Annotated in this window: 42 protein-coding genes and 2 pseudogenes; 15 read left to right on the top strand and 29 right to left on the bottom strand. The window is 37.0% G+C overall.

What is annotated here, in order from left to right; genetic code table 11:
- Position 1 precedes the first annotated feature (1 nt).
- Together ACYPXO_RS08120 and ACYPXO_RS08115 are read right to left on the bottom strand one after the other, a co-directional pair.
- Entirely contained in the window at positions 2–3,217 is a 3,216-nt protein-coding gene (locus tag ACYPXO_RS08120; RefSeq protein ID WP_459640085.1) for a carbohydrate binding domain-containing protein, read from the bottom strand.
- Between the two features lie 61 nt (positions 3,218–3,278).
- Entirely contained in the window at positions 3,279–4,100 is an 822-nt protein-coding gene (locus tag ACYPXO_RS08115) for a hypothetical protein (RefSeq protein ID WP_459640084.1), read from the bottom strand.
- Positions 4,101–4,294: 194 nt separating this feature from the next.
- On the opposite strand from ACYPXO_RS08115, the gene ACYPXO_RS08110 reads away from it, so the two are divergent.
- Entirely contained in the window at positions 4,295–5,164 is an 870-nt protein-coding gene (locus ACYPXO_RS08110) for a helix-turn-helix domain-containing protein (RefSeq protein ID WP_459640083.1), read from the top strand.
- A 45-nt stretch (positions 5,165–5,209) separates the two neighbouring features.
- Here ACYPXO_RS08110 and ACYPXO_RS08105 read toward each other — a convergent pair whose 3' ends face one another.
- Positions 5,210–7,168 carry a discoidin domain-containing protein gene (locus ACYPXO_RS08105; protein ID WP_459640082.1) on the bottom strand — a complete coding sequence of 653 codons (1,959 nt, stop codon included), beginning with the start codon at positions 7,166–7,168 and terminating at the stop codon, positions 5,210–5,212.
- Between the two features lie 480 nt (positions 7,169–7,648).
- Between ACYPXO_RS08105 and pepI the strand changes: the two genes are divergently transcribed.
- Positions 7,649–8,539 (top strand): proline iminopeptidase, encoded by an 891-nt coding sequence (pepI, locus tag ACYPXO_RS08100; RefSeq protein ID WP_459640081.1) that lies wholly within the window; start codon positions 7,649–7,651, stop codon positions 8,537–8,539.
- A 93-nt stretch (positions 8,540–8,632) separates the two neighbouring features.
- Here pepI and abc-f read toward each other — a convergent pair whose 3' ends face one another.
- The 9 genes from abc-f to ACYPXO_RS08055 all read right to left on the bottom strand — a co-directional run bounded on the left by abc-f (position 8,633) and on the right by ACYPXO_RS08055 (position 26,264).
- Positions 8,633–10,042 carry a ribosomal protection-like ABC-F family protein gene (abc-f, locus tag ACYPXO_RS08095; RefSeq protein ID WP_459640080.1) on the bottom strand — a complete coding sequence of 470 codons (1,410 nt, stop codon included), beginning with the start codon at positions 10,040–10,042 and terminating at the stop codon, positions 8,633–8,635.
- A 137-nt stretch (positions 10,043–10,179) separates the two neighbouring features.
- Positions 10,180–10,863 (bottom strand): pilin N-terminal domain-containing protein, encoded by a 684-nt coding sequence (locus ACYPXO_RS08090; protein ID WP_459640079.1) that lies wholly within the window; start codon positions 10,861–10,863, stop codon positions 10,180–10,182.
- Complete coding sequence (locus ACYPXO_RS08085; protein ID WP_459640078.1) at positions 10,856–11,683, bottom strand: class C sortase; 828 nt, start codon at positions 11,681–11,683, stop codon at positions 10,856–10,858. Before ACYPXO_RS08085 ends, ACYPXO_RS08090 begins: the two co-directional genes overlap by 8 nt.
- Before the next feature lie 23 nt (positions 11,684–11,706).
- Entirely contained in the window at positions 11,707–13,137 is a 1,431-nt protein-coding gene (locus ACYPXO_RS08080) for a SpaH/EbpB family LPXTG-anchored major pilin (RefSeq protein ID WP_459640077.1), read from the bottom strand.
- Positions 13,121–20,770 carry a Cna B-type domain-containing protein gene (locus ACYPXO_RS08075; protein ID WP_459640076.1) on the bottom strand — a complete coding sequence of 2,550 codons (7,650 nt, stop codon included), beginning with the start codon at positions 20,768–20,770 and terminating at the stop codon, positions 13,121–13,123. The genes ACYPXO_RS08080 and ACYPXO_RS08075 overlap by 17 nt, the downstream gene beginning before the upstream one ends.
- A gap of 257 nt (positions 20,771–21,027) precedes the next feature.
- Positions 21,028–22,254, bottom strand: a complete 1,227-nt coding sequence (locus tag ACYPXO_RS08070; RefSeq protein WP_459640075.1) for an MFS transporter — start codon at positions 22,252–22,254, stop codon at positions 21,028–21,030.
- Between the two features lie 282 nt (positions 22,255–22,536).
- Positions 22,537–23,931: a 23S rRNA (uracil(1939)-C(5))-methyltransferase RlmD gene (gene rlmD / locus ACYPXO_RS08065; protein WP_459640074.1), complete on the bottom strand. Its 1,395-nt coding sequence runs from the start codon at positions 23,929–23,931 to the stop codon at positions 22,537–22,539.
- 86 nt (positions 23,932–24,017) lie between these two features.
- A complete protein-coding gene (locus ACYPXO_RS08060) occupies positions 24,018–24,959 on the bottom strand; it encodes a 3'-5' exoribonuclease YhaM family protein (RefSeq protein ID WP_459640073.1) in 942 nt (313 codons plus the stop codon).
- A gap of 18 nt (positions 24,960–24,977) precedes the next feature.
- Entirely contained in the window at positions 24,978–26,264 is a 1,287-nt protein-coding gene (locus ACYPXO_RS08055) for a S1C family serine protease (protein ID WP_459640072.1), read from the bottom strand.
- A 139-nt stretch (positions 26,265–26,403) separates the two neighbouring features.
- Here ACYPXO_RS08055 and ACYPXO_RS08050 point away from each other — a divergent pair, with 139 nt between their 5' ends.
- The 3 genes from ACYPXO_RS08050 to ACYPXO_RS08040 are packed head-to-tail and all read left to right on the top strand — an operon-like array spanning position 26,404 to position 30,910.
- Positions 26,404–28,779, top strand: a complete 2,376-nt coding sequence (locus tag ACYPXO_RS08050; protein ID WP_459640071.1) for an endonuclease MutS2 — start codon at positions 26,404–26,406, stop codon at positions 28,777–28,779.
- 21 nt (positions 28,780–28,800) lie between these two features.
- On the top strand, positions 28,801–29,502 hold the full coding sequence (locus ACYPXO_RS08045; protein ID WP_459640070.1) for a response regulator: 702 nt from the start codon (positions 28,801–28,803) through the stop codon (positions 29,500–29,502).
- Position 29,503: 1 nt separating this feature from the next.
- On the top strand, positions 29,504–30,910 hold the full coding sequence (locus ACYPXO_RS08040; RefSeq protein WP_459640069.1) for a sensor histidine kinase: 1,407 nt from the start codon (positions 29,504–29,506) through the stop codon (positions 30,908–30,910).
- A 27-nt stretch (positions 30,911–30,937) separates the two neighbouring features.
- Here ACYPXO_RS08040 and ACYPXO_RS08035 read toward each other — a convergent pair whose 3' ends face one another.
- Positions 30,938–32,095 (bottom strand): substrate-binding domain-containing protein, encoded by a 1,158-nt coding sequence (locus ACYPXO_RS08035; protein WP_459640068.1) that lies wholly within the window; start codon positions 32,093–32,095, stop codon positions 30,938–30,940.
- A gap of 296 nt (positions 32,096–32,391) precedes the next feature.
- On the opposite strand from ACYPXO_RS08035, the gene pflB reads away from it, so the two are divergent.
- The 5 genes from pflB to ACYPXO_RS08010 all read left to right on the top strand — a co-directional run bounded on the left by pflB (position 32,392) and on the right by ACYPXO_RS08010 (position 36,733).
- Positions 32,392–34,503 carry a formate C-acetyltransferase gene (gene pflB, locus ACYPXO_RS08030; protein WP_459640067.1) on the top strand — a complete coding sequence of 704 codons (2,112 nt, stop codon included), beginning with the start codon at positions 32,392–32,394 and terminating at the stop codon, positions 34,501–34,503.
- A gap of 25 nt (positions 34,504–34,528) precedes the next feature.
- Positions 34,529–34,771: an autonomous glycyl radical cofactor GrcA3 gene (gene grcA3, locus ACYPXO_RS08025; protein ID WP_009462180.1), complete on the top strand. Its 243-nt coding sequence runs from the start codon at positions 34,529–34,531 to the stop codon at positions 34,769–34,771.
- A 158-nt stretch (positions 34,772–34,929) separates the two neighbouring features.
- Entirely contained in the window at positions 34,930–35,688 is a 759-nt protein-coding gene (pflA, locus tag ACYPXO_RS08020) for a pyruvate formate-lyase-activating protein (RefSeq protein WP_459640066.1), read from the top strand.
- Positions 35,689–35,789: 101 nt separating this feature from the next.
- Complete coding sequence (locus tag ACYPXO_RS08015) at positions 35,790–35,960, top strand: DUF362 domain-containing protein (protein ID WP_459640065.1); 171 nt, start codon at positions 35,790–35,792, stop codon at positions 35,958–35,960.
- 197 nt (positions 35,961–36,157) lie between these two features.
- Positions 36,158–36,733: a MerR family transcriptional regulator gene (locus tag ACYPXO_RS08010; RefSeq protein ID WP_459640064.1), complete on the top strand. Its 576-nt coding sequence runs from the start codon at positions 36,158–36,160 to the stop codon at positions 36,731–36,733.
- 349 nt (positions 36,734–37,082) lie between these two features.
- On the opposite strand, the pseudogene ACYPXO_RS08005 reads toward ACYPXO_RS08010, so the two are convergent.
- Positions 37,083–37,316 (bottom strand): annotated as a pseudogene (locus ACYPXO_RS08005) (integrase core domain-containing protein); the annotation flags it as partial.
- A gap of 4 nt (positions 37,317–37,320) precedes the next feature.
- Here ACYPXO_RS08005 and ACYPXO_RS08000 point away from each other — a divergent pair.
- Positions 37,321–38,207, top strand: a pseudogene (locus tag ACYPXO_RS08000) (ISL3 family transposase); the annotation flags it as partial.
- 159 nt (positions 38,208–38,366) lie between these two features.
- On the opposite strand, the gene dnaB reads toward ACYPXO_RS08000, so the two are convergent.
- From dnaB to ACYPXO_RS07945, 11 genes are all read right to left on the bottom strand, one after another.
- Positions 38,367–39,707 carry a replicative DNA helicase gene (gene dnaB, locus ACYPXO_RS07995; RefSeq protein WP_459640063.1) on the bottom strand — a complete coding sequence of 447 codons (1,341 nt, stop codon included), beginning with the start codon at positions 39,705–39,707 and terminating at the stop codon, positions 38,367–38,369.
- Between the two features lie 12 nt (positions 39,708–39,719).
- On the bottom strand, positions 39,720–40,166 hold the full coding sequence (gene rplI, locus ACYPXO_RS07990; protein WP_459640062.1) for a 50S ribosomal protein L9: 447 nt from the start codon (positions 40,164–40,166) through the stop codon (positions 39,720–39,722).
- Position 40,167: 1 nt separating this feature from the next.
- Positions 40,168–42,210, bottom strand: coding sequence for a DHH family phosphoesterase (locus ACYPXO_RS07985; RefSeq protein ID WP_459640061.1), 2,043 nt, complete (start codon positions 42,208–42,210; stop codon positions 40,168–40,170).
- Positions 42,211–42,329: 119 nt separating this feature from the next.
- Positions 42,330–43,346 carry a UDP-glucose 4-epimerase GalE gene (galE, locus tag ACYPXO_RS07980; RefSeq protein WP_459640060.1) on the bottom strand — a complete coding sequence of 339 codons (1,017 nt, stop codon included), beginning with the start codon at positions 43,344–43,346 and terminating at the stop codon, positions 42,330–42,332.
- A gap of 39 nt (positions 43,347–43,385) precedes the next feature.
- Positions 43,386–44,498 carry a phosphotransferase enzyme family protein gene (locus ACYPXO_RS07975; RefSeq protein WP_459640059.1) on the bottom strand — a complete coding sequence of 371 codons (1,113 nt, stop codon included), beginning with the start codon at positions 44,496–44,498 and terminating at the stop codon, positions 43,386–43,388.
- Positions 44,498–45,424 carry a nucleotidyltransferase family protein gene (locus tag ACYPXO_RS07970; protein WP_459640058.1) on the bottom strand — a complete coding sequence of 309 codons (927 nt, stop codon included), beginning with the start codon at positions 45,422–45,424 and terminating at the stop codon, positions 44,498–44,500. The genes ACYPXO_RS07975 and ACYPXO_RS07970 overlap by 1 nt, the downstream gene beginning before the upstream one ends.
- Before the next feature lie 192 nt (positions 45,425–45,616).
- Complete coding sequence (locus ACYPXO_RS07965; protein WP_009462204.1) at positions 45,617–45,784, bottom strand: DUF6903 family protein; 168 nt, start codon at positions 45,782–45,784, stop codon at positions 45,617–45,619.
- Positions 45,785–45,796: 12 nt separating this feature from the next.
- Complete coding sequence (locus tag ACYPXO_RS07960) at positions 45,797–46,672, bottom strand: carbohydrate ABC transporter permease (protein ID WP_459640057.1); 876 nt, start codon at positions 46,670–46,672, stop codon at positions 45,797–45,799.
- Positions 46,673–46,687: 15 nt separating this feature from the next.
- Positions 46,688–47,578, bottom strand: a complete 891-nt coding sequence (locus tag ACYPXO_RS07955; protein ID WP_459640056.1) for a carbohydrate ABC transporter permease — start codon at positions 47,576–47,578, stop codon at positions 46,688–46,690.
- A gap of 82 nt (positions 47,579–47,660) precedes the next feature.
- Positions 47,661–49,031: a carbohydrate ABC transporter substrate-binding protein gene (locus ACYPXO_RS07950; protein ID WP_459640055.1), complete on the bottom strand. Its 1,371-nt coding sequence runs from the start codon at positions 49,029–49,031 to the stop codon at positions 47,661–47,663.
- A gap of 142 nt (positions 49,032–49,173) precedes the next feature.
- A complete protein-coding gene (locus ACYPXO_RS07945; RefSeq protein ID WP_459640054.1) occupies positions 49,174–50,061 on the bottom strand; it encodes a LysR family transcriptional regulator in 888 nt (295 codons plus the stop codon).
- A gap of 102 nt (positions 50,062–50,163) precedes the next feature.
- Between ACYPXO_RS07945 and ACYPXO_RS07940 the strand changes: the two genes are divergently transcribed.
- The 4 genes from ACYPXO_RS07940 to ACYPXO_RS07925 are packed head-to-tail and all read left to right on the top strand — an operon-like array spanning position 50,164 to position 53,082.
- The gene (locus tag ACYPXO_RS07940) at positions 50,164–50,742 is read left to right on the top strand and encodes a chromate transporter (RefSeq protein ID WP_459640053.1); all 579 of its coding nucleotides are present in this window, start codon (positions 50,164–50,166) and stop codon (positions 50,740–50,742) included.
- Positions 50,739–51,284, top strand: coding sequence for a chromate transporter (locus tag ACYPXO_RS07935; protein WP_459640052.1), 546 nt, complete (start codon positions 50,739–50,741; stop codon positions 51,282–51,284). The genes ACYPXO_RS07940 and ACYPXO_RS07935 overlap by 4 nt, the downstream gene beginning before the upstream one ends.
- Before the next feature lie 48 nt (positions 51,285–51,332).
- A complete protein-coding gene (locus ACYPXO_RS07930) occupies positions 51,333–52,157 on the top strand; it encodes a helix-turn-helix domain-containing protein (protein ID WP_459640051.1) in 825 nt (274 codons plus the stop codon).
- Positions 52,158–52,194: 37 nt separating this feature from the next.
- On the top strand, positions 52,195–53,082 hold the full coding sequence (locus tag ACYPXO_RS07925) for a helix-turn-helix domain-containing protein (protein ID WP_459640050.1): 888 nt from the start codon (positions 52,195–52,197) through the stop codon (positions 53,080–53,082).
- 126 nt (positions 53,083–53,208) lie between these two features.
- Here the strand turns inward: ACYPXO_RS07925 and gnpA are convergent, their stop codons facing one another.
- The 4 genes from gnpA to ACYPXO_RS07905 form a co-directional block, all read right to left on the bottom strand.
- Positions 53,209–55,374, bottom strand: coding sequence for a 1,3-beta-galactosyl-N-acetylhexosamine phosphorylase (gnpA, locus tag ACYPXO_RS07920; RefSeq protein ID WP_459640049.1), 2,166 nt, complete (start codon positions 55,372–55,374; stop codon positions 53,209–53,211).
- A 108-nt stretch (positions 55,375–55,482) separates the two neighbouring features.
- A complete protein-coding gene (locus ACYPXO_RS07915) occupies positions 55,483–56,514 on the bottom strand; it encodes a M42 family metallopeptidase (protein WP_459640048.1) in 1,032 nt (343 codons plus the stop codon).
- Positions 56,515–56,703: 189 nt separating this feature from the next.
- Positions 56,704–57,180: a hypothetical protein gene (locus ACYPXO_RS07910; protein ID WP_459640047.1), complete on the bottom strand. Its 477-nt coding sequence runs from the start codon at positions 57,178–57,180 to the stop codon at positions 56,704–56,706.
- A 140-nt stretch (positions 57,181–57,320) separates the two neighbouring features.
- The coding region (locus ACYPXO_RS07905; protein WP_459640046.1) for a group II intron maturase-specific domain-containing protein at positions 57,321–57,671 on the bottom strand (351 nt) is incomplete at its 5' end.

Here is a 57,671-nt window from a genome sequence, read left to right as displayed (position 1 = left end):
ACTATCTTCTCTTCCTAAACAAAACTGCCAACACTGCTCCAACTCCCATAATTGTCAATGGAAATATTGGTGCTACATCTCCTGTTTTTACAGGTGTATTCGGTTTTGTATCAAATTTATTATGCGATTGTTCTTCTCCTACTTTTACAAGTTTACTCTGAGCATCTTTTAATTCCTTTAATACATCTACAATTTCTTTTTCTGTTGCATTTTCATCATCATATACGAACTGTGCAGTTTTTAATGCATCTGAAAATACCTTCCAACTATCCGCTGTATAATCTTTTTTATTTAATTTTTTAACTTCCATCAAAACATTTTTCAATGCTTCTTTAGAAGGTTTCTGTGGCTGTATCGGTTTTTCTGGTTTCTCTGGCTTCTCCGGCTTCTCCGGTTTCTCTGGTTTCTCCGGTTTCTCTGGCTTCTCTGGTTTCTCCGGCTTCTCTGGTTTTTCCGGTTTCTCCGGTTCTGCTTTCACATATTCCGCTGCACCAATATCTGTTTTGCCATCACTTAATGATGTACCAAAATAATCTTTTCCACCATTATTTTCAATATTAATTCCTGCATCAATTGCTGGAGAATTTTCCTGCAACTGATAACCTTTCAGACTGTTAATTCCTTTACCACCTGTTCCTTCTGCAACAAACATAGGATCTTCTTGAATAACTGTTTCATCATTTGAAGGAACTGCATCAAACCCAACAAAAATATTTCTTTCATAATCGATTTCCTGTTCATTGAAATTTGTTGCCTTCATTTCGCCTCTGTTGACAATAATATTATTCCAGAATTTTGCATCACTTTTTCCACCTGTATATCCGTTTTTCAGCCATTCTCTCTTCACACTGTTGTCTAAATAAATCGTATTGTTATATGCCATGCTTCCTTCATGACCCTCTCTCCAGTCAATTACACCGTGTTTTGCTCCATCATTCTGACTGATATTATAACGATAAACTCCGTTGAATCCTCTTAATCTGGCTGTACAGCACCACATAAATATACCACCTGCATTATTATGTAAATAATTGTACTGTACTAAAGTATCTTTATTTAAAGCGTCGATTTCTATTCCCTGTCCATCTCCTGCTCCTAAAAGTGCATCTGAAGGTGATGCCTCGTATACTTCATTATATTCAAATACCGTATTATCTGAATTCCAGTTAAATAAACCAACTCCATACCAACAATTTAACACTGTACGATACACAGTGTTATGATCTACAACTACATTTTTACAGCCGTCTACAATCGTTCCGTCACCGTCAATATTGTAAATTGTGTTATTACTTAAACGGAAATTCTCATATGGTTTCCATTCACCTTTTCCAACATAATCAAAACTTCCATATTTATTCCATTCATCACCTTTTCTTGTTGTCCATGGAGAAATAAAGTTGATTCCAGATCTTCCCAAATCATACATTTCACAATTTGTAACACTAATGTCATGAATAGCAGTTCTTACTCGTTTTGATGCATCATAACGATTTGTAGTTACTGTCATAATAATACCACCTGATGATTTTCCATCGTTGTCATTAGGTCCTCTAAATCCATGGATAGTTAAATTATCAAATTTGAAATAACGAAGATCACCTGCATCTTCCGCCGAAACGTTAATTCCTCTGCGGAAGACTCTAGTTTGAGCATTTGAACTGTATGTAGAGTCATAAAGTTCTAAATCTCTTACTTCCCAATATTCCTGATTAAAAAATGTAATTACATTATTTACTGTAGGCGAAGGAACTACTTTGTTTGCAATATCCATATGAGAGATTGTCCAGTCTTTTCCCGGTTTTAAAAGTGGTTTTTTTCCTTCTCCATAACTTGCAATACTAATTGGAGCACCTTCTACACCTGAACCTTGTGGCTTTAACGCACCTGTCCATTCTTCTCCTGCTTTAAATAAAATTTCATCTCCCGGCTGGAACTTTTCTTTATTGACTCTGTCAATACTCTTCCATGCCTTTTCAGGACTTGTACCATCGTTTGTATCTTTTCCTTTTGTTGCATCCACATAATATTTCACACCACTTCCAAGTTTTACAACAAACTGTGCTGTTTTCGCAACATTTTTATAAGTTACTTTTACGGTTACTTTTTTCTCATCTATAGCACCTGAAATTTTATCAAATGTCAATTCTACGTTCTTATTTGCCTTATCATAAGTAAATTCTTTGATTTCTGCTTTCGTAAATGCACCATCATTGATTTTATACTCTAAAATAAAATCTTTTTTTGCTGGCGCAACCGTAGGAACTACATCTAAATTTCCAACCACTTTTCCATTTTCTGCTGAAATTCCCATTAGTTTTGCTTCTGTAACAGTTTCTCCTGAAGGTGCTACTGTAAAATCAACTACTAATGGCTGTTTTTTCGGCTTATAAGTTGCTGTCACTGTAATTTTCTGCTCAACCGGTTGTTTTTTAATTGGAGCAAATTTCATTGTTAATGTTTTACCATTAACTTTTTCTTCTGTAATAGTTAATTTTTCTGCTTTTTCACTCTCTAATGAAGATGTATACGAAAAATCAAAATCGCTAGCAACCATTTTTCCTGTATAATCTTCATTATATTCAGCAGTCAATGTACCATTTTCCACACTTAAACTCTTTAAATCACTAGCAATTGTAAATGACCAATCATCTACATAAATATTTCCTGTATTTGCTCGTTCTACCCAAATTGCCGTTCTCGTGTTTTTTCCTGAGTTATCACCTGTATAAACAAATTCCACTTCATATTTTTTATAGTCTGTAGAGGTAATCGCAACCTTCTTTTCAGTTCCACCATAAAATTTTACGCATAAATACGCTTTTAGACCGTTTGGATTTGTATTTTTAGCCCATACCGATACCTTATATGTTGCTCCCTTTTGCAAATTCGGTATATCCTGCTCTAATGCGTCATTCGTTTCTCCTAATGATGCTGACCATTCTCCTGAATGCGCATTTCCTTTTTCTTTTTTTACAGAATTCTGAAAATAAAACCAATTTCCTGTTTTATTATTTTGATTTTCTTCTGAGTGTTCTGTAAAAGGTGTTGCCTCTTCAAAATTTGGATTTTTTAACAAATTTTCATTTGTTACTGTAGATGCTGCTTTAACTTTTCCTGCACCTGCATTTTCCGGTGTTATTCCCGGAAACATCGTTACTGTCATCGCTGTAGCTAATGCAACGGCGATAAGACGTTTTACTTTTTTCCCTTTCATTTCTTTCCTCCTTTTTATTTTTTATGCTAAACCAAAAATAGCGTGGAACTCTATTTTTGCTTTATTCGTATTCAAGTATATTTTCTCTTTCTGATTGTTTAATCAATTCATCATAGTATACATTACCAACATAGTTTTTAATTATCTCTGTTTTGTTTTCATCAAAATCTGTTTTTTGCATTGTTTTCTTGATAATTTCCCCCTCAACTATACGACCATTTTCTTCAATAGAAAAAAGATCTCCTTCTTTCCCATCATATAGATAAGTAAATAACTGGCTATCTGTTTTTTCTAACATAGGGAAATCTTTCCATTTTACTATTTTTATTTCTTTATCAAGTCTATATTCTACAGAAGAAATTCTTTTAAAATTATCTTGATGTTCTTCCCAATATTTCTTTGCTTTCTTTTCCAATGTTTTATCACTATTTTTTACGACACTGTCAATAATAGCCAGTCTTAAATTACTTAACTGATATTGTAAATACCCATCCAATTTAAATTCTAATGTGCCATATACAACTTCTCCAGCATCCTTTTTTGCTTTTCTCTGTTGATTTTCTGTTTCCATTTTCATTTTCAGGTATTCATAAGAGTAGGGCTCACACACTCCATATTTTTTTCCAAGTGTATATTGCGAATAAACATTTTGTGCATATTGTTTTGTTAATTTATCTAATTTTTTCTTGTCTTTTCCCTTATAATTTTTTTGTACAATTTCACAATAAAAATTATATTCCTCCTCCGATATAGTTGTCACTACTTGTGGAACTTCGTCTTGTTCCCCTTGTTTTTGGAGTTTCATCATTTCACTTATGAAGAAAATACCTATGATAATGATTATAATACAGGTACTTATTACTAATTTTTTTCTTTTTTTCAATATATTTTCTCCTAATCTTTCTTTTTCTTTATATTTCTATTATACCATTCTTTTTCAAAAAATGATTGCATATATGTACCATAACTTCTTATCTTTTTGTATAATTCGGAACTCCCTCTTTACATCACTTTATTTTCTCTGTATACTTATAGACAAGAAATATGCCAATTTTATGGCAGGAAAAGAGGTATAAAATGGTTTCTTCAACATCATCTGATTACTTTGACATTTCCGCCTGCGCTGTATCCGGAGGATGTCTGCAAAATCACTCAGGTCCCTATCTATTTGGCCGTCATATTCATACCAGTTTTGAAGTCTATCTAATTACACTCGGAAACTGCTTTATGAATATTAACGGAAAAGATATTTCTTGTAAAAAGGATGATTTTATTATGATTTTACCCAACACTGTTCATTCTTTTGAAGTGAAAGAAAATGAGCAGTGTGAATTTCTGCATATTCACTTTGAACCTGAATTATTTGCACATATTTTAGTAAAAAAAACATCTGAATTCTCCATATCACTTTCAGATGCCTTGTTATTTCATTGCAATTTTTATTATAAGCAAGTATCAAATGTTACCCTTTTTAATTTAGCCACTTCCATTGTAGGCATTTATCAACATCCCCACTCTTACTCCGCTATATCGAACAATTTATACGTTGCCCAATTAATGTTATATGTTTTAGAACAAGTTTCCAAAGATGAACCCCTAACACCCGGAGTCCATATACAAAACGGCTATATTTCCTATACACTTCAGTATGTAGCCGAACACTTTCACGAAAAAATCTTAATTCCTGATATAGCAAAAGAATTAAATATATCTACACGCTATCTGGGGAAACTTTTTTCACATCATATGAATCTTACACTCGCCAATTATATTAATATTTATCGTATTAACCAAGCCATTCAATTAATGGCCACAACAGATATGTCGCTTGTCGACATAGCGCTGTCAATAGGACTGAATGATGCACAACATTTTTCCAGATTATTTTATAAAATAATCAATATGCCACCCGGAAAATATCGAAAAATGATTGTGAAAAAACTGTGAAAGGGGACGTAACCTTTTTGAAAAAGACTACGTCCCCTTTCACACTTATTTCACAAATACTTTCGCATCGTAAATTGAATATCCATATTTATTATTTCGTTGGATTCCCTGAACTCGCACATATCTTGCCTTTACCGGAGCAAATTTCACCGTTACATCCGGTGATTTCATTTCCTCTATCATTACAGTTTTGACTGTCTTAAAGTTCTTTCCATCATCAGATACCTGAATATCATACAACGCATCATATCCGTTTTCAAAATATAACTGTATACCGGATACTGTTGCTCTCGATGCTAATTCAAATGTAATGTCCTCCTGATTTGTCCAATCACTTGCCCATCTTGTTTTCATATTATCGTCAATGGCTGAAGAAGCCTGATAGTTATAAATTGGATTTTTTTCATAACTGCTTGCCATTGCCGCAATTGGTTTAACCGCTCTGTCAGGAAGAGATTCATCTATATTTTCATCTGATTGGTAGTCACTGTCATATTTCAATGTCGTCAGTGAATGTGGTTTTAATGTAACATCTACGCTTCTGTCATCATCTATCACAGTAACTTTCTTTTCACTGTCAGTAACATTCCCAAGCATAACGGAAATCATTCCTTCATCATCCATAACTGCTGTTTTTACAATATCCGTATCTGTTGTGGTTTTGATACTAACTGTTCCCGGCTGTACCGTACGGCTAATTTGTTTCAAAATATAATACGATGGCTGATAACACACATTATTATTTTCATCCAGCATAACTGGTGCATGGCACTTATTAACTACACCTTGTGTAGGACCACCCTCTCTGTCTAAAACAAGATTCCAATCAATCCATGCCTCCGTTCCATGTTCAAAGTCATTTAAAATGTCATAAATATAACGGTCAGCAGGGTCATAACTACCAAACCATGCGCCTTTTTCCTGACACGCCTCGGTAGCATAGAGATGTATGTCCGGAAATTGTTCTTTTACTGTATCCAGACTGTAAAAATCCTTCGACCACATTGGAACGCCTTTAATTTCATGCCACAAGTCACCTGCATACCAGTGAAATGCAATTCCGTCAATATATTTTCTTGCATTTGCGTTACTCAGCACCTTCGTATTAAACTTAACAAAACCGTCATGATGCATTGGGTCATTGCCTTTATCCCAATCCCAAATGAGAAGTTGTGGGTCTAAATTATTTCTTTCAAGTGCAGGTCCAAGATGATTCCCCACAAAATCAATTACCGCATCTGTAGACCATGTCGCCGCTTCCCATTTCGGATTATTTTGCGCTTCATTCTGCATAGATAAGGAATATACATCAATTCCCGCTTTTTTGTACTCCTGAATATATTTTACGAAATAATTTGCATAACTCTCATAATATTCCGGTTTTACGGAGTTATCCACAAGATTCAGACCTGCCGTTCCTGTCTGTCCTCTTCTGACACCGCTCTTTTTCATCCATGCCGGCGGCGCCCATGGTGCTGCAAAAAATTTAATGTCCGGTCTGTATGACTGTGCTTTCTTCACTGCCGGAATAATGTAATCCCAGTCTTTTTCAATACTGAAATTTTTCAATTCCGGATCAGGTTTTTCCGTATCATTGTAACTGTAAGACCTTGTGGAGAAATCTGCCGAGCCGATAGTTGAACGTAAAACAGAATACTTAGCGCCACTCTCTCCAAAATACGCCTCATAAACTTCTTCTTGCTTTTCCTGACTTAATTTTTGCAAATTATACGCTGCCGATTCCGTCATTGCCCCTCCGACTCCAAGAAAAGTCTGCCTTTTTTCTTTCGGATATACTTTTACATATCCACTGCTTTTGGATGGGTCTGCCTTTTCAAAATGCAAATCCGGTAATGTCTGGTCATATCCGCCTTCTTTTGCCGATACGTGCATTCCAACTTTTCCCAAATGTTCTTCCGCCTGCACCTGTTGTACCTGAAAACCGCTTAATGACATCCCAAGCATTGCAACTGTCAGCATACCTGCTACAATTTTTTTCTTCATCTAATCCCTCCTTACTTTGCTAACGCACTACATGGTATTGATATAAAAATAGTATGCCCGTTATTGTGCTTTGTCAATATTTTAAAAGCAATTTTATCTTAATTTTTGTTTAAGTTGTACAAAACAAATTTTGTTTACAATATACTCTTATATTTCTATTATCCACTGACTGAAAGATGATTCCGTCACTCCCAAAACCAGTGTCGGAACATGGTTTCTGCATTCTCCATATCGGCAAAAATGTCATAAGTAATATAATGTCAAAATATAAAATATCAAACTTATTTTCCCTCACTCTTATAAATATATTTCACTATACTAAATATTCTATGTCATACATAAATTAATTTCATTTTCTTTCAATACATAATACCGGATTTTTTCATTTTCATAAAAAATTATTGACAAAATTGATGCATTTTTAACATAAATGTATTATACTAGATATTAGTCAAAAACTTGTCAGAAAGGAGAAAAATCATGGCAAAAATTACAGAAGGATATATGCCATATCTTGGATATCAGACATACTATAGAATAGTTGGCGAAAGAAAAAATAATGGAAAGGCACCTTTAATCTGTCTTCACGGAGGACCGGGTTCAACTCACAATTATTATGAGGTATTGGACAATGTTGCAGATGACGATGATCGTATGATCGTTATGTACGACCAAATTGGTTGTGGTAACTCTTACCTTGACGGACATCCTGAACTTTGGAATCAGAAAGTTTGGTTGGACGAACTTGACGCATTAAGAAAACACCTTGGATTAGATGAATGTCATATTATCGGACAGTCTTGGGGCGGTATGATGCAGATCGCATACGCAATCGACTACAAACCACAGGGCGTTAAGAGTTTCATCATTTCAAGCGGTCACCCAAGCAGTTCTCTTTGGGAAAGAGAAGGTCTTCGCCGTATCAAAATGATGCCACAGGATATGCAGGATGCAATCAATCACGCTCTTGAAACAGGCGACTTCACAGGTGAAGCATATGATGCTGCAGTTGCTGAATATATGGACAGATACTGTAACTACTGGCTTGGAGAAGACGTTCCTGAATGTTGTAAAAGACCTAAAAAGTCAGGTTCTGAATCTTACGTTGAAGGATGGGGACCAAACGAATTTGCACCTACAGGAAGCCTTAGAGATTTTGAATATATCGACAGACTCGGAGAAATCGAAATTCCTTCATTAATCTGCAGCGGTATTTCAGACCTTTGTTCTCCTCTTGTTGCCAAAACAATGGCAGATGGAATTCCAAACTCTAAATGGATTCTTTGGGAACGTGCAAGACATACTTGTTTCGTAGACAGACATGATGATTACTGTAAAGAACTTATCAAATGGATGAATCAGTACGACTAAGATGAAATATAAATCAAAAAAGATTGNNCAATCTTTTTTGATTTATAATGTTATAGTTTTCGTTGCTATTGCCTCTCTAAACGCCATATCATGCTACACCAAAAGCATTGTCGGTGAAAATTCCTCTATAAGTTGTTCAATCTGCATACGCGAATATATGTCCACAAAGTTAAGCGGTTCATCCCACACATACAAGTGTGCTTTCTCACATAAACTTTTCGCAATTAGAACCTTTTTCTTTTGACCTTCCGAAAAATCTCTCATATCCTCTTCAAATTGGATACGCTCAAAATCCATTTTTCTAAGTATCGCCTTAAATAAACTTTCATTTAAATTATGTTCTTCGGCAAACACTGACAAATTCCCTCTTAAATGAGAAGTATCCTGCGGAACATAGGAAATAATAAGACCGGAACCGATTGTTATCGTACCCGTATGTTCTATCGGATAATTTAACAACATTTTTAACAGACTACTTTTACCGCTGCCATTTTTCCTATCAATAAAAATGCGTTCTCCACGCTGTACTTCAAATTTTACCGGCTCAGAAATCTGATGTCCGTCATAAACAGCAGATACATCCGAAAATGATGCCAGTAAATTTGCATGATATTCCAACGGTTGCATTTTCAATATATCAACTGTTTCCCTATTTTTAAGCAATGACGATTTTTCCTCAATCGCCTTCTGCTGTCTTATCTCAATTGTTTTAGACCGTTTCATCATTTTTGCCGCTTTGTGACCGACATATCCTTTATCTGCCGCACCGATTTTAGACGCCTCCACCCGATTGGACCAGACCGCAGAACGCCTTGCGGATTTTTGTAAACGATTTATGTCTTTTTTTAGTTTTTCATTTTGTGCCAATTCAAATCTCTGTTGTCGCTCAAAATTTGTCATCCACGAAGAAAAATTTCCACTTTGTACCTCTATATCCGCTCTATTCAACGACAATATATGGTCAACACATCCGTCTAAAAATCGGCGGTCATGTGATACCAGAATAAATCCTTTTTTCTTTTTCAAGTATGCAGACACTTTTTCACGCGCCGTTTTGTCCAAATGGTTTGTCGGCTCATCTATAAGAAGAAAATGTTCCTCATTTAAAAAAAGTGCGGCAAGCAATACCTTGGTCTGTGCTCCGTTTGAAAGCGTTTCAAACGCCCTCCATAATACGTCAACTTCAACATCAAGATAAGATAATTCCCTCATGAGTTCCCACTCTTGCGCCTGCGGACAAATTTCCTGCAATACATTTTCCGTTATCTGTTTTTTATCAGACACTTTATATGGAAAATAATCAAATTGTACAGAACTGATAATCTTCCCTCCGTACTCATATTTTCCGAGAAAAAGATTTAATAAAGTTGTCTTTCCTCTTCCGTTTCTTCCCACAAAACCAAGTTTCCAATCCGTATCAATCTGAAAATTGACATGATCAAAAATCATATCGTAACTTGAAGAATATGAAAACGTAAGATTTTCTGCTCTAATCATCGACATTATAAGTTCCCTCCCTTACTCAAAATTTGTAATCAAAAAGACTGCAAGAACTTAACTCTTGCAGTCCACGATAATATATTATACCGCTTTTCATTATTTTCGCTTACTCTATCATAATTCAGGAAAAAAAGCAAGTATTATAATTCTCTGTCTTTTCGTTTTGATAAAGAAAGAGCAGCGATTATCATTATTGAAACAGAAATTAGCAGTATCCAAAAATTACTGTCTGATTCATCACTTGTTTCCGGTAAACTTGGTTTGTCTTGTTCCTGTGGTTCTCCCTTTTCACTTTCCCCTTCCGTATACTTTGGTTCAGCATAAATGTCATAAATCAATTTTCCGTCGCTGACCATTGGTACACTGACTAAAAATGGATTTGTTATATATTGTTTTTGTGCTGAAAGTTCCTGTCTGTTCTGAGTGACAAGATAAACGCCTTTTTCTAAATTGTTAAAAACCGTATATCCCTTTTTATCACTGCTTTTTTCATCATCCGGCTCTATCTTTTCCTTATAAGTATACTTTTCCAAATCAAATGCCAGTTCTTTTTTTTCTGAGGCATTCATCTTTTCGGAATACAATGGAAAAAAAGAAAACTGAGTTTTATTTACATAATGCCCATCTACATAATCGGCAATCTTCATTACCCTAAAACAATCCTTTTCAATTTGGATGCTTCCACTATCTGCATTGAAATGGCTATACAGCGTAATTGAGCCGACTCCTTTATCCTGTGCATAACTATCTCTGGAATGAAGGGAGAAGATAATAAAACATACAAGCAGCATTTTTATAATCTGAATTGCTCTTTTTTTAAACACGTTTCCTCCTCCTTATCCAAAACAATAAAATAAACAATATTAATAATACAATTAATAATATTTTCACCTCAAAAGGAATATGCAGTCCATTGTCTACCTCGTTTGATACTTTTTCAATAGCCTTTTCATAATCTGTTCTCGTTCCTCTTACAAGTAACCGATGTGTATTCACCGAATACGGCGTACACGTTACTAATGTCACATGATCTTCTCCGTCTACAATCATTATATCTTTCGTTTCTGTGGGAAGAACTGTCTTTATCTGATCAATTTGATAGGCCATTGTATTTCCAAGAACTTCAATGTAAAAAATATCGCCTGTTTTTAGTTTATCCAAATCCGTAAATAAATTGGAACTTGGCAAACCACGGTGTCCCGATAATACAGCATGAGTCCCAGCATCTCCGGTCGGCAAGGAAGTTCCTTCCATATGCCCGATACCTTTTTGCAAGACACTTTCCTTTACCGTATGATAAATCGGCAACTTTACATCAATAGCAGGAATTTGAATAAAGCCCATTATTCCGTCTTGAGAAGTACTTAATAATTTCATATAATCAGAATCTGTATTTTTCTCATTTGAAAATGGGTCGTATAACTCCTCATTTCCAATCAACGAAGAATTATACGCCCTTGCCTCTTCCAGCATCCGTGCTTTCGTCTGTTCATCAATCTCCTTTACTTCTTTTTTATATGAAGAAATGGCCTGTGAACTATTCATTCTCGAAAGATAGTCACTGAATGAAGGATAAAGCAATATTCCTAGAAAAAATATGAATCCGATAATTCTAATGAAATTGAATAAATTAATTTTTTTCATCCTACTTAAATATTATTCATTGTTTATTTTTTCTTTTTATTTCCTAAAAGGAAAGAAGCAGCAATAACTAAAATACCTACTCCACCGATAATAGTAAACATAACTGTACCAATTCCGCCTGTTTCCGGTAATAATGAGCCTGCTTTATTAATAACTTCTTGAGTATTTCCCGTTACCGTAACACTTTGTCCATTATTTTCTGTAGTAGCGCCAATCTTAATTTCTACCGGCGCACTTAGTTTGTTATATCCGTCTGGCGCTTTTGTTTCTACTAAACGATAATCGCCTTCGTCCAAACCTTCCACAGTAATTGTTCCGTTTGTAGATGAAACTAATTTTGTAGTAGTGTTTCCTTCTCCTTCTTTAGCAACTCTATAATTTCCATTTGTTAAATCCACAAATTTCACAGGAGTTCCCTTTACTTCAGTTCCTCTGTATAATTCAAATTCTGCTCCTGCTAAACCGTGTTTACTTTCGTCTACTTTGTTGATTGTCAACTTATGAGTATGAACATATACAGTATCCGGTGTTCCGTTATTTAATTTGTCCGGATCATTTCCCCAGTGTACATTGGCTGTATTTTTTTCCGGATTTGTAGAAACTGCCTTTTCATTTAATACGGCTGAATAAGTGAATACAATTTCTTCATTTGCCTTATCTTTATATTGGATAAAATTCGTAATGTTAACTGTAATTTTTTGTCCTTCTACATTTACTGTATACTTATCTTGTGTTAAAATCTGCTCTCCGATTTTCACCTGCAAGTCAAGTGTATCTTTTGTTACTGTTAAACCATTTGACATTGTATCTGTCAATTTAAAAGTATATGAATCAAATCCTGTCATATTCGGAACCATTGAAGTTACAGTAAAGTTCACTTTATCTCCAATCTGTGCAGAACTCCAATCCTTTCCGTCTGTTTTCTTATCTACTCCTGGTTCTTTTCCTTTTAAGTAAACATTCTGTGTATTTTTAGACAAAGTTGTGAAAGAAGGAGTAAATGTTTCCCCACTTGGAATAATCGCATAGTATCCAAAATCTAACGCTTTTGTTGCGTAAACTTTTGTTCCTGTTGCTCCTGTTAAAGTATCTTTTGCAGCAACTGAATTTGTAGTTACATATGTTTTAACCTTATCTTGAAAATCTTTTTTTGCCACATTTTCTTTAACATAGTTATATGCCTTGTCATCTTTTGACTCTCCAACAGCACCGCTTAATAACTCTTCTGTAAAGAATTTATCAAAGTCAGCATTGACTGTATATGCAACATGACTTCCTGATACTGTTGCGTTCATCATCTGATAAACTTTAAACTCTACTCCATTTACATCATGACTTCCTGTGTGAAAACTAATTGTTCCCTGTGTCCCTGCTGCTGAAACAGAAATGACACTTGCAAGCATCATCATCATTGCTGTTGTTACTGCCAGCATTCTCTTAATTACTTTTTTCATTTTCTCTTCTCCTTTTGAAACTTAATAAAATTATAGAAATCCCCAACAAACCAATTACGGTAAATAACAGAGTTCCTGCACCGCCTGTATTTGCTAAAAACGGTATATGCGTGTTCGTAATGGTGATTGTGTAACCGTCATTCGATATTTCTATTTTTGTATCGTAATCTTTTATCGGGTCTTCACTTAATTCGTATGTGTAATACGCATGTGTTCCATCATCTAATATCTTATATGCCGGCAAATCCTTAACAATATATTGCCAAACATTCTTCTCATTTGATGGAGTAATTTCTATCACTGGATTAAAATCCGTGTCCGTTTTCTTCTCTCCATTTATCATATATGTTCTAGATAAACGAACCGTAATCTTATCAGGTCTTATTCCTGCAAGATTGCTAAAATCTTTCCATATTTTGTTGATTGTTAAATGTATCATCTCATCGCAAGGATCTTGCATATCCGACGGCGGAGGTGTTGTCGTTCCCTCATTATCAACAACCTTTGTATCTTTCATCAATACCGCTTTGCTGTCAGAAACATAAATACCTGCCTCTTTTTCTTTTTTTCCATTAGAGAGGTCTGCTCCTTTTAAATCATCATATTCTTCAACTTTTATAATATGATGGATGAGAAATTCATTCCACTTTTCACTATTTTTGTCAGCTGTAGCAATTAAATTTCCGCCCTGACCAAATAAATTTGTAAATTCATCTTTTCCACGATAAATACGGTAGTTATTTCCCGCACCCTCAATATTTTTTATCGTGTTAAACTCATAAACTGACTCAAGAGAAGTCTTACCCGTAAATGCTCCGACTTGATTATGACTGCCTCGAATTGTATCTGCGTAATACATATCATTATTTTCTAAAAGTCCTTCATTATTAAATCCAATGAAACCGCCTGACATACCTTTTTCATGCATACCATCTTTATCATCGGACGCTCCGCCGCCAAATACATCATATCCTGCAGCAATACCTGTCACGGTAGAACTTTCTATCTTCGTACGGTTAGACTTAATAATACCAATCTTAACGTTCTCCGTATCTTTAATGTGATTTCCTTTATCACTTGTACAAGGTATTTCAATATAAGAATCTCCTATATGAACCTGTGCAACATCGCTTGTACCGTCACCGTTATTTTTCACTAAAGCAACAGATATTTTAAGGCCAAGCAAATTAACAGAAAGCACATCTCCGTCTGCAAGAACTTTAAGTTTTATAAATCCCAAGTCAATTTCTATCGCTCCCAGATTTTCCAAATCGTCAATATATAAAATATCCAACAAGTTGTTTACAATAGATAAAACAGGATCTAACAGTGTTTTCGAACCGGCATCAATATCTGCCAGATAAGAAAAACTGGTCTTGCCGGCAAATCCGCCTGCAATCTGGTCACTTATAACTTTTTTTAGATTTTTTGCATGACTTTCATCAATTTTGGCAAGATCTGCATAACCGGTAAATCCTCCTGCCATCGCTTCACTTCCACTCTGACTCGCAATGACATATCCATCCGCAAACCCTTCACTTGTACAGCGTTCTATATGCGAACCGAAATTGTCCATTACTCCGGCAGTTGCATTTAACAAACCACTCAAAACATTATCTGTCTGCACCTTGTCCAAATCAACTGCTCCGCTCTTGCCGAGATGTCCGATAAATCCACCGCTGTAATTGAGTGCAGTCACTTTATTTAAACCTGTGACTTTTGAATCTTTGACCGAACCGTTATACAGGCTTCCTCCAAATCCACCTGCATTGCCACTGTAAACTTTACTGTTCAGTGTTCCCATCTCAGTTTCTTCTTTTGCATCAACCATAAGTCCCTGCACAGTCGAACCCTGTACGGAAGCGTGATAGATATATGTTCTAAATGCATCAAGCACATCTAACTCACCAAGACCAATCAGACCCAAAATAGAATCTGACTGATTCTCTCCCACCTGAGCAACTGCTGAAACATCAGCCAATCCAAAGAAACCTCCGGCATACTCGCCTCCTGTAACACTTCTAACATTTTTAACAATAAGCGATTCCGTATTTTTATCCTTGTCACCAAAAACAGAACCACTTGTATTACCGACAAATCCGCCTGTTGCATATGCATACTGCGTCTGAGGATTACTTTCCTCTTTGTATGTACCATCAATAACAATTCCCCAACTATCCCATGCTTCTACTTTCGTATAGGATACTGTAGAAACGGTAGCATTCAATATTTTCGCAAGATTTCTTGCATCTCCAAGTAATACTCCTAAGACTTTTGAAAGCAAACCGTCATTTGAACCTACATTTACTTTCGCAGCACTTCCTGTCAAAATGCTTCCGGCAAAACCACCAACCGTATTTGTTCCTTTTACTTTTTTCAGATTACTTATCGCACAGAATTGTGATTCGTTTCCCTTTATCTGTCCGCCAACTACAATACCTGCAAAGCCTCCGGCATTTCCCTGTCCATTGTTAATGTCTGTTCCTTCGGCAATAATAGTCGCACCGGAACGATATCCTATTGATGAAGATGTTTGTATAACAGGAACAAACGTTTCAAGTACAGGTATGCTTCCGGTCACATCCAATCCTGCCAGTTCAAGACCGCCTACATTCGCTACTCCGGCACTCATCATTTCTCCGACGAATCCGCCACTGCTTCTAAATGCTAAAACATCTTTAACATCCAACGCATGCGCTGATGTAATCACACCGCCGTCCATACGTCCGACATAACCACCTGCCGCTCCGCCTTGAGTTGATAATGTTCCCGCCTGTTGACGTCCGGCTTTAACATCGTAACCGTATGCATACTGTCGAATAATCTCATCTAATTGCTGTTGATTTTCTACTTTTCCCAATTCTTGAAATTGCTGTCCATAACTTCCGTTGACGCCAACTGCATCTACCCATTTATTCCATGTTTCTACATCGAGTTTTCTTAACGGACCATAAACCGCTGTAGTTGTTTCCGTCGGATAAACAGCGCTCAACGCCTCAAGAGGATTGGACAGTTTAATAAGCCCATATAAAATGCTTATACTTCCTGTATCCGCAACGTTGGCACTTTCCACTCTTCCGCTGAAACCTCCGGCAAATTCATATCCATAGACAGAACGCAATCGAATAACTGCATTTTCTCTTTTGACAGCAGGTTTTTTACCATTCCACTCTCTGTCTGAATTTCCCTCAATTCGTCCTCCGAGATTATAACCGACATATCCTCCTGCCAAACCTCTAGGTCGTGTACTATCGCTCTCTCCTTCGGCACGAACCGTACTTCCACAAGGAGTCGCTGTTGTTTCTGAATTATAAATCATCGGAATAAATGACTGTAAAACGGATAACACATTTCCACTTGTTGTTAAAAGACCTCCAAGTACTTCTGTTTCTCCTATTACACTTGCAACATTTCCCGGTTGGAAATTTCCAACATAGCCTCCTGCCGTTTCCTGCCCTATAATACAGTTAAAATTGTAAACATTGCTGTTTTGAAGTTGTGAACCGTATATAGCACCGGAAAAACCGCCTGCATTTCCGATAACGTCGCTATTTCCCTTTTTCCCGTCTGCTCTGACGGAAAATCCGCCTACTGCTCCATAAACATTTGAATGTTCGATTTCTGAAGCAACAACATCAAGCGCCTGTGTTAATTGAGTTAACTGTAATATGCCCAATGCCTTTAAGCCGTCACCCAGCGAAGCTGAACTTCCAATGTCTAGTTTTCCAACGTAGCCACCTGCATTACTCACCCCGCTGACCGCATAACGTGACTGAGCAGCCTCAGTAAATTTCAACTGTTTCACATCACTATGGCTGATTTTCACGCCGCTTCCGTAACCGACATAACCGCCCGCCGAACCGGAATGCAAATCTATTTCATCCATAGAAATTGTTTCCACAACTAGTCCGTCCGAAGATACTCCGGCATATTTTACACTCGGAATATATACATTCAAAACATTTAATAAATTACTTAAATTAACATTAAGAACACCGTTTAATACCGATAATCCATTTGCCGAAGCAAGACCTCCCGAATACATTTTTCCGGCAAATCCGCCCGCATAATATTCTCCCTGAATATATTCCGCACCGTAAACCGCATACGGCTCGGTAAGTTTACTGTTATCAATCTTTCCACTCTGCATTTCACCGATAAATCCACCGGCATAACCTGCTTTTACCTGAGGTTCATTTTGTGAAATAAATTTTACGGTAACTTTCTCGAAATCCGACACAAGATAAGGTATTGCATTTAGCAATCCGTTGATTCCAAGCAATTTCAGTGCTTCTGTATCTTCTCCTGCCGCATCCGCCAGACCTCCCGTTTCGTTCTTTCCGCTAAATCCGCCGGCATAACCAAACTTCGTATCTGCTGTTACTTTCCTTAAGTTCATTACATTTGCGTCACTTATATGTACACTTGTAGATTTTCCGATAAATCCTCCGGCGTAATATTGTGTTTTATCGGACTCTACACTGTGCGAGCCTGTACAAGATACAACAAGTCCTGTCTGAATTCCGCCTACATTTGCATTATTTACCTTCAGTACGATTCCGTCTGCCAAGGACAATAAGTTAGACACTTTTATCAAACCTAAAATATTAAGTGCCCCTGTTTCCGCAAGACTTCCCGTGCCGCCGTGACCGATGAATCCTCCGGCATAATTTTGTGCCGTCACTTCTTTCAACTCGGTAATATTAATGTTGGAAATATCTCCTCCGATTGCACGTCCCGCCATACCGCCGGCATAATCATTTACAGCGGTAATACTTGCACCACTTGAACTGTTCGTGACTTGTGTATCGCCTATCTCAAATTTTAGGAAATTTCCTATTCCCAATACCTTGTTGAGTAATCCCGCTGCACTTGCAGTTCTTGCCTCGCCAATAATGCCTCCAACGAAATTTTTCCCTTTTACTTCATTAAGGTTTGTCACCGTATTTTTTCTATTCTTCACCGTATAGTTAAGAATCGGCAAGACTTTCTTCCATATGAATGATTTCTCGCTTAACTCTGATGAAGAAATAATTTTCACACCGTCACCTTGACCGGCAAGTCCGCCTGCGTAATCTTCAACTGCATTTACACTTAACAAACCGTTTATTTCATTCCCAGCCAAAACGGATGGACTTACTCCCGTTAAGGAAAGTAATGCATTTTCCTCATCGCCTGTAAGTGTTCCCGACAGTATTTTGGAAATCAGACTCACTAAGTCTTTCTTTCCGGTATAAAATTCTCCTAAAGAAATCGCTTGTCCCAAAGTTGCGATTCCACTCATTCCACCGGAGAATTTATTTGCCTTAATCCGAGTTGAACCTGTAATCGTATTGTCAACTAAGAAACTGTTTGCCAGCGCTCCGGTCATTCCGCCACCGTATTTTTCGCTTGCCGTGATTTGCAACGTATCCGTCTTTACTTCACAGCCCAATATAAATGAATTTAACCGAATAGACTGAATCAAATCTACTCCAAGATTGTCTAATAGCCCTACCAACTCTGCATTAGCAGTAAATCCGCTAAATCCACCTACCATATTCTTTCCGTTTAATGACAAATCCGAAACTTGAACGGAACTTGTTTTAACAACTGTTCCTACCATTTTCCCCGCAAATCCACCAACATAATTCTGCTTTGCATTTCCGATACTTAACGTACCGTTATGAATAACATGGCAATTGGTAATTTCCGGATTTTTATATCCTGTAGGAATTAAACTGTCTAATTGGATAATATTCCCATCCAATAGCACATGAATCAATGTTCCAAGGTCAATAAATGGAAGTACATTCAGAACTTCTTCAAGGACTCTTACTACAAGACCTAATGTTTCCTGTAGTTTTCCATATTCGGTAACTCCTTCAATATATCCTGCAAATCCACCAACATAATCATGAACATTTGATAATTTTCCTACATTTTCCACTTCACAGTCTTCAATACTTACATCTCCGCTTATCCGTCCTGCAAAAGTACCTGTTGCAAATACAGTCGGATCACTGTTTTTATCCGGATTTAACAAATTATCAAGCACATTTCCTAGGTCTCCCAATAAAGTACCCAATATAGTACCAAGTATCTTTAAAAGTCCATCTATCAAGCCCCTGTTATCTTTGATTTTTTCCGCATTATTCTGTACGGAGATATTCTGTAATTTAATGTTTTTCACAAGTACTTCTTGGTCGGATACACCTATCTGTTTTTTAGAAGTAGACATGATGCTTCCGAAAAATCCAATTCCTGATTGTTTTGTCGTATCAATCGGTTTTGTCTGATTTACATTGATGTTTGAGATAATCGGTTTATTCGTTGCAATAATCCCATTGGCATCCCATAAACTTCCCTGCGTATCCGCCTTAGCACCAAGCATTGTTCCTGAAAACATTAATGGGGTCCAATCTACATTTTGCAAATCAATATCTCTAAAAATAATATAATCCGCATTTTTAGAATACTTTAAATCTTTATAGATATGTTTAATATCTCTTTCTGTAATTGACTTATCCGGCTCACCTGTTTCACTATTATATCCGACAACTTCTGAACCTCCCAATAAGTTTCCAAGAATACCGCCTAAAATATCTCTGACAGTTCCTATCAAACCTTTGTTATAATCAATATGCATAAGTTCGTCCGGTATCGGATTCTTATCAAAATATTTAAACTTTTCTCCGCCATAAGTAACATCTTTTCCAAAATCAGCATCCCCCGGATATAGTGGGATATATTTTTCCTGCCCTATAAGAGGATTTTTGTAAAGAAATAACGTAGGAGTAACAGATTTATCTGAACCAATTGCTTTTAACTGCTGCCTATTTCCAATTAAAATATATTTTTTGCCATTGATTTCTTTATAGACTTGTCCATAATAATCCCTGCCCGACAAATCAGTATTTTCCCAATTTGAAGAAGCATATGTCACTTTCTTTTCTTCCCGTTCTTTTTGCTCGACTAAAACTTCATTAGCCGGACGTTTAGACGTAAAATATTTTGATAATACATAATTGTGATTTTGACTATATGTAAGATATTCTCCACCGTTTTGTTTATATACAAGTTTCCCTTTACCGAATTGATTAACATCATAGTCAAGTGATAATACAGGAGATTGACTGTCCTCGCTTTGATTATTCACAAGTAAGTCTAGTTGATATGAATTGTAGATGTAAATAATGTCGCGTTGTTCGTCATACAGCTGATTCTTGATTTGATTATCTTTAGATGTAAAAGTTCCTGTGAATCCTTCCGGAAGATTCCACCTTTCACAATCGAGAGGAATATCGTTTTCTAATACATAATCACCGTCTAACGCATAAGTTACTTGTTCATTCTCATCGACAACATAGTTTCCTAATCCAAAAGTTTCTTCCTCACTATCTTTATCTTTCAACTTTTGATTTGTACCAATTGCCTTTAATTGCGAAAGATTATAAATATGAATTTTCCCCTCTGAATAAACTCGCTCAAAATCATCAGATATGTTTTGCGGTTGCGTTTCAGCACTTTGTGTATTTCCCTCTGATACACTCTCATTCGTTTCGTTTGCTGCCATTACGCGAAAATTGGAAATGAACAATGAAATACATAACACAATGGAAATTATCTTTGCCCATTTCAATTTTTTTGTCATCTTTTGTAAAATCCCTCCTCATCCGTTTATATATAAATAATATGTCATCTCATGTCGAAAAACCGATTATTTTGCGATATGAATGACTACTTATACTATATCAAACTCCCAAAAATTTACAAGACTTTAAGGGTTTTTTCTTTTAAATATCTGAAAAAAAAAAAAAAAAATAGAGTTGTAAACGCAAATATACTCTTTCCCAAGAAACAATTTTGTATGATTTAAACTGTTTTTGAAAAAGAGTATATACTAATCCCTTATTTATAAAGTAACGAAAAAGCTTTCCTGTCTTTTTGGCGAAGAATATAATAACCTACAACATTCATAACACCTATAATTACGATGAACAACCACACATTCTGCATAGACATCATATCAGCCATACTACCTACAACTTTCTGCCCGCCTAATTGAAAAGTTCCCGCAAACACGGTATAAAAGGAAGAAAATCTTCCCCTATGTGATGCCGGAATACGTCTTGTCAAATATGGCTGCCTCCCTAATGTTTCGCAAATCTCTCCGAGTGTAAAAACTATCATGGATACAAACCAAACAACAAGTACATTTTGTATAAATATATAGGCGGAAAATCCAATCACAATCAAAATCTGCCCTATGAGAAGCCGTTCCACATCCCGAATACGCACCATAACCCTCGTAAGTATCGGTGTCCCGACAATTACAACAAACGCATTTACACTTGTAAGCGTGCCAAACAGAACTGCCCCTTGCTCCCCATAAGATTGCTCTAAATTCAGAGGAAGCAGAAAATTAAACTGATTATAAACTAGCATCCAAATACCGCCACATAACATAAATAGCATTAACAGTTTATTTTCCCATAAAACCTGCCAAATACTATGTCCTTCACGGACTTCTTCATACTGACCGGACACTTCCTGCGTTTTCACCGGTGTAATATCCTTGATAAAAAGGAATATCAGCACAGTTGATGAAAATGTCGCCACACTGCTAATGAGAAATGCAAGCGAAAGATGTTTTGCAAATAAAAATCCACCTATCGTTGGCGCTAATACCAAACCAAGATTTACACCCAAATAGTTCAGACTGTACGCCCGTTCTCTATCCTCTACCGAAGATAAATCTGCTACTAACGCATCGTAACTTGGCCATTCCATCTGTGCAAAAATAGCAGCTAAAGCCAGCAACGGTATCACCTTCTCCGACATTGGCAGAAATGCACATATAAAGTAACTTATAACTGTCACCATGTCACATATAATAATTAAATTTCGTTTGTTAAACCTATCTGCCAATTTTCCGCCGATTAGTGTACACGGAAGTTGAGCAATACCGAGGAGAATGAGAATACTGGCAATCTGTGATGCCGAATATCCCAATTTATTTTTCAGTATTAATGTCATCATTGGCCAAATAAGCGCCCCCATATTTGTCACAACCCTGCCCCAGAACAAAATATAGAGTTCTTTTCGCATTCCAAAATACTGTCTGATGTATTTCATTCTTTTGCCCCCTTTGTCATCCGTTCTTTTTGTAAAAATTCCTTTAGATAATTCATTATTGCGTTTTATTATAGACCTAGGATTTTGGTGTGTCAAATTATTTGTGGGATTTGATAGAATTTTAGGAATATTTACATCTCAATATAGCAGAATGTAAACAGAACCGGATTACTAGTCATTAGTAAACTAAATAGAATATCAAAAGCGGGTGCCCCGTAAACACTGTTACAAAACATCCGCTTTTTCTATACACAAAAAATGTATGATACACTTAAAAAATATCTACACATTTTCTCTTTCCAGTAGGCATACGCTCTCCACATGCACCGTCATCGGAAACATATCCACCGCCCGAACCTTTTCCAATCGATACCCATTTCCGCACAAATACTTCAAATCTCTCGCCAGCGTAGCCGAATCACAACTCACATACACAATCCTCTTCGGGCTCATTTCCACCATTGTATGAAGCAACGTTTCATCACAACCTTTTCGTGGTGGGTCAACAACAATCACATCTGCATACGCCTTTTCACCATCATGCTCCCTAGTATAATTTTCATAATATTCGGGCAAAATTTCTTCCGCCTTCCCTACGAAAAACTCCGCATTTTTAATTCCATTAATCTCTGCATTTCTCTTTGCATCATCAATTGCCTGTGGAACAATTTCCACACCATATACTGTTTTTGCCTTTTGAGCCAAAAACAAAGAAATTGTACCAATTCCACAATATAAATCCCACACCGTTTCCTCGCCGGTCAACCCCGCATAATCCAACGCATATTGATACAAATTTTTCGTCTGCTTCGGATTTACCTGATAAAAAGAAAGTGGAGAAATCTGATATTTTACATCTCCGATATAATCTGTGATATATTCCTGTCCCCAAAGTAAACGGATATTTTTGCCCATAATCACATTCGTATTTTCTTTATTTATACTGTAGGTAATACTCGTCATTCCTTCAATTTTTCGTAAGTTATCCACTAATTTTTCGCTGTGAGGAAAATTATCCCCATTTATCACAAGACAAACCATAATCTCTTTGGTAGTAAAACCAAATCGGATTAAAACATGACGTACAATCCCCTTTCCTGTTGTTTCATCGTAGGCAGTGATATGATATTTATTCATAAAATCTAAAATAATTTGCAAAATTTCTCCATTTTCCTCACGTCCTAGTGAACATTCTCTATTCGGAATAATCTGATGCGTTCTTCCCGCATAAAAGCCAGTTACAATCTGACCGTTTTTATCCGTCCCGAATGGAAACTGTGCTTTATTGCGGTAGTGAAACGGATTATCCATTCCACAAATTTTCTCCATTACAGTGTCCAAAAATTCAGAAGAAAATCCACCTATTCTCTCTAAATTTCCACGCACCTTTTTTTCTTTAAATTCTAACTGCTTTTCATAGGAAAGTTCTTGAATCTGACATCCTCCGCACTGTCTTGCTACCGGACATTTCGCTACCATACGGTCTTTTGAAGGTTCTAAAATATTAATCAACTTAGCATAACCATAATTCTTCTTCGCTTTCATCACCTTAACTTCTGCCACATCACCAATAACTGCATCTTTTATAAAAAGTGTATAGCCGTCAACTTTGCCTATACCCTCACCATTTACACCTATATCTTCTATTTTTACTACTGCTGTTTCATTCTTCTTCATACTTACTCCTTCATTTCGGGACACGGTAAACTTCAATCGGGGACGTAGCATTTCTTAATTTTACTACGTCCCCGTTCACACTTTTATCACAAACTGGTTCTTCTTAAATTCGATTCAAACAACCTATTATATCCAAGCCATTCGCTTCCCTGTTTATCCTTAAATATTTCTGTTAATGTCTGCATTTTCGCATCTGTACTATCCGCAAAATTTAACGCAACTGCCTCAGCAAGTGCCGGTTTTTTAGGGGAACCGTACTCTAACTCCCCGTGGTGTGCTAAAATACAATGTTTTAATTCGCTCGCCAATTTTTGTGGAAAACCGTCAATGGTACGAATTGCATCATGTATCATTTCTACTCCGATTACGATATGACCTAATAACTGTCCGTCATCTGTGTAATCGTTTTCTGGAAATGCGGATAATTCTTTTGTTTTTCCAATATCATGGAAAATTGCTGCCGTGAATAATAAATCTTTGTTTAAAATCGGATACGCTCCCACATAGTATTCACAAAGTTTTACAATGCTTAATGTATGTTCTAACAAGCCTCCCGCAAAACCATGATGTACTGTTTTTGCTGCCGAATGTCCTTTAAACTGTCTGATGAACGTTTCATCATTGACAAAATAGTATTCTAACGCCTGACGGCAATATATATTATTGACCTGCCTAATATATCCGAGCAATTCATCGTACATTGCATCTACACTTTTTTCACTTGTCGGCATATAGTCTGCCGGATTGTATTCATCCTCGAATGCTTTTCGGATTTGTCGAATGTTTAACTGGAGCGTACCGTTATAACTGATAACTTCCCCAAAAACTTCAATGAAATCCATTTCATCATAATCTGCTATTCCGCTGGAATTTGGATCCCACACTTTTCCATCTAACGTTCCTGTTTTGTCCTGCAAAATCAGATTGTCATACGGTTTCCCATTTCTTGTTTCCGCAGAACGTTTTGTTTTACATAAATAAATGTCCCTAACTGTTTCACCCTCATGTAATGTGTTAATATACTTCATTTCTTTCCTCTTTCTTTTCTATTCTTTGCTTCCAACGGTTACAGCAAATTTTATTTCCACATATCCGTTATTGCTTCTTCGTTTTCCGCTTAATTCTATCTGTGTTCCCGACTCATATTCTAAAATCGCATTCTGATAGGCATCCTGTGTAGTTATTTTTGTTCTTCCTACACTTGCAATAATATCTCCACACTGAATACCCGCTGCCATCGCCGGAGAATCTTTCTCTACATTTTTGACATATAATCCTTGCGGAAGTCCTTGCTCCTCCTCAATTTTTGCCGTGATTTCCGCCCCTGTAATTCCTATATAGGAAACGCTTTTTCCGTTAGATAAAAGTTCGATTTCTGTTTTTAAATCAGAAATTGCCAATGCATTTGACGTAGATACTTTTTCACTGCCGGACAAATTAGGTTTAATCATACCGACAACTTCCCCCGCCGTATTAATGAAAATACCGCTTCCATTATTACTGCCCGGAATATCCGTCAAAATCATACGATAATCTCCGTCAGCAAAAGATATTTCTTTGCCGATTGAACTCGCAATACCATAACTGATTGCATCCGAATAACCAAATGGTTTCCCAAGTGCAATCAATGTATCTCCTTGCGTTACCAAATTAGAATTTCCCAATTCAAGTGCCATTATCTGCTGAGTAGTCGTACTTTTCAGCATTGCTTTTTTCACACTAAATACGGCTATTCCTAAGTTTTTATCCTGCTTTTTCATCTCCGCACCATATGTGCTTCCGTCGCAAAACGTACAGTTTAAACTTTCCGCATCTTTTAAAACAGAATTATTTGCCAAAACAAGAATTTCCACTCCCGTATCTGCAATTATCACGCCGGACACACTATTTACCGTGTCATATGTTTCTTCAATCCACCCTTCTTTTCCGTGAATTCCCCGAACTTCCACGACACCTCTCTCCGCTTTTTTCGCCACTTCAAATAATGCCTCGTTTAATTGTTCATGGCTTTCCAATGTCATCTCAGGACTGTTGGTCTGAACCTGCTCCTCTTCTTTTGCCGGTTCTTTCTCTTCCTTATCTTTAGGAATAGTTACTTTATTTGTATTTTGATTGAAAGTCGATTCTGCCCATGGTTTTAACGCAAAAAAGCCGACACATGACATCAGACCGAAAAGAATCCCGCAAACCGCTATTATTGTCATGCGGCCCGCCAGTTTTCTGCCTGTCATCTGCTCTGACTTAATTGTTTCCTGTAAAAAGGAAAATTCTTTCTTTTCCTCTTCATGCTCATTTGAATATTCCTTTGGGATTTTATTTGATTCCATAGACATTCATTGACTCCTTTATTCTCCTTTTTATAGTATACATGATTGATGTTCATTGTTCAATATTTTCCTTTTCATTGCTCTTTAAATAGGGTAGAATGTAACTTAAAGGACTTTGTAATTTGCTAGAAAATTGAGGTGGAATATGAATAAAAAAGCACAATTAAAATTAGAATACAATAAAATCATTGATTTGTTGGAAGAACAGGCTTCCTCTCCCAGCGGAAAACAACGTTGTAAAAAATTAAGTCCGATGCTTAATATCGGAGATATTAACTTGGCTCAGGAACAAACAGCGTCCGCATTTACAAGAATCGTGAAGAAAGGACGTATTTCTTTCAGTGGATGTTATCCGATAGAAGATTCCCTGATGCGTCTTGATGTAGGCGGAGTTTTGACCTGTAACGAACTTCTGCGTATTGCAAAACTTCTGCAAGTGACAAACCGTGTAAAATCTTTTGGCCGGCACGACACAGCAGATGATTTGGAAGATTGTCTTGACCCTTATTTTAACCAGTTAGAACCATTAAGCATTTTGTCAAATGAGATTTCCCGCTGTATTTTAGGTGAAGATGAAATTAGTGATGACGCCAGCAGTACACTGAAACATATCCGAAAAAGTATTCAGTTACTAAATGAACGCGTTCACTCCACACTGAACTCACTTGTTAACGGCTCACTGAAATCCTATTTACAAGATTCTCTTATTACAATGCGTGGTGACAGATACTGTATTCCCGTAAAAGCAGAATACAGAAGTCAGGTGTCGGGAATGATTCATGACCAGTCCTCCACAGGTTCTACTCTTTTTATCGAGCCTATGGCGATTGTCAAATTAAATAATGACTTAAAGGAATTGTACGGAAAAGAACAGGAGGAAATTCAGGTAATTCTCGCAAGATTAAGTGATGAAACAGGCGAATATATTCAGGAACTGCGGACAAACTTCGCCATTCTGACAGAATTAGACTTTATTTTTGCCAAAGGAATGCTCGCACTTTCCATGAACGCCAGCAAACCGCTTTTTAATACAAAAGGATATATTCACATCCGTGAAGGACGTCATCCTCTTTTAGATAAGAAAAAAGTTGTTCCAATCACATTAACTTTGGGCGGTGATTTCGATTTGCTTATTATCACCGGTCCAAACACAGGCGGAAAGACTGTTTCTCTGAAAACAGTCGGTCTATTTACTTTAATGGGCCAGGCAGGGCTCCATATCCCTGCACTTGACCGTTCTGAACTTGCAGTATTTCATGAAGTTTATGCGGATATCGGAGATGAACAGAGCATTGAACAGAGCCTCAGTACGTTCTCATCCCATATGACAAATATCGTATCATTTTTAAAAGACGTTGACGAACATTCTCTTGTTCTTTTTGATGAATTGGGTGCGGGAACCGATCCAACCGAAGGGGCAGCATTGGCAACTGCCATTTTATCTCACCTACATCAAAGAGGCATTCGCACAATGGCTACAACCCATTACAGTGAATTAAAAGTATTTGCCCTTTCTACCGATGGTGTAGAAAATGCCTGTTGTGAATTTGATGTAGAAACACTTCGCCCTACCTATCGGCTTTTACTCGGTATTCCGGGAAAAAGTAACGCTTTTGCCATTTCAGGCAAACTGGGATTGCCGGACTATATTATTGACGAAGCCAAACGCCAGTTATCTGAACATGATGAATCTTTTGAAGATTTACTCTCTGATCTTGAAGAAAGCCGAAAAACAATAGAAAAAGAGCGAGCGGAGATTGCTTCATATAAACTGGAAATCCAACAATTAAAATCTCGTGTAGAGAAAAAACAGACTCGTCTGGACGAGCAGAAAGAACGCATTCTTCGTGAGGCAAACGAAAAGGCAAATACAATTCTCCGCGAGGCAAAAGAAGTTGCCGATGAAACAATGAAAAACTTCCGTAAATTCGGAAAAGAAAATATTTCCGTTGCTGAAATGGAAAGAGAGCGTGAGCGTCTTCGCCAAAAAATTTCCAAGACACAGGAAAAATCTTCACTACAGACAAAAAAACCAAAGAAACAACATAAACCGGGTGATTTCAAACTTGGCGAATCCGTAAAAGTACTTAGCATGAACTTAACCGGAACAGTCAGTTCTCTTCCGGATGCTAAGGGAAATCTATTTGTACAAATGGGAATTTTACGTTCCCAGGTAAATATTTCCGACTTGGAAATCATTGAAGAACCAATGACAATTACCGCCAAACAGATGCGTAGAACATCAAACGGAAAAATGAAAATGAACAAATCACTTTCCGTAAGTCCTGAAATAAATCTGCTTGGAAAAACCGTTGATGAAGCAATCGCTGAATTGGATAAATATTTAGATGACGCTTATCTTGCACATCTAAGCCCTGTACGAATTGTACACGGAAAAGGAACAGGTGCTTTGCGTCAGGGGATACACAATTATTTAAAACGTCTTAAATATGTAAAATCATACCGCCTTGGCGCTTTCGGTGAGGGGGATGCCGGTGTAACTATCGTTGAGTTCAAATAAAAGAAAAGGAGATACTTATTTATGGTAACAAAACAAAAAATCCTAATTGTAGATGATGATGAAAACATCGCAGAATTGATTTCTCTCTATCTAACAAAAGAATGCTTTGACACAATGATGGTACATGACGGCGAGGATGCCCTGACTGCTTTTGACACTTATCAGCCGAATTTAATTCTTCTCGACCTGATGCTGCCCGGCATTGACGGTTATCAGGTTTGCCGTGAAATCCGTTCAAAATCTAATACACCGATTATCATGCTCTCCGCAAAAGGCGAAGTCTTTGACAAGGTGCTTGGATTAGAACTTGGCGCTGACGATTATATGATTAAACCTTTTGATGCGAAAGAACTTGTGGCGAGAGTGAAAGCCGTTCTTCGCCGTTATCAGCCTGCTAAACAGGAAACTCCTGCGGCAGATAAAGGTAAATGTGTTTCTTACCCCGGCATTGAGATCAACCTGACAAATTATTCTGTCACGGTTGATGATATACCTGTAGAAATGCCCCCTAAAGAGTTAGAATTGCTGTATTTTCTCGCCTCATCACCAAATCAGGTCTTTACACGCGAACAGTTGTTGGATCAGATTTGGGGTTATGACTATATTGGAGATACCCGAACGGTAGACGTGCATATTAAACGACTGCGCGCAAAAATCAAAGACCATCCTACATGGAGTCTTGGAACGGTTTGGGGAATCGGCTATAAATTTGAGGTAAAATAATATGCGAAGTACCCTTTATCTAAAATTTATTTTAATTTATATCGCTTTCGGCTTTCTCAGTATTTTCACAGTAGCCACTTTAGGTTCTACCCTCCTTGCAACCAATCTGGAAAAACAGATTGGCGGAGAACTGTATAAGGAAGCTAACTTAATGGCAAAAGACTACCTGCCCGGATTTTTTACAAATACGCTGTCGCTAAGTGACACACAGGTACAATTGAACGGAATGACTACTTATCTGGATGCAGATGTGTGGATTACCGACCAAGACGGAGAACTTCTCCTCTCATCACAGAATAGTCCTTCCTCCTCTGTTCCTATAGAAATTGAAAAATTCAATCCGGCAGAAACGGGGAGTGAGCAGTATCTTGTCGGCGATTATCATGCCTCTTTCCAAGAAGAAATGATTACGGTTATCGCCCCCATTACACAAGGATTTTATACAAAAGGATATATTTTAATTCATAAGCCATATTCAGATTTAACTGAGATAAAAAATTCGATTTTAAATGTTGTGTACATTACATTACTCGTCATTTATGTTTTATCTTTTTCCATTTTACTCGGACTGCACTTTTTCATTTATCGTCCACTCCGCAAAATTACGGAAGCAGCAAAACAATATGCATCGGGAAATTTGGAACACGAAATACACATTAATACAGATGATGAAATCGGATACCTGTCTGCATCTTTAAACTATATGTCAAACCAATTGAGAGATATGAACAGTTATCAGAAAAAATTTATTGCAAATGTTTCTCACGATTTCCGTTCTCCTCTCACATCCATAAAAGGATATATAAATGCTATTGCAGACGGAACAATTCCGGTAGAAATGTATGATAAATACTTAAATATCATTTTATTTGAAACGGAACGTCTTACTGATTTGACGCAGGATTTACTTACGTTAAATGAATTTGACACAAAAGAACTTTTGTTGGACAAAACTTCTTTTGACATACACGAAATTATCCGCACTACCGCAGTTTCCTTTGAAGGAAGATGCACCGCAAAGAAAATTTCCATTGAACTTTTGTTTGCCTCTAAAACACTTTTGGTCTACGCAGATAAACGAAAAATCCAACAGGTTTTATATAATCTGCTGGATAACGCAGTTAAATTCAGCAGTCCTGATTCTAGTATCTACATAGAAACAACTGAACTTGGCGGAAAAATTTTTATTTCCGTAAAAGATACGGGTATCGGTATTCCGAAAAAAAGTATTCATCAGATTTGGGAACGTTTTTATAAGACCGATTTATCCCGAGGAAAAGATAAAAAAGGAACCGGTCTTGGTCTTGCTATTGTAAAGGAAATTATAAAAGTTCATGGAGAAAGTATTAATGTTATAAGTACCGAAGGCGTAGGAACAGAATTTATTTTCTCACTTTCTAAGAAATAAAAAATCAGGGGAAATTCCCCTGATTTTTTAATACAACATTCTCTTAATTGTCTTCTTATTCATATTATCTTTTGTCACCCAAATAAATCCCGAATCAATAAATGCCTGATTTCCCATTCCGAGTGATGCCCTCGATGCTGAAATAACTGTTGCATAACCCATTCCATATGGATTTTGTACAATCAGTCCGTTTACTCTTCCGTCTTTCAACGCTTTCAACTGACTTTCACCGCCGTCTACCGAAACAATTTTCAAATCACTGTCTTCTTCCAACGCTTTTAATAGTTCTTCATTTACATTGATGTTAGTTGAAAAGCAGCCTTTAATATTTGGATTTTTCTTCAACACATACTGAATTGCTTCCGTCTGTGTTATCTCTTCGGGAAGAACATCTTTCTCTCCCTCTTTTTTATTCTTATTCTTCTCGGCAGCAATCACCTTTGACATCTCTTCCAAATCATCTAAATGATATACAAGAGGTACTTTAATATTCGGATGACTTTCCTGCATCTCTTTTAAAAATCCTTCTTCACGCAATTTTGCACTCGTAGATTCTTTATCATGTACAAACAATGCCACTTCACCCTCGTCCTCTACAATAGAAGACAATTTTACAGCACCTGTCTTCCCGATTTCACTATTATTAGCCGAACACATCGCCTGAATATTTTTATAATCACTTCCCGAGTCAAAAGCCACAATCGGAATACCATTTTCTGCAGCCAAGTCAAACTGTACTTCACAGGCAGTAGAATCAATAATCGCTATTCCAACCGCAACCGGATTTCTCGCCAGTTCCTCGTCCAAAATATTAATCTGTTCCTCGATATTCTCACCTTTTGCAGACCCGCTGTAATTTACTTTAATCTTATCTTCACCCTTATATCCTAAAGCGGTATTCAAATCTTCCGCCGCTCTTTCTGCTCCTGCTTTTACTTCATTCCAAAATTCGCTGTCGCTGCTCTTTCCTATTATAGATATGTAAGAACCCGGTTCAAGTTTGATTCCTGATACGTCACTGTATGCAATCGGATTTAATACATCAAGATTTCCCTGTCTTTCATTTACCTTTCTTCCTTCATCCTGTGGTGCAACATTCTCCTTCTGCGTATCCGATGAAGCACATGAAGAAAATAACACCGCAGTGCAAACTAAACTTAAAAACACCTGTAACTTTCTTTTCATCTTTTTATACACTCCTAATTACTTTACATTGTTTTTTTGCTACTGTTACTATACACTAATTTTGTGAAAAAAGAATAAATATTTTCTTAATTTTACAATTTGCCTACCGGAAAATTGTATCAACTTGTATACTGTATTCAATTTAGTACAATCTAACCGCCTTTCTGCTATTGACGGTTTCCCTATTTTTCCTTATAATCTAGGCGTAGTGAATATTTTAACAAACTAAAGAATGGTGTATAAATACACTCTTCTGGTGACATTATAAAGTAAACATATTTAGGAGGATTTTTAAAATGGAAAAAAACTGGAATTCTAGTTGGGACGGTTTTAAACCTGGTCGTTGGAATCGTACATCTGTAAATGTCCGTAACTTCATTCAGGAGAACTACACTCCATATGAAGGAGATGATTCTTTCTTAGCAGGACCAACAGAAGCAACTACAAAACTTTGGGCTCAGGTAATGGACCTTTCTAAACAAGAGCGTGAAGCAGGCGGAGTATTAGATATGGATACAAAAATCGTATCTACAATTACTTCTCATGGACCTGGATACTTAAACAAAGACTTAGAACAGATTGTTGGTTTCCAGACAGATAAACCTTTCAAACGTTCTCTTCAGCCATTTGGCGGTATCCGTATGGCACAGAATGCTTGCCACGAAAACGGATATGAAGTAGATCCTGAAATTGTAAAAATCTTTACAGAATACAGAAAAACACACAATCAGGGTGTATTCGATGCTTACACACCGGAAATGAGACTTGCAAGAAAATCTGCTATTATCACAGGTCTTCCAGATGCTTACGGACGTGGACGTATCATCGGTGACTACCGCCGTGTTGCATTATACGGAACAGATTGGTTAATCGAAGACAAAAAACAGCAGTTAGCAACTTCTTTAGTAAGAATGACAGGAGATAACATCCGTCTTCGTGAAGAATTATCTGAACAGATCCGTGCACTTGGTGATTTGGCTAAATTAGGTGAAATCTACGGATACGATATTACAAAACCTGCTTCAAATGCAAAAGAAGCAATCCAGTGGTTATACTTCGGATACCTTGCAGCAGTTAAAGAACAAAACGGAGCTGCTATGAGTCTTGGACGTACTTCTACATTTATCGATATCTATATCCAGCGTGACTTAGACAGAGGATTAATCACAGAAGAACAGGCTCAGGAATACATTGACCACTTTATTATGAAATTACGTCTTGTTAAATTTGCACGTACACCTGAATATAATGCATTATTCTCAGGTGATCCAACATGGGTAACAGAATCAATCGGTGGTGTTGGTGTTGACGGACGTCCACTTGTTACAAAAACATCTTTCCGTTACTTACACACATTAGATAACTTAGGAACTGCTCCAGAACCAAACTTAACAGTTCTTTGGTCAACACGTTTACCACACGCATTCAAAGAATACTGTGCTAAAATGTCAATCAAATCATCTTCAATTCAGTATGAAAACGATGATTTAATGCGTCAGACTCACGGAGATGACTACGCAATCGCTTGTTGTGTATCTTCAATGAGAGTTGGTAAAGAAATGCAGTTCTTCGGAGCTCGTGCAAACCTTGCAAAATGTTTATTATACGCTATCAACGGTGGTGTTGATGAAAAACTTAAAATTCAGGTTGGACCTAAATATCGCGCAGTAGAAGGCGATGTACTTGATTACGATGATGTAATGGCAAAATTCGATGACATGATGGAATGGTTAGCAGGACTTTATGTAAATACATTAAATATCATTCACTATATGCATGATAAATACTCTTACGAAAAACTTCAGATGGCTCTTCATGACAGAGATGTTAAACGTTACTTTGCTACAGGTATTGCAGGACTTTCAGTAGTTGCCGACTCTTTAAGTGCTATTAAATACGCAAAAGTAACACCTGTAAGAGATGAAGACGGATTAGTTGTAGATTACAAAGTAGAAGGAGATTTCCCTAAATACGGAAACAACGATGACCGTGTTGACGAAATCGCAGTTGAAATCGTTCGTTCATTTATGGACAAAGTAAGAAAACACCACACATATCGTCACGGTGTTCCAACAACTTCTATCTTAACAATTACTTCTAACGTAGTATATGGTAAGAAAACAGGTAACACACCTGACGGAAGAAAAATGGGAGAACCATTAGCACCGGGAGCAAACCCAATGCACGGACGTGACTCTCACGGCGCATTAGCATCACTTGCATCAGTTGCTAAAATCCCATTCAGACACGCTCAGGACGGTATTTCAAATACATTCTCTATCATTCCTGGAGCGTTAGGAAAAGAAGACCAGATTTTCGCTGGAGATCTTGACTTAGACAGAATCGAAGAATGTGGAAATCAGGCTTGTAACATTCCAAACATTATGGAAAGTATTGACAACGAATAATAAAACAATATAGGAGGAAATCACTATGGCAGTAAATCAGCAGCAGATTGATAACTTAGTAAATATGTTAGACGGTTATGTAGAACAGGGTGGACACCACTTAAACGTAAACGTTTTCACTAGAGAAACATTATTAGACGCTCAGAAACACCCAGAAAACTACCCACAGTTAACAGTTCGTGTTTCTGGATACGCTGTAAACTTTATTAAATTAACAAAAGAACAGCAGGACGACGTTATTTCACGTACATTCCACGAAGGTATGTAAGCGATAAAATTCATACGTTAGTAAAAGCCGGACAGGGTCATGCTTGCATGAAAGCCTGTCCGGTTTTCTGCTAGCGGATTGGACGCACATATATCAGAAAAATATCCATGCAATGACGGAATATGCGAATATATAACGTATAAAAGGGGGTTTTTACTATGACGAAAGGTTATATTCACTCTATCGAAAGTTGTGGAACAGTTGACGGTCCCGGAATCCGTTATGTTGTTTTTCTTCAAGGCTGCCCAATGAGATGTCAGTATTGCCACAATCCTGACACTTGGAAAGTAAACGTAGGCGAACAACATACTGTTTCAGAAGTCTTGGAAGGTTTCTACACAAACCGTCCGTTTTATCGCAATGGCGGTGTAACCGTTACAGGCGGAGAGCCGATGATGCAGATGGACTTTCTTATTGAATTATTTACTCAATTAAAAAAAGACGGAGTTCATACCTGTATCGATTCCTCAGGAGTTATGTTCCAGCCGGAGAACAAAGTTTTTATGAATAAATTAAATATTCTTCTCGGACTGACCGATTTAGTTATGCTAGACATTAAACACATTGATGACGAAAAACACAAGGATTTGACAGGACACTCAAACAAAAATATTCTTGCTTTTGCAAAATATCTTGATGAAAAAAATATCCCTGTATGGATTCGTCACGTTGTCGTTCCGGGAATCACTCTTTATCAGGAATATTTAGAGCGTTTAGGGAAATTCATAAGCACACTAAACAACGTGAAAGCTCTTGACGTTCTTCCATATCATTCTATGGGAAAAGTAAAATATGAAAATTTAGGCATGAATTATCCTTTAAAAGATACCCGAGAAGCAACAAAAGAGGAAGCCGCTGCCGCAAAAAGCATTATCCTCTCTGCTTATAAAAAAGGTAAAACAGAAAACTTGTACTAAATTCAGAGCATAAATTCTCTTGTATCTTTCTTTATTTTGTATTAGAATAGTTTTTATAAACGGTGAAGCAATTTACCAGATTAAAAAGGAGGATACATACTATGGCACACGTAATTAGTGATGAATGTGTAAGCTGCGGTTCTTGTGAAGCAGAATGCCCAGTAGGAGCAATCTCTCAGGGTGCTGAACACTACGAAATCGATGCTGACGCTTGTGTAGACTGTGGTGCTTGTGCAGCACAGTGTCCAACAGGAGCAATCTCTGCTCAATAATAATAAATTATATATTGGACAACAATCTAAAGAGAGTATTGTGGATCATTACGATTGAGCAATACTCTCTTTTTGCAATAGAAAAATTCCCTCGAATATTGTCAAAACTTGCGGTCAAAACTTTCTAAATTCCCCCATATTTTATGGTATGATTAAGATGTCTTAAAACGATATAGAACAACTTAGGAGGCGATTGTATGGGCGAAGTCCATTATATGATTTCTGAGGCATCCAAACGGGTCAATGTGGAAACACATGTCCTTAGATACTGGGAAGAAGAACTGGAACTTCCTATCGGACGTACGGAAATGGGGCATCGGTACTATACAGAAGAGAACATACAACTATTTCGTTGTATCAAAGAACTGAAAGAACAGGGAATGTTTTTAAAAGACTTAAAAAACATGATACCTGACATCATCCGTCTAAAAGAACAGAAAATGGCACAGGCAAAAGAAATGAACGAAGTGACGGTTTCCAGAGCCGAAGTTGTGCAAGATCAAAAGCGTGAACAGGTACAGGCGCTTCTCGGACAGGCTTTTCAAAATATCCTTGCACAAAACAACAAAATATTAGAAGACTCTGTTACGAGAGCCGTAAGCGAAAAAGTAACAAAAGAAGTTAGTTTTCTCTTACAGGCAAAAGAAAGACAGGAGGAAGAACGTTTCAAAAAACTGGATTCTCTTATTCGCCAGCAACAATCCTTGCGGAAAGAAGCGGGAAAATCTCCTGCAAAAAAACTCCGCCGTCTGCTCGGTGCCGGAGAAATTTAAAAAGGGGACGGGGTGATTTAAGAAAAGGGACACAGCAAATCTCAATCGGGGACGTAGTGAAATGAAAAAACACGGCTCTAAAATAAATGTTGGGGTGGATACTTTTAAATAAATCATCTATCCCAGCATTTTTCATTTTATTTAAAAGTCAAGACCACCGGCTTAGCCGGTGGCTTGCTTTGACCCTATAAGGATCTATTACCGACACTAGAGTCTAAAGACTCATCAAAATAGGTCCGCCAAGCGCAACATCATTTACTCACTAAGCCCTAAAGGGCTTATTTTATTTGTTATGTTTGTTGTGGTCAAGCTTTTTTGTAACACTACGACCTAATTTCTGTCACAGGGGTTATGCAACCCCGTAGCGTGCCTCGTAAGTCGTTTTGTAGTTATTATAAGAATGCAGTCGTACATGATTATATTGTACATACGCAAATTCTTCGATTGCTGTGTAGAGTTCTTTCTCTATGCAGTAATAATGCTGGTAAATAAGATCATTTTTCAATGTATTGAAATATCTTTCCATAGGAGCATTATCATATGGATAACCTGCTTTACTCATACTCTGAGTGATACCAAGATCCTATAGAGCGACAAGACTAACTGCTTTTATCGCCTCTCCCCTGCATAACTCTCAAAACATTAAGGAAACGGCAAGACAGACTAATGTTTCCATCTCCACTGTCGGAAGAGTTTTAGATACGATTTCTTACTCCAGAAGAAAGTTTTCTACGGCCATCTCCATTGATGAGTTCCGTGGAAATGCTTCTACCGGTAAATTCCAATGTATTCTAGTCGAACCAGTAAAACACAAGGTTCTAGACATTCTTCCGGACAGACAATACAGCCATTTGGTATCTTACTTTTCTTCTATTCCTAAAGATGAAAGGTATCGAGTAAAACACTTTGTTTGTGATATATGGAAACCCTACATAGAACTGGCATATACTTACTTTCCAAATGCGGAAGTCATTATTGACAAATACCATTTCATTAGGCAAACCACTTGGGCTATTGAAGGCGTGCGAAAGAGATTACAAAAAGCAATGCCTGCTCAACTGCGGAAATACTATAAACGAAGCAGAACACTCATCTTAAGCAGATATAATAAACTCAAAGACGAGAATAAAACAGCTTGTGATTTAAGGCTTCTATACAACGACGACTTGAGAAGAGCGCATTATCTAAAAGAAAAATTTTATGAACTTTCTCAGAATCCTAAGTATTCCGAACAACGAAAGACTTCTTCGATTGGATTAAAACGGCCGAATCCTCTGGATTAAGTGAGTTTGAAAAGGTTGCTAAAACCTATCGCACATGGTCTAAGGAAATCCTAAATGCTTTTAAATATGCACATATCACAAATGGTCCAACCGAAGGATTCAATAATAAAATAAAAGTCCTGAAACGAACATCATATGGAATCAGAAATTTCCAACGTCTCAGAACTCGTATTTTTCTTGTAACCAATTAATTTTAACAGATTGGCTCTTGAAGTTTTGTTTACCATGCAATAAAACAGATGTTTTTACACAACAACACTAAAATGCCTTCAAACGCAACAATGGAGCGGGATTTTCAAATCCCACCCCAACTATTGACTTAGAGCCCATATTGAGAGTTTTTACTAATTCTATTCTTTCTTTAAATAATTCGCAAATTTTGTATAATTTGGCAGCCATGTCAAATTAACCGTACCAATCGGACCGTTTCTCTGTTTAGCTATAATAATTTCTGCTACATTCTTCATTTCCGTATCTTTATTATAATAATCATCACGGTAAATAAACATAACAACGTCCGCATCCTGCTCAATCGCACCGGACTCACGCAAGTCTGACATCATCGGTCTGTGATCTGGACGCTGTTCTACAGCACGGCTCAACTGAGATAAAGCAATTACAGGAACATTTAATTCCCTTGCCAATCCTTTCAGAGAACGAGAGATTTCCGAAATCTCCTGTTGTCTTGACTCACTTCTTCCTCCTACACGCCCTGTCATCAATTGCAAGTAGTCGATAATAATAATATCCAAACCTTTTTCCAACTTGTATTTTCTACACTTCGAGCGTAATTCAGAAATAGAAATGCCCGGAGTATCGTCAATAATCAAATTAGATTTTCCTATAATTCCTGCCCCTTCAATCAATTTCTCCCAGTCAGAGTCTTTTAAATTACCTGTTCTAAGTAATTGTGCGTCCACTTGAGATTCAAGAGAAAAAAGACGGTTTACTAACTGCTCTTTTGACATTTCCAAACTGAAAATGGCAACAGACTTATTCTCCTTAAATGCAACGTGCTGGGCAATATTCAGTACAAATGCCGTTTTCCCCATAGATGGTCGGGCGGCAACTAAAATCAAGTCCGAAGGCTGTAAGCCTGAAGTCTTGTAATCCAAATCTAAAAATCCTGTAGGGATACCTGTAACCGTTCCCTTGTTTTTAGATGCTTTCTCAATTCTTTCCAAAGCGTTTAATACAACCTGTTTAATCGGAACAAAATCACCTGAATTTCTCTTCTGTACAAGTTCAAACACCCGTTTTTCCGTCATCTCGAGAACTGCCTCAAGTGGTTCTTTCGCCAGATAACAGGTATTTGCTATTTCTTCATTTAATTTAATCAGTCGGCGTAACATCGACTTTTCAGACACAATATCCGCATAATATTTTATATTTGCGGAAGTCGGAACTGCAGTCACCAAATCTCTTACAAATTCCAAACTACTAATCTCAGCCGGAACGTCTTTTTCTTTCAAACGCTCCTGAAGAGTAATCAAATCTACCGGTTTTCCTTCATTAAATAACTCTACAATCGCATCAAAAATAACCCCATATGCCGTCTGGTAAAAATCTTCACCGCTGACAATTTCTGCTGCCGTCATAATTGCATCTTTGTCCATCAGCATCGCACCGACAACCGATTGCTCCGCCTCTATACTATGCGGCAAAACTCTTTTGATGAGTGCCTCGTCCATGCGGTTTTCCTCCTAGCCTTCCGTTACATTTACTTTCAATTCTGCAACTACTTTCTGGTGTAATTTAATCGGAACAATATGTGTTCCTAATGTTTTAATCGCATCTTTCAACTGAATTTTCTTCTTATCAATATCGTAACCCATTTGTTTTTTTACTTCGATAGCAATTTCTTTTGTGGAAATAGATCCGAATGTTCTTCCGCCTTCTCCAACTTTGATTGGAACAACTATTTTCCCTGCTTCAATCTTTTTCGCAAGTTCCTGCGCCGCTTCCAACGCTTCCTGTGCAAGTTTTTCTTTATTTGCATTCTGTAATTTTAAATCATTTAAGTTTTTGTTTGTCGCTTCCAAACCTAATTTTTTTGGTAAAATAAAGTTTCTTGCATATCCGTCATTCACATTTACAATCTGTCCTTTTTTTCCAAGTGATTTTACATCTTCTAATAATATTACTTTCATTTTAAATATCTCCTTCTTCAATCATCACATCTATTGTCTGTTTCAATACATCAATCGCCTTATCCATATCCGTATGTGTAAACTGTGCTCCGGCAGTATTCATATGACCGCCTCCGCCGATTCGTTCCATAATAATCTGCACATTCACTTCATCAATAGACCTTGCACTGACATATATCTTTCCATTATACTGTGTCAGAACAAAAGATGCCTTTACTCTTCCAATGTCAAGCAGTTCATTTGCTGCTTGTGCACCCACAATAGTAGGACTGTCAATTTTCATATTTTCACTGCGGGCAATAGCATAAATATCTCTATATACTTCCGCACTGCTTATAATTCCTGCTTTTGCACGATATGTTTCCATATCTTCACGGAACATCTTCCTTACAAATGTAATATCTGCTCCGCATCTTCTTAAAAATGCTGCCGCCTCAAATGTACGGACACCTGCTCGGTTCATAAAATTGTTCGTATCAATCATAATTCCCGCATACAGACTGCTCGCTTCCATGGACGGAAGTTTCACATCATCTACAATGTACTGTAAAATTTCCGCAACCATTTCACAGGTGGAAGAAGCATACGGTTCAATATAAGAAAGAACCGCTCCCTCAATCACATCACTTCCCTGTCTGTGATGGTCTAAAACAACTATCATTTTTGCCCAATCGAGCAGTTCTTCACACTCTACCAACTCACGCTTATTCGTATCTACAACCACTACCATTGTGTTGCTATCCACATAGTCTTCCACATTTCTGGATGTAAGGAACATATCATCAGGGTATGATGGATTTTTCGTAAACGACTCATAAAGCGGACGCACGGAACTTGTAATATCATTGATAACAATATGTGCTTCCTTTTCCATCTCCGTTACAGCACGGTAAATACCGATACCTGCACCAAACGAATCCACATCTCCTATTTTATGCCCCATAATAATAACACGGTCTTTCGCTGCGATAAACTCACGAAGCGCCTCCGCTTTAACACGGGCTTTCACTCGTGTATTCTTAGAGGTCTGTTCTCTCTTTCCACCGAAATACTCAATTCCTTCGGAAGATTTAACTACAGCCTGATCTCCCCCTCTTGCAAGTGCAAGGTCAATAGATACACGGGCATAGTTATAACTCTGCGCATATGTATCATTACTAAGCCCAAAACCAATACTGAGAGTTGCCGGAACATCATTTCCGACATTTACGTTCTTAACTTCTTCCAACACGGAAAAACGGTCTTCCTTCATCTGCTCAAAGAAATGTTTCTTAATGACAATAAAGTATTTGTCTTTCTCTAATTTCTTCGCAATTCCGTCTACATTTGCGATATACTGGTTAATTTTACGGTCAATCAGCGCCACAAGAAGACTCTGTCTTACTTCCTCTACACTGTCCATAATCTCATCATAATTATCAATATAAATCAAACCGGAAACAAGACGCTGTTCATCGTTCTCTCTGATATATGTCTTCAACTCCGTAATATCTCTAAAACACGCCGTAATAAAATAATCCTTTCCTTTCGGAATTTCCACAAGCGGCTCTGCCTCGTTAAAATCTTGCACGGAAATCTTAGAAAACTCAACTTCGTAATCTCTATCCCCATATGAAATTTCCGTCTTTGACTTCTCGCCTTCCTTTGCCGGAAACAGCCCTCTATTTAACTCTGGGATATACTTACTTAAATATTTTTCTCTTCTGCCACCCATTAACTCGGAAAATTGTTCATTTACCCAAATAACATTTCCGTCTTCTAAAAGAATAACATATGGGATTGACAGTTCCTTTAATAACACATTCTGAACTGCTCCATACTGTCCTGCAAATTCCACAAGTTCTGACAATAACAGTGATTTATTATAGAAATAAAGGATTCCTACAATCACTCCGTAAATCAAAACAAATGCCGTCATCACGAATCCTGCTTTTTTGTCAATCTGATAAATCCATATGTTCATTGCCACAAGTAAAATCATCATAATTGCCGGCCACTGCATATACAGTCGAAGTTGTCCTTTAAACTGAATTTCTCTCTTCATATACCTACCCTCTACAAAATTCAATATGATATTCTATTATACCACCCTTCCTCCTTTTTTGAAAGGAATAAAAAAATAGATTGTGTTAAGATAAACACAATCTATTTTTCGTTCGTTTCTTATTCTTCATATCCGTTTGGATTGTTTGACTGCCATCTCCATGAATCTTCGCACATTTCGTCCAATCCTCTTTCTGCTTCCCATCCTAATTCTGCTTTTGCTTTCGCAGGATCAGCATAGCAAGTAGCAATATCTCCGGCTCTACGTGGTTTGATTTCATATTTGATTTCTTTTCCACACGCTTTACTGAATGCTTTTACCATATCAAGAACTGAATATCCGTTTCCTGTTCCTAAATTATAAACACATACGCCTGCTTTTTCTTCAATTTTCTTTAATGCTTTTACATGACCTACTGCAAGGTCTACTACATGGATATAATCTCTTACGCCTGTTCCGTCATGTGTATCGTAATCATCGCCGAATACTCCTAAACATGCCAATTTACCAACTGCTACCTGAGTAATGTATGGCATTAAGTTGTTTGGAATACCTTTTGGATTTTCTCCGATTGTTCCGCTCTTATGTGCTCCAACAGGGTTAAAATAACGAAGTAATACAACATTCCATTCTGGGTCTGCTGTATGGAAGTCTGTTAAAATCTGTTCCAACATTGATTTTGTCCAACCGTATGGATTTGTACACTGTCCTTTCGGGCATTCCTCTGTAATCGGAACAAATGCAGGATCTCCATATACTGTTGCAGACGAACTGAAAATAATATTTTTTACTCCCGCTTTTCTCATTGCATCACAAAGTACCAATGTACCTGCAATATTGTTATCATAGTATTCCAACGGTTTCTGAACAGATTCTCCTACTGCTTTTAGACCTGCAAAATGGATAACTGCATCAATATCTTCTTTAGCAAAAATATCATCCATCGCTTTCGCATCACGAATATCTGCCTCGTAAAATTTAATTGGTTTTCCTACAATCTTTTCTACACGATTCAACGCCTCAGCACATGAGTTACACAGATTGTCAACTACCACTACGTCATATCCTGCCTGAATTAATTCAATGCATGTATGGCTTCCGATATACCCTGCTCCACCTGTTACTAAAATTCTCATCTCTCTACCTCCTATATTTGCATTGTTAAACGTTACCTGTTATTCACTGTATTTTTTTACAATTTCCTGCATTGTATCCCATTTTGCTTCCATATCTTCCACAAGTTTAAACTGTGTACGACAACGATCTAAGTTGTGTCCTTCACGGTGTATTTTGAAGTAATGATCTCCTTCTAAGTAGTCTGTTAAGAAACGCATTCCACATTCAAATGTCATGACTTTTGCACCCATCGGAAGCATCTCAATTTCTTTCTGTGTCAAGCGTCCGCCGCATCCTTCAATGTATCCTTTTGTATAAATTTCAAATAATCCCATATCACAGGAAACTTTGCTTAAATCCTGTTCATCTTCCGCTGCCGTACTTGCACCAAAACGGATTGAATCACCAAAATCATTCATCGCAAGCCCCGGCATAACCGTATCTAAATCAATGACACAGATACCTTTTCTTGTCGCATCATCAATCATAATATTATTTAATTTTGTATCATTGTGTGTTACACGAAGCGGAAGTTCCCCTTTTGCAAGCATATCGCCAAATACATTTGCCACCTCTTCATGTGCAAGAACAAAATCAATTTCTTTTTGTACAGTTGCCGCACGACCGCAGACATCTTCTTCCACTGCTTTTTTGAATACGGCAAAACGTGCTTTCGTGTCATGGAAGCCTTCGATTGTTTCATGAAGTGTTTCAGCCGGATATTCTGCCAGCAGACGCTGGAAGTTTCCAAAAGATACTGCACTCTGATAGAAGTCTTCCGGTGTTTCTACCGCATCATAACTTGTCGCACCTGTAATAAATTTGTATGCTCTCCAATATTCTCCTTCCGAATCCACAAAATATGCATTTCCTTCCGCTGTAGGAATAACATTTAACGTTTCTCTCTCCGGATCTCCGCCATTTTCAATAATACGTTCTCTTAAATAAGAAGTAACACCTAAAACGTTTTCCATTAACTCTACCGGTTTTGTAAAAATGCTCTTGTTCATTCTCTGAAGAATTACCTTTTTCTCACTGTCATTTTCTTTTAATGTCACTAAATATGTATCGTTAATATGACCGCTTCCGTATGGTCTTACATCAACTAATTCTCCTGCAAACTGATAACTTTCAATTGCTTCTTTCTGTCCCTGACTCATTTCTGCTGCCATTATTCTTCTCCCCACAATTTTTCCGGATATAATCCGTCCTCTTTCATTTTTCTAATTGCTTCCACTACAACTGGTTTATCTTCTTTATAAGTTACACCAAACCATTTATCTTTTGAAGATAATACAGTAACTTCTGCACGTCCCGCCTTTTCTAAATCATCTACAACTGTAGGTAGGAAATATTCGCACTTCATTGGATTTTCCTCAATTCCTTTTTCCAAAAATGCCGGAAAACCTGCTTTGATTTCATCTAAAATGCTTCTTGTAAATCCCCACATATTCATTGATACAAGAGTTTCACCCGGTACAAATGTCCATGTTTCTCCATCATCTTCCGTAAACGCAATCTTTCCATCACGCTTTTCAATACGCGTTCTTTCCTGAATACCTTCTAACTTGCCATCATCGCTTACCTGACAGATTCCACGGGCAACGTGTCCATTATCTGTAACGGTATTCTGTAATTCATATCCCACCATTGTATAGCGATATTTATCATCATCTTCATGTGTAGATAAATAATTATAAATTGTCTGGAAAGCATGTCTTCCATAATAATCATCGGCATTAATCACTGCAAATGGTCCGTCAATTTCATCAATGGCACTCAATACAGCGTGTGCTGTTCCCCATGGTTTCACACGACCTTCAGGAACTGAAAATCCTTCCGGAAGATTATTAAGATCCTGGAATACATATGCAACTTCCATGTGGTTTGCCATGCGCTTTCCGATTACTTCTCTAAAGTCCGCTTCATTTTCTTTCTTAATAATAAAGATAACCTTCTCAAATCCTGCTCTCTTTGCATCAAAAATTGAGAAATCCATAATAATGTGACCCTGTTCATCTACTGGATCAATCTGTTTTAATCCACCGTAACGACTTCCCATACCTGCCGCCATAATTACTAATACTGGTTTTTTCATTTTTCCGCCTCCATCACGTTTTTTCTAACTATATTTTATACTATCTATTATTTTATATCAACTGAATTTGTAAATCTTTAGGTGATTTCTTTCTATCTTTGCACAATCGTCCTCAATTCATAGTTCTTTGAACTTTCTACCTTTTCCGTTCGTACAACTAAAAAAGGGTATCGCTTGCGATACCCCTTTTTCTTACTTAAATCTGTGATTGTAAACAAACAAAAGTGTTAAAAGTCCTATCAGACCCACTATCTCCATCATCAATCCCGAAACCGAAATATTTCTCTGTCCGATAATGATCAAGGCTAAGGAAATAACGAAAACAATGCACATGATAATATTTCTCACTGAATTTTTCATTACATCTACCTCCTAACCTTTCAATCCGCCGAGAGTCATACCCTCTGTCAAACGTTTCTGAACTGCGATATATAAAATCAACGTAGGTAACATAACGATAACTAAACCTGCGTACATGATACCATAATTTGTCGCTGTTTTTTCTACTGCCATTAAGTTTTTCAATCCCATTGCCAATGTATCATTTCCGTCCATCAATGTATAAGCAATAATATACTCATTCCAGAATGACAGGAAGTTAAATAAAATAACTGTAATAATACTTGGTTTTGCCATTGGAATCATAATCTTAACCATTGTTTTGAAATACCCACAACCGTCTATATAAGCCGCTTCCTCAAATCCTTTTGGAAGTGTTTGGAAATAACCGCTCAACAGATATACCGTAAACGGTAATGCACTCGCCGCATAAACTAAAGCCAGTACAAAACGGTTATTTAAAAGGAATTCCATTCCTAACGCTTTATCTACTTCACTTAACATTAAGAAGATTGGAACTACGATATAACTGATATTTACAAATAAACCAGCCATAAATCCCATATTTAAGATTTTTCTTCCCTTGAAGTTAAATCTTGAAAGTGCGTAAGATGCAGGCAAAGCTAATACAAGAAGTAAAATCAATGCCAACGCTGTAACAATTACAGAATTAATAAAGAAAGTTCCCATATTTGCATCTCTAAATGCTACAACAAAGTTTTGGAAGAAAAATTCCTTTGGTAATGACCAAGGGCTAACATTCGCTCCAATAAATTCTGAGTTTTGTTTTAAACTCGCCATAAACACCCATGCAACCGGTACGATAATCGAAATTGCTAACGTAAAGAGAGCCACATAGATGAATAATTTATAGATAAAACTGGTTGGTTTTCTATGCTTGTTTTCCATTTTTGCTCTCCTTTCCTAAAATTCGTATACTTCACGGTCAGTAATCTTGTTTACAACTCCCGCTAAAATGAAGGAGAATAAGAAGATAACTACACCGATTGCCATACCATATCCATATGCACCGTTACCATATGCTTGTTTATACATATAGTTTAATCCTACTTCCGTTTTTCCGTTTGGTCCACCGTTTGTCATAATCTGAACAAAAAGGAAACTTAAATTGATTGTACTGATAATGTAGAATGTTAATGTTGTACGGATATTGCTCCAGATTAATGGGAATGTAATCTTAAAGAACATCTGTAATTCCGTAGCACCGTCAAGTGATGCCGCCTCATAATAATCAGGTGGAATTGCAGCCATACTTGCCATATACATAACCATATAATATCCGATTGCCTGCCATACAAGCGCAAAGATTACAGAGTAAATAACAATATTAGGCTCTGCCATCCATTTATGTGCCAATCCGTCCAAATGAATTGCCTCTAAAAATGTATTTAACAAACCTGTGCTTGGATTGTAAATTGCTCCAAAAATACCTGCAATAACAACGATTGACAAAATATTTGGAATATAGAAGATAATACGGAAGAAGTTCTTTCCTCTAAATGTTCCTCTATTTAACAATGCTGCAAATAAAACAGCAAGCACGATTGTGCATAGCATTACAAGTACGATAATCAAAATCGTATTCTGCATAGCCTGTAAGAAACTCTTATCTCCCATTAATGTTTTAAAGTTCTCAAGTCCGATAAATTCTTTCTTATTTGTAATACCACCCATACGGTATAAAGACATACGAAATACATCAATTGTCGGAATAAAGATAAAGAGAACTAACAAAATTGTAGCCGGAGCCAAACAAGCAAAGATAAATCGTCTTTCTGAGCGTTTTCTGTTCATAAATCTTATCCTTCTCCTTTAAAAAACGGTGAGTCATAACAACTCACCGTTTGTAATAACTAACTTAAACTACCTTGATTAATTATTCTACGTTTTCTGCTAATTTTTTCCATGTATCAACTAATAATTTGTTGTAGTCTGCTGCTTTCATTTCTCCTGAGTTCAAAGCATCGATTGAACCATATACAGTTGCTTTCATATCAAAACCTTCGATTGGTTTTGTTGTTGCCCATGCACCAGATACTGTTTCGTATCCTTCTGCGTTTGCTAATGTATAAGTGTCTTTAATTGTTCCTTCAGCTAATTTGTCAGATGCTCCAACAACAGGTGCTACGATTGGTGCTGGTGATGTTTCACCTGTTTCTTTGTTAGTTGTTTCGTTTGCTAGCATTAAATCTACAACTTTGTCTGAGTACATAAATTTAACAAAGTCTTTTGCTAAGTCCATCTGTTCTGCTTCTGCAGGTACCCACATCTGTTCTGTAAATGTGTAGATGAAGTGTTTTTCATCGTTTGCACTGAATTTAGGTGGTGCCATCATACCCCATTTGAAATCTTTAGGAGTAGAGTTAGCCATTTCACCGATTACCCAGTTACCGTTTGGCATAAATAATGCTTTTCCATCGATTACGTTCTGCTGATTAAGTTTAAATCCACCTTCTGCATTTGCATTAGCAACTGTGTCAGGGTGAACATATTTTGGCTGAGCAATTTTTGAAATTGTATCAGAAACTTTCTTACCTGCTTCTGATGTCCATGTATCTTTGTCATAGTTAACTGCTTTATTGTAGAAATCAATTCCGCCAGCCTGTGCTAACATCTGATACATTGTTGTATCAAAGTAACTTGGAATTGGATATGTGAGCAATGAAACTCCGTCTGCTTTTGCCTTGTCACCAAGTGCAAAGAACTCATCCCAAGTTGTTGGAAGGTCATATTTTTTGTTTGGTCCTTCAAATAAATCTTTGTTGTACCATAAACCTGTTGGTGTGTATGTGATTGGTGCTAAATAGATTTTACCATCACCATATGGCTGTGCTGCTGCATTGTCTGTAATACCAGGAACTAATTTTTCTTTTAATTCATCATCAAATACATCAGAGATGTCAGCAATTGCTTTTTCTTTTAACATTGTTTCTGTAAAACCACTTGGTTGTCCCAAGTTGTAGTATACAACGTCAGGTACATTTCCGTTCTTAATATCTTTTGTTAAGTCTTTGTCCAATTCAGATGAAAGGTGTAATTCTACATCAACATCTTTATTTTCCTCTTCAAAAGCCTTCTCAATATTTTTCCAAATCTGTGCTCCGTTACCACCTTCAAATGCTGCTACTTTAAGAACTGTTTTTCCGTCCTTTTTAGCATCTTTGTCATCTTTGCTACCGCATCCTGCTGCTAATGTAGCAATCATGGCAACTGAAAGTAAAAGTGCTGTCACTTTTTTCATTTTCATAATTAACTTCCTCCTTTTGTTAATTCTGTTCATTTTCTAATCATTATATTACACTACTTCCGTCAATTTTTCTATAGCAATCTTGTCTTTCTTTTTATATATATTGCTATCGGATATTAAAAAACACTAAATTTATAAAAAACTATATTTTATCTGGGACTTCTTTTCGGCATAGTTCCATAAACGCCTTTGCCATAGGGGTAAAATATTTATTCTTATGATAAATAATAGAAAACTCTCTCGAAATAGAGAAATCCGACACTTCCACAAGAGATACTACTCCTTGTTTTAAATCATCCTTCACAAGAAGATAAGGAAGAATAGAAATCCCTAAATTCTGTGAAACCGCACGGGTAATCGCCTGTGTACTTACACTTTCCCATAACACTTTGCAGTTCATCTGATAATATCCCATACTTTCGTCAATCACATCTCTGACAGCGCTTCCCTTCTCCCGCAAAATCATCGGGTATTTCTCCAGTTCCTTTAACGCCACACATTTCTTTTTTGCCAATTCGCTTTCCGGTGCACATATAAAACAAAGAGGATCATCCATTAATCGCTCATTTTTTAACTGTTCATAATTATTTTTCCCCTCCACCAATGCAAGATCAATCTGATTATCCAAAAGTTTCCGCTCAACCGTATCCGTGTTATGAATAAATACATTTACCTCTATTTCAGGATATTGTTTCTGAAACTCACATACAAGTTTAGGCAAAATAAAATTTCCTATCGTAATACTTGAGCCTATTCTTAATCCGCCTTTATTATTCCATGTTTTCACTCTTTCTTCCATCTCATCAAATAAGGAAACAATGTGAAGCGCATATTCATACAACCATTTCCCCTGCTCTGTAATATAAATTCGTTTTCCTATACGGTCAAAAAGTCTTATCTGATAACGACTTTCCAATTCTTTAATTGCAAGGCTCACTGCCGGTTGCGTCATATGTAAATCGTCTGCTGCCCTTGTAATACTTTCTTTTTGGTAAACTGTAATAAAAATTCTTAAATGCCGAAGTGTCATTTTCTCTCCTTATATTGTTTTACTTATCATTTATATATAATAATATTATTTGAATTATGTTTTTATCCGATTATACTATGTGAATAAGGAGGTTGTAAATATATGGAACAAAAACTACATAAAAAACAAATTTTGAAAAAACTATTTTTTTCCACACTATATTTAAGTACATTCACTTTCGGAGGTGGGTACGTTATCGTTTCCCTAATGAAAAACAAATTTGTAGACGAGCTTCACTGGATTGACGAAACTGAAATGATGGATTTAATATCTATCGCCCAATCTTCTCCGGGAGCTGTTGCCGTCAACGGTGCAATCGTAGTCGGATATAAACTTTGCGGACTGGCAGGTATAGGACTTTCTATACTCGGTGCAATCATTCCACCTTTTGTTATTATCTCGATTATTTCAGGCTTTTACACCCTATTTCAAAGCAATCCTATTATCCAATCACTTTTAACAGGTATGCGTGCAGGAGTGGGAGCAGTTATCGTTTCAGTCGTATGGGATATGGGATATGGTGTAATAAAAGGAAGGCATTTTCTTCCTATTTTTATTATGATAAGCGCTTTTATCGCCAACTACTATTTTAAAATCAATATTCTTTTTATTATTTTCATCTGTATTCTGTTTTCTGTATGCAAAACAGTCTTTGATGCAAGAAAGGAGAAGCAACAATGATTTATCTGCAACTTTTTCTCAGTTATCTACAAATCGGAGCATTCAGTTTCGGAGGTGGATATGCTGCCATGTCACTGATTCAGGCACAAGTTGTCGACAAATATCACTGGCTGACTATTGGGCAATTCACCGATCTCGTAACGATTGCAGAAATGACTCCCGGGCCTATTGCAATCAATTCTGCTACTTTTGTAGGCACACAAATCGGAGGCTTTTTCGGCGCATTATGTGCTACTGTCGGCTGTATTCTTCCTTCCTGTATCATCGTTACCTTACTGGCAAAATTATATATCAAATACCGTAACGTAACCATTATGCAAAATATTTTAAGTACTCTTCGCCCCGTTGTCGTTTCCATGATTGCCGTAGCGGGACTTGCCATTCTACTCACCGTATTTTTCCCAAACAGAACGGATTTCAGTGTCCGTGGAACACTGATTTTTATCACAGCACTTGTTCTTCTGAGAAAAACAAAATTACAGCCTGTCACAGTTATGATCGGATGTGGAATCTTTGAACTGATATGGCAATTCATTTGTTGAATTTTTAATGAAAACCTTATATAATGATGTAACAAAGGAGGGTAATACATGAGCAATCAGAACTATCGTCTTGAAGAAAAAGCCTTAGAAAAAATTGACGCCCGTCTATTGTACATCACAGAAGCACGTTATGGAAAAGACTGGCATAGCATCGTGCACACCCACCATTTTACAGAGTTATTTTTCGTTACACACGGAGAGGGAAATTTTATTGTTGAAAATCAAAGTTTTCCGGTAAAAGAAAATGATTTAGTTATTGTGAACCCAAACGTTTCACACACTGAGTCGGGCAACGAAGGTACGCCTTTGGAATACATTGTCCTTGGCATCAACGGTCTTCAATTCAAAACAGACGGAAAATTCGACTATAGTATTCACAACTTTCTGCATAATAGAGAACAGGTCTATTTTTATTTAAAAGCCCTTCTTCACGAAGTGCAGACAAAAGAAGAAAATTTTGAATCCATATGCCAAAACCTTTTGGAAATTTTGATTTGGAATATTATGCGTAAAACGAAAACAACTCTTTCCGTTGCACCGACTAAGAAAATCACAAAAGAATGCCGGTTTATCGAACAATATTTGGATGAACATTTTATGGAAGATATTACTTTACAGACACTGAGTGATTTAACTTATCTCAATAAATATTATCTCGTACACGCTTTCAAACATTATAAAGGAATTTCTCCTATCAATTATCTTATTGAAAAACGCATTTCTGAGGCAAAACATTTATTAGATACAACAAATTACCCAATCGCAAAAGTTGCCTCCGTAGTCGGTTTTTCATCACAATCTTATTTTTCACAGGTATTCCGCAAAGAAACCGGATTATCTCCGAACGAATATCGCAAATCTCTGGAAAGTTAATGTTCTAACTTTGCCAAAGAAATGGGAGGGCATATTAATGAGTTATAAAAGTGTAAATCTTGAAAATACTCTTTCGATTAAAAATGTATTTACCATACACTATTTTGAATATATGAGTGATTTTTCCTTTGCCGGAGAATCTCATGATTTTTGGGAATTTGTATTTGTAGATAAAGGAGAAATTGATATTTACATGGACAATATCCATACCCGCCTGAAAAAGAGAGAAATCGCTTTTCATAAACCAAATGAATTTCATCGCCTACAGGCGACCGGAAGTTCCGCACCAAATCTTGTTGTCATTTCTTTTTCATGTAACAGTCCTGCCATGGACTTTTTCAAAGAGAAGATTTTGACAGTAGACGATTTAGGCAAAGCACTTTTAGGTGATATTATCAAAGAGGCAAAACAGTTGTTTGACTGTCGATTAGATGACCCTTATCTGACGGAAATGACAAAGAAAGAGGACAAACCAATCGGAGCAGAACAGTTAATCCGAATAGAACTGGAACACTTTCTTCTTCATTTACTCAGATGTTCACAAAACACAAATTCTCCCGCATTTCCTAAGACAACAGCATCTAAAGGAAGTTCTGAGATTTTCAACCGTGTTTTAGATTATATGGAAAGTCATTTAGAATGTCGTCTGACAATCGACCAGTTATGCAAAGAAAATATGGTAGGACGTTCCCAATTGCAGAAAATTTTTCAGCAGAAAACCGGACTTGGCGTAATCGAATATTTCTCTCATATGAAAATCGATGCCGCCAAACAGATGATGCGTACAGATTTTATGAACTTTACGCAGATTTCCGAATCTTTGGGATACTCCTCTATTCATTATTTTTCAAGACAATTCAAAAAAATTACGGGAATGACCCCGTCTGAATATGTTTCCTCCGTCAAAGCACTGGCGGAGAATTAAATGTGACTAAACTGTGAAAGGGGACGTAGTAAAATTAAAAAATACTACGTCCCCTTTCACAGTTTCTTCACAAAAAAAGCATCACCGATGTACATTCCATACTCGATAATGCTTTTTCTTTTCTATTTAGATTTCATACCAAATGATTTCATTTGCATCTAAGTCTAAGTCAAAACTTGTTCCGTCACCTTTATACACAGTTGTGCTCTGTGGTTCATATGTGTTGTTTACTACACAGTATTTACCGTTTTTCACATATGCGTGTACTTCTACATTGAAGTTTGAGCTGAACCATTTGTGTAAGTTTTCTTCATCATGTGAAGACCAGATGATTGAACGATATAAAAGTCTGCTATTTTCAAAACTATATGGAAGACCACTGATATATACACAGCGTCCATTTCCAAATTCGTTTACGGCTAATTGTACTTCTTTGTCAATCTGTCTTAAAATAGTTGTTCCGTCTAATGCGAAAATGTTCTTTTCACCCTCACCGAAATCAATATCTTTTGTGCAGTCTTCTTTGATAAAGTGGTCATGCTCTTCCCAGTTATATTTATCTGTATTTAAATTAAATCCGTTTTCTTTTTCTACGCCAAGTGCATTTGCAAGTTGGAAGAAACGTCCTTCCCACTGGTATGCAGTCGGTTCACCTACACCGATAAATCCGCCACCGTTATAAATGAATTTCTTAACAGCTGTTACAACTGTTTCATCAATCCAGTTTGCTCCACCACTGTGTGCAGTATAAGCGTCACCTACGTTGATAACTACATCAATGTCGTCTAAAATTGCAGGATTTTCTTTAATATCGTCAAAACTGATAAATTTCACATCAAATGGTGCACCTGAAAGTGCTTCAATAATTCCCGCATAAGAGTAGTTTTGTTTCTGATATAAAGCGTGGTGAACCATATGATTTCCCCATGCTCTCATTTTACCCCAACTGTTTAATACAGCAACTGTTTTTACGCAGTAAGGAGTTGTTCCTTTAATATTTTCATATAATGTACGGAATTCATCACATACGCTTTCCACATAGTCGATAAACTCTGGGAACTGAAGTGCAAGTTTCAAGTATCCGCCGTATCCGATTCTGTCAATTGGTTTTCTTAAAATAGCACGGCGTGCTGTTACCCAGTTTACTTTTGCTTCTTTTACCGGATCTCCACCTTCATGGAATGTATCAGGGAAGAAATATGGAAGGAAACGTCCCTCTGTATATTTTACATTCGGAATATCACTAATCAAACGTAAAGTAGAACCGTTTCCGACACTTCCTACTACTGCGTCTAATCCGATTGTCTTAAACTCATCCATAAATGGTTCCATACCAATCCAGTGGTCACCCAAGAACATCATTGCTTCTTTGCCAAGTTCATGTGTAAGGTCTACCATTTCTTTTGCTAATTTGGCAACTTCTCTTCTCTGGAATGCTTGGAAATCACGGAATTCTTTAGAAGGAATACGGTACTGATTGTTCATGTATCCTTGGTCGATAATAAATTCCGGTCTAAATTTATATCCTACTTCTTTTTCAAACTGTTCCAAAATATATGGACTTACAGATGCTGAATATCCATACCAGTCTACATATTTTTCTCTCGCCATTTCATCAAAAATTAATGTGAACTGATGGAAAAATGTTGTATAACGGATAACATCAATATGTGGATTATCTTCAATATATTTACGAAGACGTTTCATTGTAAATTCTTTTGTTTTTGGCTGACGAACATCAAATGTGATTTGTTTTTCTACATCTTTCCAGTCATTTACAACCGCATTGTACATATGTACCGGATCCCACATAATGTATGCAAGAAAACTTACTGTATAATCATGGAAAGGTTTTGCTCCGTGAATTGTCACATCTCCTGTTTCTTCACTGTAATCCCATTCTGTTACAGGAACAACCTCTCCTGTTGTACGGTCAATTACTTCCCACCATCTTGTAATGTCATCGTGAGAGTTTACTTTTAACATATCAGGATATAAATGATCCATTAAATGAATAGATAATTCTGTATCTACTGCTGTATGGAAAGATGTCATAATATACATCTGCTGAATTTCATCAGGATTTGCCTTTGCCCACGCATTATCCTTTCTTGTTGTATAATATGTTGAATATACTTTCGCATCTACATCTCTTAATTCTTCCGGATAATCTGTACCGTCACAGTCACGAATGGCGTCTGCTCCCCATCTTTTTACTAATTCCAGTGTTTCCGGTACTACGTCAACATCTGTAGGTATAGTTACTCTTCCGGTCATTTTCTCTTTGCTCATAACTTTCTCCTCTCTAGTCTTTATTTATTCAGTATATAAAAATATGCTGTTTCCGTCTATGCGATTTTTGTTCACAATTTTATATATATTGCTTTTTTATAAAATTTCTTATATTACATAATTTAATGCCAATTCAAATGTATTCTTAACCCCATCTCTGTGCGTTCTTTCATATCCGTGAGAAGCATATACGCCTGAACCAATTAGTGCATGACGAACATCTCTTCCTGCTGTCATGGCTGCTGCCGTATCCGAGCCATAAAAAGGATAAATGTCTACCGCATAATCTAAATTATTTGTTTTAGCAACGTCAATCAATTCATTTACCATTTCAAAATGATATGCACCTCTTCCGTCTTTTGCACAAATAGAAACCTGTCTTTCCGTACAAGTTAGGTTATCACCTACACATCCCATATCAATAGCCAAAATATCTTGAATATCATCTGTAATTCCACAAGCTGCCCCATGTCCGACTTCTTCATGTACGGTAAAGAAAATCTGTACATTTCTTTTTAAGCATCCTTTATGCTCACTTACATATTTTGCAATAGCAAGTAAAATGCCTGAAGACGCCTTGTCATCTAAAAAACGGCTCTTAATGTAACCGCTCTCTGTTATACGAAATCTAGGCTCTACCATAATGAAATCTCCTGCACAGATACCTAATTTTTCTACATCTTCCTTACTGCTTACATTTTCATCTAACACGACTTCTAAGTTAGTAAACTTTCTTTCCTCATTAATATCAGGATTTACATGAACAGAAGCGTTTGCCAACTGAATTGTTCCCTCGTATGTTTTCTTATCTCTTGTTAAAACACGAACATTTTCTGTTTCAATATTATTCTGATTAAGTGTTCCGTTGGAAATGGCAAGTCTTCCATCTCCTTTTATGTAATGTACAAACGCCCCTAATGTATCAACATGCGCCATCATCATTAAAGGATTTCCTTCTCCGCCGAGATTTGCAATCACTCCACCCTTTCTGAGTGTACGCACTTCAAATCCCATATGTTCAAGTTCTTCCTGTAAATATTTCACTACGTTATAGTGATAGCCTGTCGGACTATCAATGGAAATCAATTTTTCAATCTGTTCCACCGCATAATCATGATACACTGTGTTATTTTCTGCCATCCTAAATACCTCCTATTTTTCCACAGAATATTTCTACCAATCATTGTAGCACACCGGATGAATTTTTTGTTAATTTTTAACTATTTTCATAAAAAAAGACTTCCCATGCACATTTCATGGAAAGCCTTTTTCTCATATCTTTATTCAACTACCTTCAAATCCACCCCCATCACTTCTTTTCCGTCCCTCTCAATACGCACTGCCGTATAAAGACTGCTTTTCTGCTCTGTAAAGTAGAAATCTGTCTTTACCGTCTGTTCTCTTTCCGCCCTCATCATTAAAAACTGTTGTAAATAAGAGAGGCACCGCCTGCTCATTTCCGTTTTTCTGAATAAGATACATTTTATACTCTGCCCCTTCAACATAAGTGTCTGTAGCCATTTTAACCTGTCCGAGAATAAATCCATATCCGTTCTCCTCTTCCTCTTTAAAGGACTTTTCTCCTCCCGATAAACTTATATAGTCCGGCACATCTTTGAGAAAATACTCCGACTTTGCATAACGCTGGAAGGAAACTTCTATATCTCCCTCTTTCGTCTGTGCAACATAATAATTTTCACTGATGGACGATTTGTACCAGCGATACGCTCCATAACAACCTCCTGCTAAAATTAAAACTACTATAGTAATAACAATGATAATCCCTTTACTCTGCTTTCTTTTCATCCGTCCTCTACTCCTTATTTTTCTTTTATTATACCATACCTCTCACCATCAAATCGAGTAGGAGAAATTTCTCATAAATGAGAAATTTCGACCTCTCACACCACCGTGCGTACGGTTCCGTACACGGCGGTTCAATCAACTTAACAAGTAACACACCTTTCGGTGTAGTAATCTAACATAGAGATTAGCCCAAATGAGGCTAGTCTCTTATTACTTATTGCTTGGCTTACATCTGATGCGCGGCAGACTCTTGCATACCCTTTGGAGTATGCAGGCCTCCATGCCGCCCATCTGGGCACTCCAAGTTTTATGAGATTCTTTGCACGATTCTGTGGTGTTTTCCAATGTTTCCATATGCACATACGAAGTCTATAGCGAATCTTTGAATCAAGTTTCGCACAAAGGGCTTTCATACTTCCTATCTTGAAATAGTTAATCCATCCTCTGATGAGTTGATTAAGTTTCTCTACCTTGCACGTGTTGCTAACACC

The sequence above is a fragment of the Faecalimonas canis genome (assembly GCF_054601575.1).
The sequence above is the reverse complement of the archived record's forward strand: the minus strand, read 5'-3'. Positions and strand labels throughout refer to the sequence as shown.

Bases quoted from the DNA above. Each gene is read 5' to 3' on its own strand.
- ACYPXO_RS08120 (WP_459640085.1), bottom strand. From the start codon at position 3,217: ATGAAAGGGAAAAAAGTAAAACGTCTTATCGCCGTTGCATTAGCTACA.
- ACYPXO_RS08110 (WP_459640083.1), top strand. From the start codon at position 4,295: ATGGTTTCTTCAACATCATCTGATTACTTTGACATTTCCGCCTGCGCT.
- ACYPXO_RS08105 (WP_459640082.1), bottom strand. From the start codon at position 7,168: ATGAAGAAAAAAATTGTAGCAGGTATGCTGACAGTTGCAATGCTTGGG.
- pepI (WP_459640081.1), top strand. From the start codon at position 7,649: ATGGCAAAAATTACAGAAGGATATATGCCATATCTTGGATATCAGACA.
- abc-f (WP_459640080.1), bottom strand. From the start codon at position 10,042: ATGTCGATGATTAGAGCAGAAAATCTTACGTTTTCATATTCTTCAAGT.
- ACYPXO_RS08085 (WP_459640078.1), bottom strand. From the start codon at position 11,683: ATGAAAAAAATTAATTTATTCAATTTCATTAGAATTATCGGATTCATA.
- ACYPXO_RS08080 (WP_459640077.1), bottom strand. From the start codon at position 13,137: ATGAAAAAAGTAATTAAGAGAATGCTGGCAGTAACAACAGCAATGATG.
- ACYPXO_RS08075 (WP_459640076.1), bottom strand. From the start codon at position 20,770: ATGACAAAAAAATTGAAATGGGCAAAGATAATTTCCATTGTGTTATGT.
- ACYPXO_RS08070 (WP_459640075.1), bottom strand. From the start codon at position 22,254: ATGAAATACATCAGACAGTATTTTGGAATGCGAAAAGAACTCTATATT.
- rlmD (WP_459640074.1), bottom strand. From the start codon at position 23,931: ATGAAGAAGAATGAAACAGCAGTAGTAAAAATAGAAGATATAGGTGTA.
- ACYPXO_RS08060 (WP_459640073.1), bottom strand. From the start codon at position 24,959: ATGAAGTATATTAACACATTACATGAGGGTGAAACAGTTAGGGACATT.
- ACYPXO_RS08055 (WP_459640072.1), bottom strand. From the start codon at position 26,264: ATGTCTATGGAATCAAATAAAATCCCAAAGGAATATTCAAATGAGCAT.
- ACYPXO_RS08050 (WP_459640071.1), top strand. From the start codon at position 26,404: ATGAATAAAAAAGCACAATTAAAATTAGAATACAATAAAATCATTGAT.
- ACYPXO_RS08045 (WP_459640070.1), top strand. From the start codon at position 28,801: ATGGTAACAAAACAAAAAATCCTAATTGTAGATGATGATGAAAACATC.
- ACYPXO_RS08040 (WP_459640069.1), top strand. From the start codon at position 29,504: ATGCGAAGTACCCTTTATCTAAAATTTATTTTAATTTATATCGCTTTC.
- ACYPXO_RS08035 (WP_459640068.1), bottom strand. From the start codon at position 32,095: ATGAAAAGAAAGTTACAGGTGTTTTTAAGTTTAGTTTGCACTGCGGTG.
- pflB (WP_459640067.1), top strand. From the start codon at position 32,392: ATGGAAAAAAACTGGAATTCTAGTTGGGACGGTTTTAAACCTGGTCGT.
- grcA3 (WP_009462180.1), top strand. From the start codon at position 34,529: ATGGCAGTAAATCAGCAGCAGATTGATAACTTAGTAAATATGTTAGAC.
- pflA (WP_459640066.1), top strand. From the start codon at position 34,930: ATGACGAAAGGTTATATTCACTCTATCGAAAGTTGTGGAACAGTTGAC.
- ACYPXO_RS08015 (WP_459640065.1), top strand. From the start codon at position 35,790: ATGGCACACGTAATTAGTGATGAATGTGTAAGCTGCGGTTCTTGTGAA.
- ACYPXO_RS08010 (WP_459640064.1), top strand. From the start codon at position 36,158: ATGGGCGAAGTCCATTATATGATTTCTGAGGCATCCAAACGGGTCAAT.
- dnaB (WP_459640063.1), bottom strand. From the start codon at position 39,707: ATGGACGAGGCACTCATCAAAAGAGTTTTGCCGCATAGTATAGAGGCG.
- rplI (WP_459640062.1), bottom strand. From the start codon at position 40,166: ATGAAAGTAATATTATTAGAAGATGTAAAATCACTTGGAAAAAAAGGA.
- ACYPXO_RS07985 (WP_459640061.1), bottom strand. From the start codon at position 42,210: ATGAAGAGAGAAATTCAGTTTAAAGGACAACTTCGACTGTATATGCAG.
- galE (WP_459640060.1), bottom strand. From the start codon at position 43,346: ATGAGAATTTTAGTAACAGGTGGAGCAGGGTATATCGGAAGCCATACA.
- ACYPXO_RS07975 (WP_459640059.1), bottom strand. From the start codon at position 44,498: ATGGCAGCAGAAATGAGTCAGGGACAGAAAGAAGCAATTGAAAGTTAT.
- ACYPXO_RS07970 (WP_459640058.1), bottom strand. From the start codon at position 45,424: ATGAAAAAACCAGTATTAGTAATTATGGCGGCAGGTATGGGAAGTCGT.
- ACYPXO_RS07965 (WP_009462204.1), bottom strand. From the start codon at position 45,784: ATGAAAAATTCAGTGAGAAATATTATCATGTGCATTGTTTTCGTTATT.
- ACYPXO_RS07960 (WP_459640057.1), bottom strand. From the start codon at position 46,672: ATGGAAAACAAGCATAGAAAACCAACCAGTTTTATCTATAAATTATTC.
- ACYPXO_RS07955 (WP_459640056.1), bottom strand. From the start codon at position 47,578: ATGAACAGAAAACGCTCAGAAAGACGATTTATCTTTGCTTGTTTGGCT.
- ACYPXO_RS07950 (WP_459640055.1), bottom strand. From the start codon at position 49,031: ATGAAAATGAAAAAAGTGACAGCACTTTTACTTTCAGTTGCCATGATT.
- ACYPXO_RS07945 (WP_459640054.1), bottom strand. From the start codon at position 50,061: ATGACACTTCGGCATTTAAGAATTTTTATTACAGTTTACCAAAAAGAA.
- ACYPXO_RS07940 (WP_459640053.1), top strand. From the start codon at position 50,164: ATGGAACAAAAACTACATAAAAAACAAATTTTGAAAAAACTATTTTTT.
- ACYPXO_RS07935 (WP_459640052.1), top strand. From the start codon at position 50,739: ATGATTTATCTGCAACTTTTTCTCAGTTATCTACAAATCGGAGCATTC.
- ACYPXO_RS07930 (WP_459640051.1), top strand. From the start codon at position 51,333: ATGAGCAATCAGAACTATCGTCTTGAAGAAAAAGCCTTAGAAAAAATT.
- ACYPXO_RS07925 (WP_459640050.1), top strand. From the start codon at position 52,195: ATGAGTTATAAAAGTGTAAATCTTGAAAATACTCTTTCGATTAAAAAT.
- gnpA (WP_459640049.1), bottom strand. From the start codon at position 55,374: ATGAGCAAAGAGAAAATGACCGGAAGAGTAACTATACCTACAGATGTT.
- ACYPXO_RS07915 (WP_459640048.1), bottom strand. From the start codon at position 56,514: ATGGCAGAAAATAACACAGTGTATCATGATTATGCGGTGGAACAGATT.
- ACYPXO_RS07910 (WP_459640047.1), bottom strand. From the start codon at position 57,180: ATGAAAAGAAAGCAGAGTAAAGGGATTATCATTGTTATTACTATAGTA.